This is a genomic window from Stenotrophomonas sp. CC22-02 (genome assembly GCF_004365115.1).
Classification (GTDB): Bacteria; Pseudomonadota; Gammaproteobacteria; order Xanthomonadales; family Xanthomonadaceae; genus Stenotrophomonas; species Stenotrophomonas forensis.
Genome location: NZ_SOCO01000001.1, coordinates 2812850 through 2870520, shown reverse-complemented (window position 1 = coordinate 2870520; position 57671 = coordinate 2812850). Strand labels below are relative to the sequence as shown.

Here is a 57671-nt window from a genome sequence, read left to right as displayed (position 1 = left end):
CTGCGGCAGGGGGGCCGGCAGGGCCCGTAACGGTTTCCACCGCAACGGCGTACTGCAACGAACCCCGGCGTATGGTTAAATCAGCCCATGAATCAACCTGACGCTTCCGCCGGCGAACCGCGCGCCGGCCGCAACAGCCGCCTGAGTGCCGAAGACTGGGCCCAGGCGGCCCTCGACCTGATTGCTGAACAAGGTGTAGGTGCCGTCGCGGTGGAACCGTTGGCACGGCGCCTGGGTGTGACCAAGGGCAGTTTCTACTGGCATTTCCCTTCCCGCGATGCCCTGCTGCAGGCGGCGCTGGAACGCTGGGAACTGTTCGAACAGGAGCAGGTGTTCGGCAGCCTCGAGGATGTGCCCGATCCGCGCGTACGCCTGCGCCAGCTGTTCCAGATGGTGGCGCACGAAGTGCAGCCGCACATCATCTACAGCGAACTGCTGAAGGCGCTGGATCATCCGATGGTGCGCCCGGTGATCGACCGCGTGTCGCAGCGTCGCCTGGACTACCTGATTGCCTCGTTCCGCCAGGCCGGGCTCAGCTCCACCGATGCGCGGCATCGCGCGCGCCTGGCCTATGCCGCGTATGTCGGCTTCCTGCAGCTGTCGCTGCAGCTGCAACAGCCCAAGCAGGCCCGTGAGGATTTCGAGGCCTATGTCGAGCACCTCATCGAGACGCTGATTCCGAACGGTTGAAGATCGCCGTAGCTGGTCACGAGAAAGCCGCGGCACTGCCGCGGCTTTTTTCTTGCGTGCCATCCACGTATGGCCGGCGGCACAAAGAACAACGGCCCCTTGCGGGGCCGTTGCTGCATCAGCCGATCAGTGGATCGATCAGAACTTCTGCTTGTACTGCATGTACATGTAGCGGCCCGGCAGGTCGTACTGCGGGTCGAACATGTTGGCGCGGACCGAGTAGGACACCGGCGGGTTCTTGTCCCACACGTTGTTCAGGCCGACCATGATGGTGCCCTTCCACGGCGTGTTGTAGCGGAACTGGACGTCGTGGTAGGTGGTGGCGCCGATGTGGTTTTCGCGGTTGTCGGGATCCGAGCAGTAGCTGCGCAGTGCGCCGCCCAGCGAGCAGACCTCGGTCATGCCCGACTTGTAACGCAGGCCATAGTTGACGCCGAAATCACCGTAGGACCAGTCGACGTACAGGTTGGAACGGACGCGCCAGTACGGATCCTGGTCGAGGTAGCGACCCTGGCGACCTTCAACCGGGGAGTCCTCGGTCGACTTGGTTTCCCACTTCGACAGGTAGGTGCCGTCCAGGCTGACGGTGAACTGGCCGAACGAGGTTTCCGGCAGGCGGTACAGGACGCCCAGGTCCCAGCCTTCCACCTTGTACGACGCCAGGTTCATCAGCGGCATGTCGACGTTGGTGATGGTGTAGCGCTCGTTGGCGGTGCCGTAGTTCGGATCACGCGTGATCAGGCCGCAGTAGGCTGCCTGCTGCTGTGCGGTACCACCGTAGCAACGATCCATGATGTCGCCGATCGCCGGACGGGTGATGGCGTCTTCGATCTTGATCTGCCACCAGTCCAGGGTGACGTTCAGACCGGTGACGAAGCTCGGGCTCCACACCAGGCCCAGCGTCTTGCTGGTCGAGGTTTCCGGCTTCAGGTTCGGGTTCGACTTCCAGGTGAACGGCTCGACCGTCTGCAGCGGGCCAGGCTCGCCATCGGTGTTCGGCTGGACGAAGTTGGCCGGAACGCCCTGTGCAATACACTGGGCAAGCACGGCGCCGGTCGGGTTGTTGGCCCGGGCGCACGGATCGGCGTAGGTCTCGAACGAGTCGGTGTCACCGCGGTACAGATTGTTGATGCTCGGTGCGCGGAAGCCTTCGGAGTAGTTACCACGCACCATCAGGTCATCGATCGGCTTCCAGCGGAAACCGAACTTGTTGTTGGTGGTGTTGCCGAAGTTGCTGTAGTCCGAGAAGCGCGAGGCGATGCTGAAGTCCAGCAGCTTGGCGCCCGGCAGGTCTGCCAGCACCGGGATCGACAGTTCCACGTAGAACTCGTCCAGGTCGTAGGCACCCTTGGTCGGTGCTGCACCGTTGCCGGTGCTCAGGCCCGAGGCGATGAAGGCGTCCGGATCGAACTGGCCGCTTTCCTTACGGCCTTCGTAGCCGGCAGCAAAGCTCAGCGCACCGGCCGGCAGCTGCACGATTTCGCCGGAGATGTTGGCGTAGTAGCTCTTCGACACCAGGCTCGCCGAGTCGTGCGCGGTGAACGAGGTGTAGTCCAGGGCGCCCTGCGAGATCGAGCCCAGGCCACCGAGCGGATTGATCGGCACGCAACCGGCAATGACGGCACCTGCCGAGTTCAAGCAGACCGGGCTGCCATCGCGGATGGCCGACGGGCCGTACGCTTCTTCCAGGCGCTGTACATTGAACAGGCCGTAGGTCAGATCGTTCTGGTCGGTCTTGTCGTAGCGGTAGCCGACATCCCAGTCGAAGTTGCGACCGGCGAACTCGAAGAAGCCTTCGAAACCACCGTAGAAGTGCCAGTTCTTGACGTTCTGGTTGAACGAACGGCCGCCGGTTTCATTGAAGCGACGGTTCACACCGGTGAGCTTCTGGCCATACGGGTTGTAGATGCTGTCAGCGGACAGATCCATGCCGGTCACCGGCATCGCAGCCAGCAGCTGCTCGGACTTGCGCTCGTTGTACATCGCCTCGGTGCGGAAGGTGACGTTGTCGGTGATGTTGTACGAACCGACGGCGAACAGCGAGGTACGCTCGTTCGGGGTCAGCAGGTAGTTGTCCGGAGCGGTGTTGTAACCATGCTGGTTGGAGACGAACGGCGTTTCCACACCATTGATGATGACGTAGCGCTGATCATTGCGGACATAGGAGCCCGGAATACCGGTGCCGCTCTGGCCGCTGAAGAACGGCGGGCCACCGGCGGAGATCTTGCGATCACCGGCCATCACGGCCTTCTCGTCAACGTAGGACACGCCCAGCACCAGCGAAGCGCGATCGGTGGTGGTGCCGATGGTGAAGTCGGCCGCGGTGCGCTCGCCGTCGCCGGCGCTGTACTGGCCCTTGTAGACGTTGGCTTCAGCACCATCGAAGTTCTGCTTGGTGATGATGTTCACCACGCCGGCGATGGCATCCGAACCGTAGATGGTCGAGGCGCCGTCCTTCAGGACGTCGATGCGCTCGATCATCGCGGTCGGGATGGTGTTCAGGTCGACGCTGCCATCCAGGCCGGTGGTCCAGCGGCGGCCGTTGACCAGCACCAGGGTGCGCTCGGAACCGAGGTTGCGCAGGCTGACGCCGGCCGAGCCGTCACCGCCGTTGTTGAACGTACGGTTCAGGGCGGCACCGTTGGCGGCGACGCGCTGCAGGATGTCGGCGACCGAGGTCACGCCCTGCTTTTCGATGTCGGCGCGGGTCAGGCTGAGCACCGGCTGCGAGGTTTCGATGTCGGTGCTCTTGATGCGCGAACCGGTGACCGAGATGCGGTCCAGGTTGGTCGCTTCCTGAGCCTGGGCGGTGGCAGTGGACGCCACACCGGCAACGAGCGCGACCAGGACGGCGTCGCGCAGCTTGTTGGACTTGAAGTTCATTGGCTCTCTCTCTCCAAGAAATCTTGGCTGGGTGATTGCCTGCGTACGGAGCGAAAAGGCGCTCCAAAAAACGCGAGGCTGAGCCGATAGTACTGGTGCGTTCCCAAAAATTAAAGGTGTGTTAATACAGGTCGTGGCAGGCCTGAATGCGATGGGGGCAGGTCATTGACGTCATTGAATTCAATGACTTGAGGCCGCTCCAGCCCAGCTCGCCAGCCTGGCGTTAGTTTCATGTGAAAGAAAATATTTCGGTTGTTGCAGTGTGCAGGCGAAAGAATTCTTTCCGTCCATCGGCCATTCAGGATTGCTGCGGCGCAAAAAAAGAACGGGCGCCCTGCGGCACCCGTTCCCATTCAACGCCCGGATTGTGAGCCCCGCCGGTGCTGTCCGGTCAGAGATCCTGCTCGTAGCGGACGTACGGCACGGTGCCGTCATCGTTGCTTTCATTGCGCGGCGAGAACGGATTCTTGCCGCGGCTGATCACGTTCTCGGCGCCCACGGTGAGCTGGCCGGACCAGGGGGTACGCCAGGTCAGCCCGATTCCCAGGCCTTCCCATTTGCCAGGCTTGCCCGGCACGTCGACGACACGCCCGATGATGCTGCCGGTGAAGTTGCCGTAGCCGGCGCCGATGCTCAGGCTCTTGCTGTCCCAGCGATCGACGATGGCCGGTGAGGCATCGGCCAGCGGTACCAGACGGGCCTTGGCATAGGTGCCGGCGATGGAGACGAAGCCCTCGCGGCCGATGTTCTTCTGCGCGAACACGGTCAGGTCGTTCTGCTCGGCGCGCAGCGAAGGGGTCTTGTTCGGGCCTGACAGCCAGGCCGGCAGGGTTTCACGGCCGGTACCGGCGGTGATGCCCAGGCGGCTGTTGCCACGGTTCAGTGCGGCGGTGCCGGTGAAGCGGCGGCTGTTGAGGTCGTCATCGTCGCCGAGGCTGGCCAGCATGCAGTGACTGGCCAGGCCGCTGATGCTGGTTCCGCTGCTGCTGTTGCAGAGCAGGCCCAGCGAATCGCCGGAGGACAGACCGAAGGCGGCATCCAGCGAGTTGCGGCCAAAGTGCCAGCGGGCGCCGGCCGCCTGTTCGCCGGTGGGTTCCAGATACAGCAGGGCCTCGACCTTGCCGCTGCCCTTGTTCCACACCGGCAGCACGGTACGGGTGTCCTTGCTCTGCGCATGCGCGCCCGCGATCGCGCCAAGGGCGATCAGCAGGGCCAGCGGTAGACGCAGGAAGGTACGCATCGGACCAGTTCAGACAGGGATGAACAACGGAAGTTCCCGCGGAAACGGGAACTTGATCGTAGGGCGTTTATGAATTCTTAACAAGCCTTGATCCCCCCAGATGCAAGACCAGCCGATTACTGAAGCCGTTCAGGTGCCGGCACAGTCCCCTCGGCACCGTGGAACAGTATGCCGAACTCCGTCAAAGGAAAGTGATACTCGCGTCCGCAGAATTCGCAGCGCACCTCGACTGCGTTGGTGGCTTCGGCGGCGGCACGGGCCTCGTCCTCGCCCAGCGACTGCAGCATCGATGCGACCCGTTCACGCGAGCAGGAGCAGGCGAAGGACAGCGGCTTGCTGCCCATCAGCTCGGGTTTCTCCTCGTGGAACAGGCGGTGCAGCAACTGCTCGGCCGGGGTGGCCAGCAGTTCGGCCTTGCCCAGGGTCTCGAACAGGGCGCTGGCGCGGGCCCAACCGTCCTCGTCGCCTTCGTCGCCCGGCAGCTTCTGCAGCAGCAGGCCGGCGGCACCGTTGCGGTCGGCGGCCAGCAGCAGGCGGGTCGGCAGCTGTTCGGACTGGCGGAAGTAGTCCTCGAAGGCTTCGTCCAGTTCCGGTGCGGTCAGGCCGACCAGGCTCTGGTAGCGCTGCGGTTCGCGCGGATCCAGGCCCGGGTTCTCGATGGTGATCGCGAGCAGGGCGTCATCGCCCAGGCTGGACAGGTCGCGCGGCGCGTCGGCACCGTCGCTGAGCTGGGCGATGCCGCGCAGGGTACCGGCGGCGGTGCATTCGGCGAACAGGGTGCGCAGGGCGGTGCTGCTGCGCAGCTGGATCGACAGGCGGCCATCGATCTTGGTGTGGCCGGTGAACAGTGCCGAGGCCACGCAGGCCTCGCCAAGCAGCTCGGCAGCGGTATCCGGGTACTGGGCGTGGGACAGGATTTCCTGCCAGGTGGCCTGCAGGTGCACATGCACGCCGCGGACGCCGGCGTCGGGCAGCAGGAAGCGGATCAGGGAATCGGGGTTGGCGGTCATCGGCTCACATCGCGCGTAAACGGAGGCGGTTGCCGGATAATGCGCCGACAACCAGACAGAAGAAGGATGCACCAGTAATGGGGGCAGCGGGAGAGCAGCACAAGGTCGAGGCCGGGGCGGACGTCCCTCGCCGCAGGCGCTGGCGCTGGAAGCGGCTGCTGTGGCTGCCGGTGCTGCTGGCCGCCTTCAGCTGCCTGCAGGTACTGGTACTGCGGTTCATCGACCCGCCCGGGTCCATGGTGATGCTGTGGCGCTACGGTGAGGCGCTGGGTGAGGCCGACTGGTCCTATCGGCTGCATTACCAGTGGCGCGACCTGGACCAGATGGCGCCCAGCCTGCCGATCTCGCTGGTGGCGGCCGAAGATCAACGCTTTCCCGACCACAATGGATTCGACCTGCAGGCCATTGAAAAGGCGCGCGACCACAACGCAAAGGGAGGGCGCCTGCGCGGCGCCAGCACGATCAGCCAGCAGGTGGCCAAGAACCTGTTCCTCTGGCAGGGCCGCAGCTGGGTGCGCAAGGGCCTTGAGGTCTGGTACACGGTGCTGATCGAAGCACTTTGGCCGAAGGAGCGCATCCTGGAGATGTACGCCAACATCGCCGAGTTTGGTGATGGTGTGTATGGCGCACAGGCAGCGGCGCAGAAATTCTGGGGCAAGGACGCGGCTCGGCTGAGTCCGGCCGAAAGCGCGCGGCTGGCGGCGGTGCTGCCGGCACCACGGCGCTACAACGCGGCGGCGCCAGGGCCGTATGTCCAGCGGCGTGCGGCATGGATCCAGCGCCAGGCGCGGCAGCTGGGTGGGGCGGCGTACCTGTCGGAGGAGTGAGGGGGCGGCCTGCCGGGTCTGCAGGTGGCGGCCCGCATGCGTGCCGGCAACGTACAATCCGGGCATGACCCGTGAACGGCTTACTTTTGTCATCGCCGCCTACAACGAGGCCCTGGCACTGCCGTTGCTGCATCCGCGGTTGTGCGCGGTGCTGGATGGCATGCCCGACATCGAAGGCCACATCCTGTATGTGGACGATGGCAGCCACGACGACACCTGGCCGGTGATCGCCGGCCTGGCCCAGGCCGATGCGCGGGTCTCGGCGCTGAAGCTCTCGCGCAACTTCGGCAAGGAGGCCGCGCTGACGGCCGGCCTGGACCTGGTGCGCGAGGGTGCGGCGATGATCCTCGATGCGGACGGCCAGGACCCACCGGAGCTGGTGCCGCAGTTCGTCGCGCGCTGGCGTGAGGGGCACGACAACGTCTATGGCACGCGCATGGCCCGCGATGGCGAGGCCTGGGTGAAGCGCGCCACGGCGGCGATGTTCTACCGGGTGATGGGGCGCCTGTCGCGCACACCGATCCCTGCCGACACCGGGGATTTCCGCCTGTTGTCGCCCCGCGCGCTGAGCGCACTGCGCGAGATGCGCGAGCGCCATCGGTTCATGAAGGGCCTCTTCAGCTGGGTCGGGTTCAAGCGGGTGGCCGTGCCCTATCACCGCCACGCGCGCGTGGCCGGCACCAGCAAGTTCAGCCTGTGGCGGCTGTGGAACTTCGCCCTGGAGGGCATCACCGGTTTCTCTACCGTGCCACTGCGGGCCGCCACCTATCTGGGGCTGGCAACGGCGGCGGTGGCCTTCGTGTTCGGCCTGTGGGTGATCGTCAAGGCGGCGCTGTATGGCGACCGGGTGGCAGGTTGGCCGACGATGATGGCGGTGATCCTGTTCCTGGGCGGGGTGCAGCTGATCGCGCTGGGCCTGATCGGCGAGTACCTGGGACGGCTGTATGAAGAGTCCAAGCAGCGCCCGCTGTACCTGGTTGACGCGTGGCTAGCATCGGCCGTGGCAGACTCGGCCCTGCAACCCACCCTCGGAGGGCAGGCGGATGACCACGGTACGGCAACTGTTGGACGGCAAGTCTCCTGAAGTACATGCGGTCGCGCCGGATGCGGCGGTGATCGATGCGATCCGGTTGATGGCGGAAAAGGGTATCGGCGCGGTGCTGGTGATGGATGGGCCGCGACTGGTCGGGATCCTGTCCGAGCGCGACTACGCGCGCAAGATCGTGCTGCGCGATCGTTCGTCGCGGGATACGGCGGTGGCCGAGATCATGACGGCGCAGGTGGTGACGGTGTCGCCGGGCGAGCAGGTGGAGCACTGCCTGCAGCTGGTGACCGATTACCGCATCCGCCATCTGCCGGTGGTGGAAGGCGCGCAGGTGCTGGGGGTGATCTCCATCGGTGACCTGGTGAAGTCGGTGATCGATGCACAGCGCAGGGAGCTGGATCAGCTGCAGCAGTACATCGTGGCGGGATGAGTTTTTCGCTGGCGGGCCTGCGGCCCGCCGGCCCGCTTTTCAAACCAGAGCCAGAGCCAGAGCGCGAGAGCAGCGCCTTCCTGGTACGCCGGGAGGCTGAGGGCATGGGCGTGCAGGACACGCCGTAAACCCATCCATGGGGGCTCGATGGCGCCTTGCTGGTGTGCGCTGTCCTGCGCACACGGCAAGACCGGGGTTGGGCGTCCTGCCCAACCCGCCCGAGGCATGCCTCGGGCCCATGGCGCCAACGGTCCTGCACGCCCATGCCCTCTACCTCGGGATACATTGCAGCGAGCGCGGTGAGATTCGCCGCAGACGATCTGCTTTTGGTAGCTGCCAACCTTGGTTGGCAACAGCTTTTGACTTTGCTTTTTTCTTTTGACTTTGAATTTCCGCTCTCGTTCCGCGCGCGCGGGAAACTGTGCGGAGCCGGAGCAAGGCGGCAGGCAGGACCGTGAGGCGCATGGATGCGCCGACCGAGCCTACAGGGACGTATTTACGGCGTGTCCTGCCTGTCGCCTTGCTCCGGCTCTACGCGCGGAGAAAAGAGGCGCCGCGAACAACGCTTCTACTTCGCATACTGCCCGCCGCAGTCGGCATCCTTGCCCGGTCCCAGTTCAATGGTCGCCAGCAGCGCCGCCGGCGGGGCGATGCTGCCCAGCGCCAGGGCCACCGCGCCACGAATGCCCAGCGCCTTGAAGTCCGGCCGGAACGAGGGGTCCTTGAACGTGCCACTGATGTGCAGTGGAGAGCGCAGCACCAGGATGCTCTTGTCCTTCGGGCGCGGCTTCAGCAGCAGGTCGAGGGTCTCGTCGCGCAGGCTGACCGTGCCCTCGCCAATGATGATCGTGTCGGTGGTATCCACCGCAAGAGCCTGGCTGGTCATCAGGCCGTCGCGCACGCCGAAGTCGGCGAAGGCGCAGCGCAGGGGAATCTGCTTGTCACCGGTCACCAGGAACTTCAACGACTCGGTGACATCCAGCCCGGCCAGCTCCATCACCAGGTTGCCGACATGGCCGCGACCCATCGCCAGGCCGACCTTGCCGCTGCTGCTGCCCAGCATCGCGGCGATCGAGTTGCCACGGCCGGTCAGGTCGACTTCGCCGCCGATGCCGCCCTTGGCCTGCTCGGCCAGTTTTGCATCCGGGAACAGCTGGCCCAGCTGCACGCCGCGCACGCTGGCTTTCAGCGCGGTGCTGATCTGTGCCTGGCGCGCGTCCATGCGGATCGTGCTGCGGATATCGCCGCCGGCCACGCCGAAGTTCAGCGGATCCAGGCGCAGCACGCCGTCATCCAGCAGCAGGTGCGCATCCATGTCGTCCAGCGGCAACGACGGCGCGTTGATGCGGTGGGCCTTCCAGCGCACGTCGGCATCCATCGCACGCAGCTTGCCGAGGTTGTACGGCGTGTCGGGCAGTACCCGGGCACGCGCGGCGATGCGCGCGGCCTCGGCCCTCTGCTCGGCGTTCGCGGTCTCGCCGCTGCCGGTCTTCGGTGGTGCACCGACGAAGCCGGCCAGATCGTCGAAGTCCAGTCGCCTGGATTCCAGCGTGGCAGTCAAACGCGGGCGTGCGCCGCCGACGTCGAACTGCAGGTTGCCACCGAGATCGCTGTCGCCGACCTTGCCGGTGAACTGCTCGTAGCGCCAGGTGTCGTGGTCGCGCTTGAGGCGGCCATTCAACGCGTACGGCGGCGAGGACGGAATGGCGATGCCGAGCAGCGGGTACAGGTCGGCCAGGTCCTGGCCACTGAGTGCGAACTGCAGGTCGAACACGCGCAGCTGGAACGGATTGGTAAGTGTGCCGCTGGCCACTGCGTGGGTTGCCCCGGCGCGGCCATCGAGGTGGATGCGGAACGGATGGTCGCTGTCGGTCAGCTGCAGCGGTGATTCGGTGCCGCCGCGCAGGGTGAACGGATTGCCCTGCCAGCGGCCCTTGCCCTGCACCAGCAGCGGCGGTGCGGCATCGGCCTGTTTCGGCTGGCCGCTGCGCACATCCAGTCGGATGTCGGTGCGGCCGAGCGCATCGAGGAACTGCAGGCGGCCGTCGTCGATGCGCAGGCGCTTGAGCTGGGGGCCTGGCCCGCCAGTGCTGTCGCCGAGGAAATCCCAGTTGCCCGGCTCGCCCTTGCGCGGCGCCGTTTCCAGCAGGACGTCCGGCCGGGTCAGGCGCACTTCTGGCAACTGCACGCTGCCACGCAGCAGCGGCCACACCCGCACGTCGATCTCGACGCGGTCGGCGCTGGCCATGTCAGGCTGCTTCGCCCAGCTGGCATTGGCGAAGGTGATCGCGTCGGCGCGGATCGTGCTGGTGCGGCCGAGATCCACATCCAGGTGGCCGATGTGCAGTACCCGGCCGGTACGCGCCTGCACGGCGCGTTCGACCGGCCCCTTGAACCAGTTCCAGTCCCACAGTGCGATCAACAGCAGGACCGCCGCCAGCAGGAAGATCAGGATCGTCAGCCAGCGCCGGCCGCGCGGGCCGGGTCGGCGGAGGCGCCAGCGGGAGGTGCGCGATGTGGCGGGGGAGGCGGCAGCATTCACGCTGCCATGGTTGCCCCCTCATCGTGGACGGGGCGCGAAGCACCCATGTGCGCGGTGTGCACAACCCGCGCGCGGGCCCTGTCTTACAACACCTGCATGGTGACCGCGACGAAGTGGCAGACGCTGCCGCCGATCACGAACAGGTGCCAGATCGCATGCGAATAGGGGATCGATTCGCGGTGGTAGAAGTAGGTGCCCAGGGTGTATGACAGGCCGCCGGCCAGCAGCCAGCCCAGCGTCCAGCCGTCGATCGAGGCCAGCATCGGCTTGACCGCCACGATCACCAGCCAGCCCATGGCCACGTAGATGGCGGTGGACAGGCGCTTGAAGCGGCCGGTGTAGAACAGCTTGAACACCACGCCGGCCAGGGCCAGGGTCCAGATCGCCGCGAACAGCCCCCAGCCCCACGGACCGCGCAGGCCGATCAGGGTGAACGGGGTATAGGTGCCGGCGATCAGGACGTAGATCGCGCAATGGTCGAACACCTTCAGGCGGCCCTTGGCGACCGGGTGCTGGATGGCGTGATAGAGGGTGGAGGCCGTATACAGCAGCAGCAGCGCGATGCCGAACACGATGGCGCCGGCCAGCTGCCAGCCGTCACTGTAGATGGCGGCCAGGGTGATCAGTACCGCGCCCGCGCCGAGGGCGAGCACGGCGCCCAGGCCGTGGGTCAGGGCGCTGGCGATTTCTTCGCGGATCGAAGCAACGGAAGTCGTGGACATGGCGTAGGCATCGTTCGCGGGGAGGGGGACCCGCACCCCCCTATCATCGCCGCGATGGGCGGCGCATGCACGCCCATCACCGTATGGTCGGTGAATCCCCGCGTTGCGCGGATGCGCCCGCGATCAGTAGATCCACGCCATGCGTGGATGAACCGCCGCGGGCCTCCTTGCGGTTCAGCCGGCCGACACCGTATGCGCCGCTTCGCGGGTGGCCGAGAAGCGCACATCCGGCGAACGTTCCTGCGCCAGCTGCAGGTTGACCCGGGTCGGCGCCAGGTAGACCAGGTGGCCGGCCGCATCCAGGGCCAGGTTCAGCGCGTTCTTCTCGCGGAACTCTTCCAGCTTCTTCTCGTTGCTGCAGTGGACCCAACGTGCGGTGGTCACGCTGACCTGCTCGAAGGTGGCTTCCACGCCGTACTCGTCCTTCAGGCGGTAGGCGGCCACGTCGAACTGCAGCACGCCGACCGCGCCCAGGATCAGGTCGTTGCTGGTGAGCGGGCGGAAGAACTGGGTCGCGCCTTCTTCGGACAGCTGGGCCAGGCCCTTCTGCAGCTGCTTGAGCTTGAGCGGATCGCGCAGGCGGGCACGGCGGAACAGTTCCGGGGCGAAGTTGGGAATGCCGGTGAAGGTGACCGCTTCGCCCTCGGTGAACGTATCACCGATGGAAATGGTGCCGTGGTTGTGGATGCCGATCACATCGCCCGGCCAGGCTTCAGCGGCGATCTCGCGGTCGCTGGCCATGAAGGTCAGCGCATTGGCCAGCTTCATTTCCTTGCCCGTGCGCACATGGAAAGTCTTCATGCCGGCGCTGAAACGGCCCGAGCAGACGCGCATGAACGCCACGCGGTCGCGGTGCTGCGGGTCCATGTTGGCCTGGATCTTGAACACGAAGCCGGTCAGCTTGTTTTCTTCCGGTGCGATGATCCGGCCGGTGGTGGTGCGCGCCTGCGGCGGCGGGGCGTGCTCAACGAAGAAATCCAGCAGCGGCTGCACGCCGAAGTTGTTCACGCCCGAACCGAAGAACACCGGGGTCTGCTTGCCGGCGCGGTAGGCGTCCAGGTCGAAGGGGTGGCTGGCGCCCTGCACCAGTTCCAGTTCGTCGCGCAGGTCGGCCAGCATCTGCGCACCGATCTTCTCGGCCAGGCCGGGGGCATCGATGGACGGGAAAATGGTCGAGTCCTGGCGGGTGAAGTTGCGGCCGGGTTCGTACAGGTGCACTTCGCCGGTCAGCAGGTGCACCACGCCCTTCAGGCGCTGGCCCATGCCGATCGGCCAGGTCACCGGGGCGCACTGGATGCCGAGCACGGTTTCCACTTCATCCAGCAGCTCGATCGGGTCCTTGCCCTCGCGGTCGAGCTTGTTGATGAACGTCATGATCGGGGTGTCGCGCAGGCGGCACACTTCCATCAACTTGATGGTGCGCTCTTCCACGCCCTTGGCCACGTCGATCACCATCAGCGCCGAGTCCACCGCGGTCAGCACGCGGTAGGTGTCCTCGCCGAAGTCGGCGTGGCCGGGGGTGTCGAGCAGGTTGACGATCTTGCCTTCGTACGGGAACTGCATCACCGAGGAGGTCACGGAGATGCCGCGCTCCTTTTCCAGTGCCATCCAGTCGGAGGTGGCGTGGCGGGCGGCCTTGCGGCCCTTGACCGAACCGGCCATCTGGATCGCGCCTCCGAACAGCAGCAGCTTTTCGGTCAGCGTGGTCTTGCCGGCGTCAGGGTGGGAGATGATGGCGAAGGTGCGGCGACGCGACGCTTCGTTGGCGACTTCGGACATGGCAGTGGCGCCCGCCCGGGGCGCTTTTCAAAGAGATAAGCGCCCGATTATACCGGCCGGCGCCGGTCAGCGCCCGGTGCCGCCGTCGGCGTCGCCCTGGCGGGCGAACTGCAGCTGGCCCTGCGCGGTGAAGATGCGCACCGGCACCGAGCGCAGGCCCATTCCTCGGTTGACCTGCACCACGAAGTGCAGGTGCGGGGCACTGCTGTAACCACTGTTGCCGGACAGGCCGATCGATTGCCCGGCCTGCACCGCCTGGCCGCGACGCACGCGCATGCCACCAGCCTGCAGATGGCCATACAGGGCCATGCTGCCGTCGCTGTGCAGCACGCGGATGAAATTGGCGCGGGCAGCATCGCGTTCGCGATCCTGGCCGTTGCCCTGGAAGCCATCCTGGATCTGCATCACCGTGCCTTCGCGCGCGGCCAGCACCAGGGTGCCCTGCGGCAGCGCGAAGTCGACCGCCTCGCGGTTCTCCTCGTCATCGTGGCTGAACCGGCCCTGCGGTGCCTGGTCCACGCGCAGGCGGGCGGCTTCGAAGGGCAGGCGATAGGCGACATCTTCGGCCTGTGCGGCCGGGTTGCCTGGCACCGACTGCAGGCGCAGATCGAGCATGCGGCCATCGACCGGCGCGGGCAGATGGCCGACCACCAGGCTGCTGTCACCCTGCAGCAGTGATTCGACCGGGAGACCCTCGACCGGATGTCCCGGCGCCGCGCGCAGTTCGATCTGCAGCGGCCCCGCCAGCCCGTTGTCGATCCGCGCCTGCCATTGTTCGCCCACCGGCTGCAGGCGCAGTCGAGCCATCGGCGTGGCATCCCGGGCCGATTCCCCAGGGATGGCGGGGGCGGCCTTGGGCACCAGACCCCAGCCCTGGCGCCAGTCGGCTGCATGGGCCGTCGCGCTCGCCAGCAGGCACAGCAGCAGGCAGGTCAGGGGCAGGCGTGGCATCCGTGGTTCCGGTCAAAAGGGGCCGCGGGGACTGTATCCGATCCTGAACGGGACGACCGGGACGGCCTTCGCAGAGTCTATCTGTAAATATCCATCGCTTTATCCGTATGAAGGGATTGACAGTACTGGAAAGGGCTGGCATCGTGGCCCCACCATCGAGACCGGCAGAGGGACAGGCCCTTTGAAGCCGGGGCAGCCCGCAGGCGCGCAAGCGACTGCGTAGGTGCCAAATCCTGCGGGGACCGTGGCGTCCACCGAAAGATGGTTCGAACCATGCACCCCACGTGCATCTCGAACGCGGGCCCCGCGAAGGCTCGATGGCCGATTCCCCAACCGGATCCCGCCATGAGCTTCGCCGCCAGTACCGCGCTTCGCCCCGAACCCTTTGTCCCCGTCAGCGTGCCGGTCGATGACCGCGTGCATGCCGAGCGCGGTGAGTTCGCCGCGGTGCTGTCGATGCGCCACGCCGGCCCCAGCCCGGTGCGCCTGCGCTATGAGTGGGTCGGCCCGGCGAGTGCGCCGGTGGTGGTGCTGGCCGGTGGCATTTCCGCCCACCGCCATGTGGCGTCCAACGCACAGTTCAGCGAGAAGGGCTGGGCCGAGGATCTGGTCGGCAAGGGCCGCGCGCTGGACCCACAGCAGCTGCGCGTGCTGGCCTTCGACTTCATCGGGGCAGATGGCGCGCTGGACGTTCCGATCGATACCGCCGACCAGGCCGATGCGCTGGCGCTGCTGCTGGATCATCTCGGCATCCGCGCGCTGAAGGCGTTCGTCGGCTATTCGTATGGCGCGCTGGTCGGCCAGCAGTTCGCGATCCGCCATCGTGCCCGCGTGCGCCAGCTGGTGCTGGCCAGCGGCGCACATCGCCCGCACCCGTATGCCGCGGCCTGGCGCGCACTGCAGCGCCGCGCCGTCGCGCTCGGCCAACTGCAGTGCGGCGAAGATCACGGGCTGGCGCTGGCCCGCCAGTTCGCCATGCTCAGCTACCGCACCCCGGAAGAATTCGGCGAGCGCTTCGATGCCGCGCCGGAAGTGATCAATGGCCGCGTGCGCGTGGCCGCCGAAGACTATCTCGACGCCGCCGGGGCGCAGTACGTCGCGCGCACGCCGGTGACCGCCTACCTGCGCCTGTCCGAATCGATCGACCTGCACCGCGTGGACCCCGCCGCGATCCTGCCGCCGACCGTGGTGGTGGCCGTAGAGGGCGATCGCCTGGTGCCGCTGGCCGATCTGGTCGGCCTGGTCGAAGGACTGGGCCCGCGCGGCAGCCTGCGCGTGCTGCGCTCGCCCTATGGCCACGACGCCTTCCTCAAAGAAACCGATCGCATCGACGCGATCCTCGCCACCGCCTTCCGTACCTCTGGAGAGTCCGCATGAGCCTGCACGCCAACGAGCCGTCCTGTAGCCGTACCACTGCCGCTGTCCGTGCCGGCATCGATCGCGATACCGCGCATGGTGCGGTCACTCCGCCGATCGTGTTGTCGTCGAACTTCAGCTTTGAAGGCTTCGGCAACAAGCGCCAGTACGACTACACGCGCAGTGGCAACCCGACCCGCGACCTGCTGGGTGAAGCGTTGGCCGAGCTGGAAGGCGGCGCCGGCGGCGTGATCACCGCCACCGGCATGGGCGCGATCAATCTGGTGCTGAACGCGCTGCTGCAGCCGGGCGACACCCTGGTGGTGCCGCACGATGCCTACGGCGGCAGCTGGCGGCTGTTCAACGCGCTGGCGAAGAAGGGCCACTTCGAACTGGTCACCGCCGACCTGACCGATCCGCGTGCGCTGGCCCAGGCGCTGGCCAGCCAGCCGAAGCTGGTACTGGTGGAAACCCCGTCCAACCCGCTGCTGCGCATCACCGACCTGCGCTTCGTCATCGATGCCGCGCACAAGGCGGGCGCGCTGGTCGTGGTCGACAACACCTTCCTGTCGCCGGCCCTGCAGCAGCCGCTGTCATTCGGCGCGGACCTGGTGCTGCATTCCACCACCAAGTACATCAACGGCCACAGCGATGTGGTCGGCGGCGCAGTGGTCGCGCGCGATCCGGCACTGCACGAGCAGCTGGTGTGGTGGGGCAATGCGCTGGGCCTGACCGGCTCGCCGTTCGATGCGTTCCTGACCCTGCGCGGCCTGCGCACGCTGGATGCGCGCCTGCGCGTGCACCAGGAAAATACCGCCTCGATCGTTGCCCTGCTGGACCAGCATCCGGCGGTCGGCGCGGTGTACTACCCGGGCCTGGCCGATCACCCGGGCCATGCCATCGCCGCACGCCAGCAGGATGGCTTCGGCGCGATGCTGTCGTTCGAGCTGGCGCACTGTGCCGGCGACGATCCGCACGCGGCGGTGCGCGCGTTCGTTGATGGCCTGCGTTGTTTCACCCTGGCCGAATCGCTGGGTGGCGTCGAGAGCCTGATCGCGCATCCGGCAACCATGACCCATGCGGCGATGACCGCCGAAGCGCGTGCGGCGGCCGGGATCAGCGAAGGGCTGCTGCGCCTGTCAGTGGGCATCGAGGCCGAGCGTGACCTGCTGGCCGATCTCGGCGCGGCGCTGCAGCGCGCCGAAGCGGTGATCGATGCCGCTGCACGCCGCAAACAGGTGGTGGACGCATGAGCGCACTGGCCGCTGACATTCCTGCGCTGGGCGCGGGACGCCTGGCGTTGCTCGGCACCGGCACGGTCGGTTCGGCGTTCGTGCAGCGCTACCAGGCGCTGCAGGCACGCGGGCTGGAATTGCCCAGCGTGCAGTGGCTGGCCAATTCGCGCACTGCGCTGGAGATCGATCGCGACCTGGCGTTGCCGCTGGAACTTGCACGGCGAGCACCGCGCGATGGCCAGAGTTCGCCGCCGTGGGCGAGTGCGGAAGGGCTGGAGCGTGGCGACGTAGTGGTTGACGCGACCGCCAGTGAAGACGTGGCCGCACGGCACGTGCAGTGGCTGGCACGCGGTGTGCACGTGGTGACCGCCAACAAGCTGGGGCGAGGCGCGCAGCTGGCGCGCGCGCAGGCGATTGCCGAAAGCTGCGCCGACAGTGGCGCACGCTACGGCGACAGCGCCACCGTGGGCGCAGGCCTGCCCCTGCTGAGCAGCCTGCGCGCGCTGGTGGCCGGCGGTGACCATATCCATGCCATCGAGGGCGTCCTGTCCGGATCGCTGGCGTGGTTGTTCCATCGCTATGACGGCCAGTCACCGTTCTCGGCCGCAGTGCGCGAAGCACTGGCGGCTGGCTACACCGAGCCGGATCCGCGCCTTGACCTGTCCGGCGAGGATGTACGCCGCAAGCTGCTGATCCTGGCCCGCAGCAGCGGATTGGCGCTGGATGCGTCGCAGGTGCAGGTGGATTCGCTGGTGCCTGAGGCACTCGCTGCGTTGCCGCTGGAAGATGCCGTGGCCGCACTGGAACAGCTGGATGCGCCGCTGCAGGCACGCTGGCAGCAGGCGCGCGACAACGGCCGCGTGCTGCGTTTTGTCGGTCGCGTCGATGGCCAGGGTGCGCAGGTAGGCCTGCGCGAGCTGCCTGCCGATCATCCATTGGCGCAGGGCGCGGGCACCGACAACCGCGTGGCCATCCACAGCGATCGCTATCAGCGCCAGCCGTTGTTGATCCAGGGACCGGGCGCGGGCGCGGAAGTCACCGCCGCCGCGTTGCTGGACGACGTGCTGCGCATCGTGCGGTAAGGGATCGCCGGGCATCGCCCGGCGCGCCCCCTCAGCGCGACTTCAACGCCTTCAACAACGCGGCGTTGAACTGCTTTGGATCCTGTACCTGTGGCGAATGCCCCAGCTCGGCGAACTCGACCAGCGTTGCGCCGGGGATCGCCGCCGCCGCGGCCTTGCCCAGCGCCGGGTAGTTGCCCAGCGTTGCCTTCAGCGCCGGTGATGCGCGGTCGCGGCCGATCGCCGTGCGGTCCTTCTGGCCGATGAACAGCGTGGTCGGTACCTGCACGCGCTTCAGTTCGTAGACCACCGGCTGGTTGAACACCATGTCCGAGGCCAACGCCTGGCTCCAGGCAACGGCCTGCTTGCCCGGCCCTTCGTACATGCCCGACTGCATCCGCGCCCACGGCTCGTAGTCGGGTTTCCACTGACCATCGTAGTAGACGTCCAACTGGTAGCGCCGGATGCTGTCGTAGCTGGTTTTCAGTTCGCCGGCATACCACTCGTCGACGCTGCGCCACGGTACGCCCAGCGCCTTCCAGTCTTCCAGCCCGATCGGGTTGACCAGCGACAGGCTGCGCAGGTCCTGCGGGTACATCAGCGCATAGCGCACCGCGAGCATGCCGCCCATCGAATGGCCGACCAGGTGCACCGGCACATCACCCAGCTGCAGCTGCTGCAGCAGGGCGTGGGTGTTGGCGGCGAGCTGCGCGAACGTGTACTGGTAGCGCTCGGGCTTGCTGGATTTGCAGAAGCCCACCTGGTCCGGTGCGATCACCCGGTAGCCTGCGGCCAGCAGCGGCGCGATGGTCTGCTGCCAGGTGGCCGCGCAGAAGTTCTTGCCGTGCAGCAACACCACCACCCCGATGGCACGTCGTTTGGGCAACACATCCAGGTAGGCCATTTCCAACGGCTGCTGCTGCGATTCCAACGCGAAGGTCTTCACCGGATAGCCGTAGTCGAAACCTTCCAGCCGCGGACCATAGGTCGGCGCGGCCAGGGCGGACAGCGGCAGGCAGGCGAGCAGGGCGGCAGCGAGCAGGCGCATGGCGTTCTCGGGGGCGAGGGAGCCCCCAGCGTAATGCATCCCGTCATGCGAAGCCGAGCATGGGCCCGGCTCTACACCTCAACACTCGATGACGTTCACCGCCAGGCCACCGCGGCTGGTTTCCTTGTACTTGTCCTGCATGTCGCGGCCGGTATCGCGCATGGTCTTGATGACCTTGTCCAGCGACACCTTGTGCTTGCCGTCGCCACGCATGGCCATGCGCGAGGCGTTGATTGCCTTCACCGCGCCCATCGCATTGCGCTCGATGCACGGAATCTGCACCAGGCCACCGATCGGGTCGCAGGTCAGGCCGAGGTTGTGTTCCATGCCGATTTCCGCGGCATTCTCGATCTGGCTGGGGTTGCCGCCGAGCGCGGCGACCAGGCCGCCGGCCGCCATCGAGCAGGCCACGCCCACTTCGCCCTGGCAGCCGACTTCGGCGCCGGAAATCGAGGCGTTCTCCTTGTACAGGATGCCGATCGCCGCTGAGGTCAGCAGGAAGTCGAACACGCGCTGCTCGTTCGCACCCGGGCAGAAGCGGTCGAAGTAGTGCAGCACCGCAGGCAGCACGCCGGCGGCACCGTTGGTCGGCGCGGTCACCACGCGGCCACCGGCGGCGTTTTCCTCATTCACTGCCAGCGCGTACAGATTGACCCAGTCCAGCGTGGTCAGCGGATCGCGCATTGCTGCTTCCGGCTTCGACGACAGTTCGCGGTACAGCGCCGGTGCGCGACGGCCGACCTTCAGGCCACCCGGCAGCACGCCTTCCTCACGGATGCCGCGCGTCACGCACGACTGCATCGCGCTCCAGATCTCGCGCAGCTGGGCGCGGATCTCGTCCTCGCTGCGCCAGCACTTCTCGTTCTCGAACATCAGCTGGGCGATGCTCAGGCCGCTGCGCGCGGTCTGCGCCAGCAGCTCGTCGCCACTCTTGAACGGGTAGGGCAGTGGTGTCTCGTCGGGCACGATGCGGTCATCGGCCGCGTCGTCCTGGTTGACCACGAAGCCGCCACCGACCGAGTAGTAATCGCGGGTGGCGATCACTTCGTCGTCGGCGTTGTACGCGGTGAAGCGCATGCCGTTGGTGTGGTACGGCAGCTTCTGGCGCTTGTTCATGCCGAGGTCGCGCTTCTCGTCGAAGGCGATCTCATGCTGTCCCATCAGCTGGATGCGCTTGCTGCTGCGGATGCGCTCCAGGGTGGCCGGGATGATGTCCGGGTCGATCAGGTTCGGCCGCTGGCCTTCCAGGCCGAGCAGGATCGCCTTGTCGGTGCCGTGGCCGCGGCCGGTCAGCGCCAGCGAACCATAGACATCGGCGCGGATGCGCGCGACCTCGTGCAGGCGGCCCGGATCGAGCAGCCAGCGATGGATGAATCGCTCGGCGGCCTTCATCGGCCCGACGGTGTGCGAGGAACTCGGACCAATGCCGATCTTGAAAACGTCGAACGTGCTGACAGCCATGGATGCCAAACTGCGGGTACCGGACAAGCCGCTATTCTAGCGGCTTGCCGGGCCATCCGATGGCTGCGGCGCAGCATTTCCGCCACGGGAGCCGAACCGGTGTTGACCCTGATCCAGCGTGACGATTGCCACCTGTGTGACCTGGCCCTGGCCGAACTGGCCAAGGCGCGGGCACCGGAGTTCGAGTCGGTGTTCCTGGACGACCAGCCTGCGCTGGAGGCGCGCTATGGCGCGCGGGTACCGGTGCTGCGCGACGAGGCGGGGCAGCGCGAGCTGGACTGGCCGTTCGATGCGGCCACGCTGCAGGCCTGGCTGGCCGAAGGTCTTCTGTAGAGCCGAGCCATGCTCGGCTGACGCGCGCAGCGCGACCTGGGCCGCAGCCGAGCATGGCTCGGCTCTACAGGATGCGGCCGGGACGGTGCCCCGGCCCATTGATCATTTCGCGTTGAACTTCACGATCGTGCTGATCGCGGTCTCGTCCGGAATGGTCTTGGTGTCGGCCCAGTCACCGCCGCCCACGCCGAAGTCCAGGCGCTTCACGGTGGCCTTGCCGGTCAGCACCGGCTGGGTGCCCGGCTTCCAGGTGAAGGTCAGGGTGACCGGCTTGCTGACGCCGCGCAGTTCCAGGGTGCCATCGGCGGCGAACTGATCGTTGCCCACCGCGCGGAAGCCCTTGGCGGTATAGCGTGCGGTGGCGAACTTGCCGACGTTGAAGAAGTCGGCGGTCTGCAGGGTCGAGTCGCGGTCGCTGTTGCCGCTCTTGGCACCGGCCAACGGGATCACCACGTCCAGCGAGCCGGCGGCCGGGTTGGCCGGATCGAAGCTGAGCTTGGTGGCGAAGCCCGGGAAGCTGCCGGTGAACACTTCACCGTCGTACTTGGTGGCAAACACCAGGATCGAACCGGCACCGGGGGCCTGCGCGTAGTCGGCGGCGAGCACCGGGGCAGTGGCCAGCATGCCGGCCAGGGCGGCGGCCACGGCGGCCGGGGTGGTCAGTTTCAGGGTCATCGGTCAGTCCTTCTGAGGGGAGGCGAGCCAGCCGCGCGGCAACATGCGGGACAACGTCGCATCGCGCTGGAACAGGTGGTGGTAGAAAGCAGCGCCGGCGTGGGCCAGCACCACTGCGATCAACAGCCAGAAGCCGTATTCGTGGATGGCATGGGACACCGCGACGACCTGCGGGTCGGGGCCGCTCAGCTTGGGTACGTCAACCAGCCCGAACCAGCGGAACGGGCGCAGGCCACTGGCCGAGTCGTACAGCCAGCCCGACAGCGGAATGGCGAACATCAGCACGTACAACAGCACGTGGGTCGCACTGGCGATGCGCTCCTGCCAGCTGGGCACACCCGGCACCGGCTTGGGCGCGCCGGCATACAGGCGCCAGCCGAGGCGGAACAGCACCAGCGCCAGCACGGTGATGCCGATCGACTTGTGCGCGGTGTAAACCCAGAAATACTTCGGGGTCTTGGGCAATTCACCCATGGTCAGGCCGACCACGCCCAGGGCGAGGATCAGCAGTGCGATCAACCAATGCAGGATCTGGCTGACACTCCCCCAGGCGGCGGGGGTGTTCTTGGCGGTCATGAAAGGTCCTCTAGCGGGCCGTCTTGGGGTCGGAGTGCGGAACGGGAGCGGGAGTTCCCGGGGCGTCGCTGCGGTCGAGAGTGGCTTCAGCCTCGATCCTCAGCTGTACTGCATCACCGATGACGCCCGGCCAGGCGGTGATGCCGAACGCGCGCCGGCTCAGCGTGGTGCTGGCGGAAAAACCGGCGGTGCGTCGAAATGGGGGAAGCGGATAGCGCTTGATGGCATTGAGGGTCACCTCCAGCGTGACCTCCTGGCTGACCCCGCGCAGGGTAAGCGTGCCGATCACGTGGGCACGCTTGGCATCGATGGGCTCGACCCGGCTGGAGACGAATCGCGCGTTCGGGAATCGTTCGCCGTCGAGCAGGCTGCGGGCCAGCGTGGCCTGGTTCCACTTGGCGTCGCCGAGGTCCAATCGCGACACGGGCACCTCGACGTCCAGCGTGGCTTCGCGCCAGTTGTCGGGATCGAACTGCAGGCGGCCTTCACTGCCCGAGACCGTGCCCATGGCCTGCGAGTAACCCGCGTGGTCGATGCTGAACAACACCCGCGTATGCACCGGATCGAGGCGGTAGGTGTCTGCATCCGCCCAGGCGGGGGCGGTGGCGAGCAGCATCGGCAGCAGGGCCAGGCAGGGACGCATCGATGGCGGGCTCTGGAAGGGGGACGTTGCGATCATACGCACAGGCCCCTGCCAACGATGCGTGCATGGCTGCAACAGTTCGTGGTGCCATTGCCCGTGGAAACAGGCTGTTGCAGTCATGAACGCGGGCCTGTGTGACAATCGGGCCAGGACAGGGGGTTCAGGATGAAGAGCGGCTGGCGCCTGTGGTGGCGGGGCATCGCGGGAATGGGACTGCTGCTGATGGCGTTCGCCGCAGCGGCTGCGCCCCTGGAAATGGCGGAAACACCGCGCCTGCGCCGTTTCGGCGCGGCCGAAGGCATGCCCTCGCGCATGGTGCTGGCGCTGGCCGAGGATCGCCAGGGCCATGTCTGGGCCGCCACCGATGGCGGCCTGGTGCGTTACGACGGTGCCAGCCTGCGGGTCTGGGAGCATGATCCGGAACAGCCGGGCTCGCTGCCGGGCAATGAGATCGAGACGCTGCTGGTCGATCCGCTGGACCGCGTATGGGTAGGCATCAACGGCAAGGGGCTGGCGCGCCTGGATGCCGACCGTGAGCACTTCAGCACCTTCGATGCAGTGAACGGCCCGTGCCTGGGCCAGTTCTGGACGCTGGCCTACGCCGAGAACGCCTTGTGGATCGGTACCAGCAGCCAAGGGGTCTGCCGGTTTGGAGAGGACGGCAGCCTGCGCTTCTTCAAGCATGATCCTGCGCGCGCGGACGGCCTGCCCAGCAACACCATCTACAGCGGCCTGGTCGATGCGCGCGGGCGCCTGTGGATCGGCACCGAGGCCGGCGTGGCACGCTGGAACGGCCATGGATTCGAGCCGGTGGCGGCGCGGGAACTGGGTACGTTGAGCGTGCTGCGGATGAGCCGTGATCCGGATGGCTCGATCTGGATCGGCAGCCAGAACGATGGTCTCTATCGCATCGATGCGCAGGACCGGGTCAGCCGCCCGCGTTGGGCCGACAGTGCCCGCCTGCGTTCGGCACTGGTGCTGGCCGATCGCCAGGGCGGCTACTGGGCGGGTACGTCCGACGGTCTGCTGCGCGGAGATGCCAGCGCGTTGTGGCGGCTCGGCGGTGACCGTGGCAGTGGTTTCCTCACCGCCCAGAGCGGGGTGCTCGATCTGCTGCAGGACCACGAGGGCGGATTGTGGGTGGCGCTGCTGACCCAGGGCCTGGCCTACCTGCCGCCGGACTGGCGCCGTTTCTCGATCTGGAACCAGCTCGATGGCAAGCCATTGGACAGCCAGTATCTGCTGAGCGCGGCCAGCGACGGCCAGACGTATTACGTGGGCTCGGCGCACGGCGTATACCAGCTGGATGCCCACGGCACGCTGCGCCTGCTGGCCAGCGACCGCGAAATCGGCAGTGGCGCGGTGTGGTCGGTGCTGCCGCGGCCGGACGGGCGCCTGTGGCTGGGCCGTGCCGGCCGCATCAGCGTGTACGACCCGGCCAGCCGCGCGCTGCAGGACTGGCGAATCGACGGTGGCGCCGACCTGCGCCAGCGCATCGATCTGATGCGGCAGGCCCCCGATGGCACGGTCTGGCTGTCGGTGATGAACCTGGGCCTGCAGCAACGCAGCGCCGATGGCCGGGTGCTGCGCAGCTACCCGCTGGAGGATTTCCGCAAGGCGGCCGATTCACCGATCGAGCAGATCCGCTTCGATGCCCATGGCAAGGCGTGGGTCATGGGCGAGATGGGAATCTGGCGCGAGCAGGCGGGGCGCTTCGAGGCGGTGCCAGGCGTTTCCAGCGGGCTGATCTTCGATCTGGTGTGGGTCGACCCGCAGCAGCTGTGGCTGGCCCGGCAGGGCGCGCTCGAACGCTACCAGTGGGATGGCATGAGCCTGCGCCTGATCCAGCGCGTTGATGGAAGTGCCGGCGTGCCGCCGGTCAGCATGGGCGGCCTGGCGCTGGCCGACGACGGCCGGGTGTGGGCGACCACGCCGCGCGGTCTGTTGCGCTGGGATCCCAAGGCGCGACGGCTGCAACTGTTCAATGAACGCGATGGCCTGTCCGATGCCGAGTTCACCAGCCGGCCCCCGGCAGTGAATGCCGATGGCCGCGTCCTCGCCGTGGCCCAGACCGGCCTGGTCGCGTTCGATGTGAATGCCGTTGACGTCGCACTGCCCGCGTCGTCGCTGGTGATTGCCGAGGTGCGCGTGCGCCGTGATGATGCGCGCGGCTGGCAGCCCCTGCCGGACACCGGCACGCTGTTGCTGGGGCCGGATGATCGTGACCTGCAGATCGACGCACGCTTGCTGTCGTATGCCAATCCGCAAGGCAACCGCTACCGCTTCCGGGTGCGCGGCTATGACCAGGACTGGGTGGAGCAGGGCGGGGATGGCCAGCGCACGCTGTCCCGGCTGCCCACCGGCAGCTACGTCATCGAAGTGCAGGCGGCCACCGCCAATGGCGCATGGACGCCTTCGCAGCAGTTGAAGGTGAAGGTGCTGCCGCCGTGGTGGCGCAGCGGCATGGCGATCTTCGGCTACATCCTGATCGGTTCACTGCTGCTGCTCACCCTGGCCTGGTCGATCAGGGTCCGCCTGCGTCGCCGCCAGCAATGGCAGTTGACCGTGCACAAGCAGGAACTGGCCGAGCAGGCTTCGCAGGCCAAGAGCCGCTTCCTGGCCACGCTGGGTCATGAGGTGCGCACGCCGATGACCGGTGTGCTGGGGATGAGCGAGCTGCTGCTGGCCACGCCGCTGGACCCGGTGCAGCGCAGCTATGCCGGCTCGATCCAGCAGGCCGGAAGCCACCTGTTGCGGCTGGTCAATGATGCGCTGGACCTCGCGCGCATCGAGGCCGGACGGCTGGAGCTGGACCTGCGTCCGTTCGATCTGGCCGGCCTGCTTGACCAGGTACAGGTGCTGATGCAGCCCATGGCCAGGCAGCGCAGGCTGGATTTCCAGCGTGGCAATGATCCGCAGGGTCCGATCAGCGTCAGTGGTGATGAGATGCGGGTGCGCCAGATCCTGCTCAACCTGCTGGGCAACGCGATCAAATTCACCGAGCGCGGCCATGTCGGCCTGGCCGTGCGCCTGGAGGACAACGGCGGGGGCGTCTGTTTCGAGGTATACGACAGCGGGCCGGGCATCAACGCCGAGCAGCAGGAACGCCTGTTCCACCGTTTCGAGCAGGCTGATGGCCCGCGCACGGCCTCGCGCTATGGCGGCAGCGGGCTGGGCCTTGCGATCTGCCAGGAGCTGGCGGTGGCGATGGGCGGGCGCATCGACGTGGAAAGCTCGCCGGGCAAGGGCGCGCGCTTCAGGGTACGGTTGCCGCTGCCCTGGACGCGGCAGGCGGCCGCCGCAGCAGGTGAAGTTTCGGCATTGCCGGTACTGCCGCCACTGCGCATCCTGCTGGTGGAGGACGATGCCACCGTGGCCGAGGTCATCGCCGGCCTGCTGCGCAGCCGGGGGCATGAGGTCGTGCACGTGCTGCACGGCCTGGGGGCCTTGTCCGAGATCGCCACCGACGGCTTCGATGTTGGCCTGCTCGACCTCGATCTGCCGGCCTTGGATGGCACCGCGATCGCCCGCCAGCTGCGTGCGCTGGGCTATGAGCTGCCGCTGGTGGCGGTGACGGCGCGTTCCGATGCCTATGCCGAGTCGCAGGTCCTCGCCGCCGGGTTCGATGGTTTCCTGCGCAAGCCGGTCACTGGCGACATGCTGGTGGCGGCGATCGTTCAAGCTCGCGCCAAGCGACAGGACATGCCCTGAAAGCGTCGGCGGCAGGCGTGAACGACGCGACTTTCGGTTTACCATGCCGACGCCCGCGGCGCGGGAATCATCAGGGCAGCGTGAGGAGGCAATCGGTGGTGTATCTGCGGGCGGCCATGCTGCTGCTGATCCTCCTGTGCTGCCTGTCACCCGCTGCCGCGCAGCCCGTGCCACCGAGTCCGCGCCAGGTGACGGTGTTTGACGGCCTGCCGTCCAATACCGTCAACCGCATGGCCGAAGACCGCTACGGCTACCTGTGGATCGCCACCAACGACGGTCTGGCCCGCTACGACGGGCGCAACTACCGGATCTGGCGTTCGGAAGATGGATTGCGCGACAACCGGATCTGGTCGGTGCTGGTCGACGCGCGCAACCAGCTCTGGATCGGTACCGAGAATGCCGGCCTGGTGCGGATGTCGGCCGACCGCCGCCAGCTGCACTTCTACGACCGCAGCAGCCAGCCGCTGATGGGGACCAATACGGTCTGGAGCCTGGCGGCCACGCCGGACGGTTCGGTCTGGTTCGGCACCCACGAGGGAGGGCTGTACCGGCTGGACAACCAGGATCGGCTGCAGCGCTTCCTGCCGGAGGCCAACAATCCGCGCAGCCTGCCGGCCGCATCGGTTCCGTATCTGGCAACCCTGGCCGACGGCAGCTTGTGGATCGGTACCAAGCATGGCGTAGCGCGCTGGACCGGAACCGACTTCGAACGTGTCGGCACCGACGTCATCCCCAGCCTGCTGATCAATGGCCTGACCGCCGAGCCCGACGGCAGCCTGTGGATCAGCACGATGGCCGGTGCCACCGTGCGCCGCCCCGACGGTCGCTTCGAGACACCGCCGTGGAAGCTTCCGCAAGGGGAGCAGGTGCTGGGCATGATGCTGCGCGACGAACAGGGCGGCTACTGGCTGGACACCCGGACTGGCCTCGGCCGTGCGGTCGATGGCCAGTACCAGGCCGTGCCGTTGTACAGTGCGGTGGCGCGTGGCCCGGTACGGCCGAACTGGACCGGCGCCTACGAGGACCGCGAGGGCGGAATCTGGCTGGCCAGTACCAACGCCGGGCTGTGGCACCTGCTGCCCCGCTGGTGGCAGTTCTCGGTGCTGTCACGGCTGGAGGATGACCCCAGCTCGCTGCGCAACGCCTTCGTCCTGGGTACCAGCCCGTCCAGCAATGGCGGCATCTGGACGGTCGGCAGCCATGGTGCCCTGGACCGCTTCGACCCGAAGACCGGCAAGGTCGAGCAGCACCGCACCTGGGTCAATGGCATGCACTGGCTGAGCTCGGTGCGCGAGGATCGGCGCGGGCAGGTCTGGATTGGTTCCAACGATGCACTGCTGCGTTATGACCCGAAGCTGCGTGATCTGCGCCGCTGGGGGCGGGATGCGGGTGCCGATGCCACCATGGAAGGGGTTATCGAATCGATGATGACCTGCGATGGCGACAGCCTGTGGCTGATGCTGTCATCCGGCCTGCAGCAGCGCGACCTGGACGGGCGCCTGCGTCGCCAGCTGGACAACGGCCAGCGTGGCCTGCAGCAGGGCCAGCTCAACCTGGATGTGGAATGCGGGCCACAGGATCACATCTGGCTGGCCAGCAGCCGTGGCCTGCTGCAGTGGTTGCCGGAAAGCGAGCGCTTCCAGCCGGTGCCGGGCGCCCCGGCGACCGCGATCCACGCGTTGCATGTGGGCCGCGATGGCCAGGTGTGGCTGTCCGAGGATGGCCGGCTGTCGCGCTATCGCTGGAGCCAGGGGCGGCTGGAAAGGCAGGCGGTGGTCGGCGCCGAGCAGGGCTATCCGGCGATCTCCGCGTCGGGGTTGGTGGTCGACGCGCAGGGCGTGGCGTGGGCCACCAGTGCGCGCGGCCTGGTCCGGATCGGCACCGACGGCCAGAGCGTGCGCCTGTATGGGGTGCACGATGGCCTGCCCAGCCAGGAGTTCCGCGAGCACACCCTGGTGATGTCGGGTGACGGCCACCTGGTGGCCGGAACGCCGGCCGGCGTGGTGGTGTTCGATCCGGAACAGGTACGGCCCTCGGTGCGGCGTGCGCCATTGGTGATCGAACGGGTCGAGGTGCGCCGCAACGAGCAGGTGCTCGACCTGACCCATGACGCACCGCTGCAGATCGCCGATGGCGATCGTGACCTGCGCATCGTCGCGCGGCTGCTGTCGTTCGCCGATTCAGCGTCCAATACGTACCGCTACCGCCTGGCCGGCTACGATCCGGATTGGGTTGAAGTCGGACCGGCCGGTGAGCGCCTGTTCTCGCGCCTGCCCCCGGGCAGCTATCGGCTGGAAGTGCAGGCACGCTCGGCCGACCATGTCTGGTCGCGGGTGCAGAGCCTGGAGTTCCGCGTGCAGCCGCCGTGGTGGCGCAGCCTGTCTGGCCTGCTGGTGCTGGCGTCCTTCGCGTTGCTGCTGACCAGCTGGTTCGCCTGGTTGTACCGGCGTCGCCTGCAGCGTCGTCATGCCTACCAGCTGGCGCTGCACAAGCAGGAACTGGCCGAGCAGGCTTCGGCGGCCAAGACCCGCTTCCTGGCCAACCTCGGCCATGAAATCCGCACGCCGATGACCGGCGTGCTGGGCATGAGTGAACTGCTGCTGGCGTCGCCGCTGGACCCGCAGCAGCGGGGCTACACGCAATCGATCCGGCATGCCGGCGAACATCTGCTGCACCTGGTCAACGATGCACTGGACCTGGCACGGATCGAGTCCGGGCGACTGGAGCTGCAGCACAAGCCGTTCGCGCTGAGCTGCCTGCTGCAGGATCTGGCCGCGCTGATGGGGCCACTGGCTGCGCAGAAGGGCCTGCGCTTCACCCTCGACAACCAGCTGCCGCCTGGCCTGCAGGCCACTGGCGATGCGATGCGGGTGCGCCAGATCCTGCTCAACCTGCTCTCGAACGCGGTCAAGTTCACCAGCCGTGGCACCATCACGCTGCACGCGCGCAGCGATGGCGAGCTGCGCGCGCTGCATTTCGAGGTGCGCGACACCGGCCCCGGCATCAGCCAGGAACAGCAGCAGCGCCTGTTCCGGCGCTTCGAGCAGGCAGACGGTGCACGTACCGCCGCACAGTACGGTGGTAGCGGCCTGGGCCTGGCGATCTGCCGCGAACTGGCGCAGGCGATGCAGGGGCGCATCCAGGTGGAAAGCCAGCTGGGCCGCGGCACCTGCTTCGGCGTTACCCTGCCGTTGCCGATGGTGGTTGATGCCAGTGCCGAAGCCGAGGGCGGAACGCACCGCGAGGAGGCTGCGAACATGCCGCCGCTGCGGGTGCTCCTGGTCGAGGACGACGCGACCGTGGCCGATGTGGTGCGCGGCTTGCTGAGCGCACGAGGCCATGAGGTAACCCATGCGGGTCATGCGCTGGCGGCGCTGCGCGAGATCAGTGCCGGCGATTTCGACGTCGGCCTGCTCGACCTGGACCTGCCGGGCCTGAGCGGATTCGAGCTGGCCCAGCACCTGCGCAACCAGGGCTACATGCTGCCGCTGCTGGCGGTGACTGCGCGTACCGATCCGGATTTGCAGCAGCAGGTTGAAGCGGCAGGTATTGGCGGCTTCCTGCGCAAGCCGGTCACCGGCGAACTGCTGGTGGAAGCGATCGCCCGGGTGATGGGCAGGTAGGGATTCGGCAGGGCCCGCGGCCCTGCACCCGCTACCCGCCGGAGCAACGGCAACAGCCGAAGCAAAGGCGGGTTTCCTGTGGGATGGCGGGGTGGGTCCGGTTGCGGGAGACGCCGTAAACCCATCCATGGGGGCTTGGCCGCGGCATCCATGCCGCGGACACTCCCGCAACCGGACCCACCCCGCCTTCGACAGTTTTCTGCGATCTGCAGTAGATCCACGCCATGCGTGGATGACTCTCCATTGGAATCGAATATTTCGAATTGGAATCGAAAAACATCCACGCATGGCGTGGATCTACCGTGTCGACCAAGGTCGACACCTACCCACAGCCGCCGGAATCTGTCAGAGGTGGGGCGGTGTCGGAGTGCGGGGTGTCAGCCGCATGGATGCGGCTGCCAAGCCCCCATGGATGGGTTCACGGCGTCCCCGCACTCCGACACCGCCCCACCACCCCACGGAATGCTGCTTTGGCTTTGGCTTTGGCTGTTGCCGTTGCCGTTGCCTGCAGCAGGTGCAGGGCCGCAGGCCCTGCCGACCCCCTCACTCCGCTACGTGCTCGACCTGTCGTGGCTCCGGCTTGGTGTCCGGCAACTGCCAGAAAATCATCGTCGACGTCAGCGTGATCGCACCCACGCACAGGAACGTGGCATGCAGCGCGGCGGTGGCACTGTTGCTGTCCAGGTGGGTGCCGAATGCAGCCAGCAGGCTGCCCGCCGCGGCGGCGCCGAAACCGGCGGCGAGCATCATCACCATCGACAGCAGGCTGTTGCCGGAACTGGCGAACTCGCGGTCGAGGTCGCGCAGGGTCACGGTGTTCATCACGGTGAACTGCAGCGAATTGACCGCGCCGAAGAACGCCAGCTGCAGCAGGCGCCACGCCAGGTGCTGGCCCGGTGTCATCAGGATGAAGCTGGCCATCGCCAGCCCCACCAGCACGGTGTTGACCATCAACACGCGGCGGTAGCCGTAGCGCTCGACCAGCTTCACCGCCAGCTTCTTCGACACCATGCCCGCCGCAGCGACGGGCACCATCATCAGGCCGGCGTTCATCGGGCCCAGGCCCAGGCCGACCTGCAGCAGCAGCGGGATCAGCATCGGCATGGCACTGCTGCCGATGCGCGAGAACAGGTTGCCAAGGATGCCGATGCGGTAGCTGGGCACGCGGAACAGTGCCAGCGAGAACAACGGCGCGGTGGAGTTGGCGGCATGCAGCCAGTAACCCACCAGCGCAGCCAGGCCGGCAACGGTCATCAGCATCACCAGCGCGTGCGGGGTGCCGAGGCCGGAGATGCCGTCCAGCGCCAGCGACAACACCACCATCGCGAAGGCCAGCATGACGTAGCCGCGCAGGTCGAAGCGGGTGCGATGGCTGGCGTAGTGGTCGGGCATGATCTTCATCGCGGCGATGAAACCGATCACGCCGATCGGCAGGTTGATCAGGAACACCCAGTGCCAGGACGCGATCTCGACCAGCCAGCCGCCCAGGGTCGGGCCGATCAACGGGCCGACCAGGGCCGGAATGGCGATGAAGCTCATCGCGCGCAGGAAATCCTCGCGCGACACTGAACGCATCACCGCCAGGCGACCGACCGGCAGCAGCATCGCGCCGCCGATGCCCTGCAGCACGCGCGCACCGACCAGCTGGTGCAGGTGCTGGGCCAGCGCGCAGGCCAGCGAACCGAGAGTGAACAGGATGATCGCCACCAGGAAGGTGCGCCGCGTACCATAGCGGTCGGCGATCCAGCCGGAGGCTGGAATGAAGGTGGCGACCGCCAGCGCGTAGCTGAACACCACCGACTGCATCTGCAGCGGGCTTTCGCCCAGGCTGGCTGCCATCGCCGGCAAGGCGGTGTTGACGATGGTCGAATCCAGCATCTGCATGAAGATCGCCAGCGACACCAGCCACAGCAGGGGGCGGTGGCGGGTGTAGTTCGATGACGATGTGGACATGGCGTGCGGCCGGTGCAGCGTGGGGGATGCCATGATCGCGCAATGCGGGTCACGGCGCGATCAACATCGCGCCGTGGTTGCCTGCGCAGTGCTCAGCGCTGGCTGTGCGCGTGCACCGCGTCGACCAGCACCTGCACGTGTGCCGGGTCCATGTCCGGTGACATGCCGTGGCCGAGGTTGAACACATGGCCCTCGCGCGAACCGCCATTGCCGGCGGCGTAGGTGTCGAGCACGCGCGCGGCGGCCGCGGCGATGGCATCGGGCGAGGCGTACAGCGTGGTCGGGTCGAGGTTGCCCTGCAGGGCAACGCGGCCACCGGTGCGGCGCAGGGCCTCGTCCAGGTCCAGCGTCCAGTCCAGGCCGAGTGCATCGGCGCCGGTCTGCGACAGCGCTTCCAGGTGCAGGCCGGTGCCCTTGCCGAACAGGATCAGCGGGGTACGCTCGCTGCCTTCGCCACGGTCCAGGCCCTGTGCAATCCGCTGCAGGTAGCGCAGCGAGAACTCGCGGTACATCGCCGGCGACAGCACGCCGCCCCAGGTGTCGAACACCTGCAGCGCCTGCGCACCAGCCGCGCGCTGCGCGCCGAGGTAGGCGATCACCGCCTCGGTGGTCACTTCCAGCAGGCGGTGCAGGGCCTGCGGGTGATTCAGCGCCATCGCCTTGATGCGCGAGAAGTCCTTGCTGCCGCCGCCTTCCACCATGTAGCAGGCCAGCGTCCACGGGCTGCCGGAGAAGCCGATCAACGGCACCTGGCCGTCCAGCTCGCGGCGGATCAGACGCACCGCGTCCATCACATAGCCCAGGTCCTGTTCCATGTCCGGCACTGCCAGCCTGGCGATGGCGGCTTCATCGCGCACCGGGTGGCGGAATTTCGGGCCTTCGCCTTCGACGAAATACAGCTCCAGGCCCATCGCATCGGGAATGGTGAGGATGTCCGAGAACAGGATGGCCGCGTCCAGCGGGAAGCGGCGCAGCGGCTGCAGGGTGACTTCGCAGGCGATCTCCGGGGTCTTGGCCATGGCCAGGAAGCTGCCGGCCTTGGCCCGGGTCGCGCGGTATTCCGGCAGGTAGCGGCCGGCCTGGCGCATCAGCCAGACGGGGGTGCAGTCCACCGGTTCGCGGCGCAGGGCGCGCAGCAGGCGATCGTTGCGGAGAGGGCTGGTCACGATGGGCATTCCTTGGGCGAAAGTTGGCAGCGGCGTCAGTCGCCGTGCGAAAGGATCTGGAAGCCGCGATGCAGTTCGGCATCACGGGCCTTCTCGAAGGCATGGCGTGCTTCATCGGCCTGCAGGAACAGCTCGCGTCGAAGCTGCGAGCGGCCACCGACGCGACCGCTCTCGCGCAGCAGTTCCCAACCGCCGAACAGGTCCGGCTGCAGGCTCAGGCGCAGGAAGCGCGGTGCCTGCGCACCGGCATCGGGATGTTGCAGGTAGACGTGCATGGCGCCGATTGTAGCGGGGCACGGGTGACCCCTGTCGCAACGCCGTAGTGCCGGCCGCTGGCCGGCAACGTCAGCAACGGGGAAGCCGGCCAGCGGCCTGCACTACGGCGTTGCGCGGCAGGATTGCCGGCCAGCGGCCGGCATTACCGGACCGACAGCACCTTCAGCACCGCTGCCTCATCCACGTCCGGCACCACTTCGGCACGGCCCATGCCCCGCCACAGCACCAGGCGCAGCCGGCCGGCCACGTTCTTCTTGTCCAGCCGCATGCGGCCGAGCAGGGCCTGCGGGTCCAGCCCGGCCGGGATTGCCACCGGCAGGCCGAGGCGTTCAAGCAGTGCCTGCAGGCGCACGCGGTCGGCGTCTTCGGCCAGGCCGAGATCGGTGGACAACTTCGCCGCCAGCACCATGCCCACCGCCACCGCTTCGCCGTGGTTCAGCGCATCGCGGCCGGGGGCCGAGTAACCCTGTTCGGTCTCGATGGCATGGCCGAAGGTGTGGCCGAGGTTGAGCAGGGCGCGCTCGCCCTTCTCGAAGGGATCGCGTTCGACAATCGCGGCCTTGTGCCGGCAGCTGCGCGCGATGGCGTCGGACAGCACGCCGTCTTCGCCAGCGACCAGCGCCTCGGCATGGTGCTGCAGCCAGTCGAAGAAGGCGGCATCGCCCAGCGCACCGTACTTCACCACTTCGGCCAGGCCGGCACGCAGTTCGCGTGGTGGCAGGGTGGCCAGCACGTGGGTATCGGCGATCACCGCGCGCGGCGGATGGAAGGCGCCCACCAGATTCTTGCCGGCCGGAATGTCCACCGCGGTCTTGCCGCCCACCGACGAGTCGACCATCGCCAGCAGGGTGGTCGGCAACTGCACGCAGTCCACGCCACGCATCCAGCACGCCGCCGCGAAACCGGCGAGGTCACCGACCACGCCGCCGCCGAGCGCGAATACGCAGGCATCGCGGGTGGCACCCAACGCGGCCAGTGCTTCGATGGCGCGGCCGAATTCGGCCAGGGTCTTGGAGGCTTCGCCCGCAGCCAGCACGTGTTCGCCGATGATCAGGTCGGGGCGTGCCGCCAGCAGCGTCTGCTTCACCGAGGCCAGATAGCGCGGCGCGACTTCGCTGTCGCTGAGCAGCAGCACGTGGCGGCCGCGCACATGCGAGGCCAGCGCGGCGCCGTCGGCCTGGGCGCCAGCGCCGATGGTGATGGTGTAGGGGCGGTCGCCGCCAACGGCGACCTGCAGCAGTGCGGGGGAAGTCATGCGGTCAGGTCCTGGCGCTGCCATTGCGTGGCCAGCTTGACCACCAGCTGGGCGGTCGCGTCGGCAGCGGTATACGGGTCGGTGTCGAGGGTGAGGTCGGCCAGTTCGCGGTACAGCGGGTCGCGGTGTGCGGCCAGATCGTGCAGCACCTGCTCGCGGTCCGGACGCTGCAGCAGCGGCCGGCCCTTGTCGCGGGCCAGGCGTTCCAGCTGCGCGGCCACGCTGACCCGCAGGTAGACCACGAAACCGCGCCGGGCGATCAGCGCACGGTTGTCCGCATCCAGTACGGCGCCGCCGCCGGTGGAGACCAGTTGGCCTTGGCCTTTCAGCACGTGGGCCAGGGCCTCGCGTTCATGGCCGCGGAAACCGGCTTCGCCGGAGTGCTCGAAAATGGTGGGGATGCTGGCCCCGGCGGCATCGACGATGGCCTGGTCGACATCGACGAAGTCCAGCGTGAAGCGCTCGGCCAGGCGGCGGCCGATGCAGGTTTTGCCGGCGCCCATCGGGCCGATCAGGATCAGGTTCGGAGCAGGATTCATGCCCTCTGATGCTAACACCTCCGTGCCCCGGCCTTTACGTTCTTCACGTCAGGGTAGGCATTCCTGCGGGGTCTCCCGCGCCAGCCGGAGTACAGGCCATGACGGTCGCCAAGGTCATCGAAATCACCGCCTCCTCGCCGAAAAGTGTGGAGGACGCGGTGCGCAGCGGGCTGAAGAAGGTTTCCGAGACGGTCAAGGGCATCCAGGGCGCCTGGGTGAACGAGACCAAGGTGGTCACCAACGGCAGCGGCGAGATCACCGAATGGCGGGTCAACCTGCGGGTGACCTTCCTGGTGGAATAGGTGGCCTCAGCGCACGCCCTGGACCTGGCGCTGGCCATCCAGCACCACCACGTGGTCGGCCAGGGCGGGCAGGGCCTGCAGCGCCTGCCGGCTGACCCGTTCGTAGTACTGCACGAAGCGCTCCAGCTGCGGCCGGCTCATGCCGTGCCGGCCCGGCTGTGCCGCCTGCAGATTCTGTTCCTGCTGCCAGCGCCAGCGCGGTACCACCGAGAAGTCCGGTGGCTGCAGGAACCACAGGCGGTCGCAGCGCTGCCACAGCGCCGGGTAGTCGCGGGCCAGCGCCTGGTTGCACCAGCGCCGCCAGCGGCCATCGGCATCGGCCTCGCGTTCCAGCGCGTTCAGTGGCGCGTCCAGCGCGTCGTCATCCTGCGCGGGCGTGCCGAGGAACCAGCCTTCGAATACCAGCAGGTCCAGCGGTTGTTGCAGGCGTGGCCACTGCGCCTCGGGCAGGCGCTCATCGGCCAGCTTGTCGAAGCGTGGCATCGCGAAGGGCTGGCGCGCGGCCACGGCGTCGAGCACGGCGTGGGCCAGTGGCAGATCGTGGGTGCCGGGCGGGCCACGGGTGATCAGCAGCGGGTGTACCTGGCGGGTCAGCCGCTGGCGCTGCGCACGGGTGAGGTAGACATCATCGATCGACAGCGTGGCCGCGTTCAGGCCGCGCGTCTGGGCGCGGGCCACCACCTGCGCGGCCAGCGTCGATTTGCCGCTCCCCTGCAGGCCGCTGATCGCCAATACTGGAACCGCCGTGCCGCTGCCCAGCACATCGTCCAGAACCTGCTCGGCCAATGTTTCGGGGAATCCTTTCACCTGGGGCATATACGCAGCAGCGACCATGCCGCCACAATAGCCCAAACCGTGTGAGAAGAACGCAATCATGAGCGACCTGTACGCCGAAGCCCTGTCCACGTTTGCCGGCCTGTTCGAAGAGGCCAAACAGAGCCGCGAGGTCGAGCCGAACGCGATGACCGTGGCCACCGCTGATGTCAACGGTCGGCCGTCGGCGCGTACCGTGCTGCTGAAGGCGTTCGATGAGCGCGGCTTCGTGTTCTACACCCACCTGGACAGCCACAAGGGCCAGGAGCTGCAGGCCAATCCGCAGGCCGCGCTGCTGTTCCTGTGGCGCAGCCTGCGCGAAGCCGGCATCCAGGTGCGCATCGAAGGCCGTGTCGAGCAGGTCGCCGACACCGAAGCCGATGCCTATTTCGCAAGCCGCCCGCGCATGAGCCAGATTGGCGCGTGGGCTTCGCAGCAGTCGAAGACGCTGGCGACGCGTGAGGAATTCGACGCGCGCGTGGCCGAGATCGAAGCCCGCTTCGAGGGCAAGGACGTGCCACGTCCGGAAGGCTGGAGCGGCCTGCGCGTGGTGCCTGACCGCATCGAATTCTGGTACGGCGCACAGTTCCGCCTGCACGAGCGCTGGTGCTATGAGGCCGGTGCCGAAGGGCGCTGGAGCAAGCGGCTGCTGTATCCGTGAATGACGCGGCCCGGCTGACGTGTGCTCTGTAGGGTCGAGCCATGCTCGGCTGCTTTTGTAGAGTCGAGCTTGCTCGACTGCTCTATACCCAGTCGAGCAAGCTCGACTCTACGAAAGCGGGTTGTCGTATTCGGACTGCCCCGCTTCATCTGCGAGCAGGCTGCCAACCGGCACACTCCGATGGATTCCCTCGACTTCCGGAGTTGCCATGCCGTTCTGGCGTTGCCTGTTTGCCGTGCCATCACCGCGTCGTGGCGTGGAAGCGTTCCTGCTGCTGCTCGCCCGTATCGTCGCCGGGGTGATGTTCTGCGTGTCCGGCTGGAACAAGGTGTTCACCGATGCGGGACGCGAGCGGATGGTGCATACGCTGGTCGATGCGGGTATCCCATTCCCTGTGCTCAGTGCGCCTGTGCTCGGCGCAATTGAGTGGATTGCGGGTGGCCTGCTGGTGTTGGGCCTGCTCAGCCGACCGTCGGCCCTGCTGCTGGCGGCGATCTGCGCGGTGGCGGCACTGACCGATGGCATTGCGCGCATTCCGGCCGGGCTGAGCGTGCCGGACTGGCTGAGCTGGTTCTTCTACCTCAGCGAAGTGCCGCTGGGTGTGCTGCTGCTGTGGATAGCGGCAGTGGGCAGTGGCCGCTTCGCTTTCGACGCGCGGGGTTCGGTGAGTGCTCCTCGTCGGTAGATCCACGCCATGTGTGGATGCGGTGCTTGACGGAAGAGCAGTGCGAACCAAGGTTCGCACCCACCAGGCGTCGGTTCGAATCCATCGGGCATCGGTTCGAATCCACCAGACAACGAATGGTTACAACCCCTCCGCGCGCAGCCAGCGCCACAGCGTGGTGCGTGACACGCCCAGTGCCTGCGCCATGCCTTCGCGGTCATTGCGGTGTTCCTGCAGCACGGCTTCCAGCTGCGCACGCGGCGGGCGCTTGCCGTTGTTTTCGACGTGGAGCGTGGCGACGCCTTCGCTCACCAGCTCGGGCGCCAGCTGCAGCAGCCGTGCCGCATCGATCGGTTCTTCGCCCGGCTGCCAGTGGATGCGCAGGCGATCCACCAGGTTGCGAAGCTCTCGCACGTTGCCGGGCCATTCGGCGGAGGTCAGCGTGGTCATTGCAGCCTCGTCCAGCGGCGCGTCGATGCCACGCAGCTGGCGGAAAAAGTGCTGCGTCAGCAGCGCAATGTCACTGCGCCGCGCGCGCAGCGAGGGCAGGGCGATGCGCAGCGCGGCCAGCCGGTAGTACAGGTCGCGGCGGAAGCTGCCAGACGCCGCGCGCTGTTCCAGCGACTGCAGGGTGGCAGCGACCACGCGCAGGTCCACCGGGGTCGGTTCGGTGGCGCCCACGCGCAGTACTTCGCGTTCTTCCAGCACCCGCAGCAGGCGGGTCTGCAACGGCAGGGGCAGCTCGCCGATTTCATCCAGGAACAGGGTGCCGCCATCGGCCGCCTCGACCAGACCGACGCGGCCGCCACGACGCGCGCCGGTGAAGGCGCCATCGCTGTAACCGAACAGCTCGGCCTCCAGCAATGATTCGCTGATCGCACCGCAGTTCAGTGCAACGAAGCGTCCACGACGGCCACTGGCCGCATGCAGCTGGCGTGCCACCAGTTCCTTGCCGGTGCCGGTTTCGCCGGTGATCAGCACGGTGCTGTCGTGCGGCGCGTACAGCGCGATCTGTGCGCGCACCTGTGCCATTGCCTCGCTTTCGCCAAGCAGCTCATGCGCATCGCTGCGCGGTGCGGCACGGCGGCGCGGGGGCGGCCGGTGGCCAGCGGAGCGGGCCAGGGTCTGGGTCAGTTCCAGTGCGTGCTCGAATGCCTGTCGTACCGAATCGGCGGAGTACAGCAGCACGCCCGGCAGGCCGGCCTGCTCGGCATGGTCGATGGCCATGCCGGTGCCGACGATCACCTCGATGCCGTTGGCGCGCAGGTCGGCGATGCAGTCGCGCGCGTCCTCGCGGGTGACGAAGCGGCGATGCTCGATATCCAGGCCGAAGCTCTGCTGGAAGTTGCTGAACACCGGTACGTCACTGGCGTGGGTGACCAGGCCGATGCGGCTGGCGATGCGCCGTGCACGCGCCAGTGCCTCCATCAGGTCGAAGCCGTTGGCCTGGATGGGCACCAGCGGCAGGTCGAGCCGGCCACGCAGCCAGGCGGCGTTGGAGCCACCGGCGATGACCACGTCGCAGTGCTCGCGGCGCAGGCGCTTGCCGATCACGTCCACCGCCTCCTCGAAGCCGAGGTTGATCTGTTCAATGCGCGCGCGACGGTCGAACTCGGGGATGACGTCGCCGAGCAGGCCGGTCAGGCGCGAGACGCTGACCGTCCAGATCACCGGGCGGCCGGGGTCGGTGTCGGCATGGCGCAGGGGCGAGCGGGGCAGGTACATGGTGGCGGCATGGGTGAACGATGTTTCATGATACATCTGTTCCAATGTTTCATATGTTTCACTTCTGCGCCATGGTCATGCCTTTGAAATCAACCGCTTGCAGCTTGGCACGGTGCTTGCGCCTACCCCTCCGTTATTCAACCTGGATTGCCGCATGACCGCTTCCACTCCTTTCTCCGCCGGTGCCCGCTTCCGTGAGGCGCTGGCTGCCGAATCGCCGCTGCAGGTGATCGGCGCGATCAACGCCAACCATGCCCTGCTGGCCAAGCGCGCCGGCTTCCGCGCCATCTACCTGTCCGGTGGCGGCGTTGCCGCCGGCTCGCTGGGCCTGCCGGACCTGGGCATCAACACCCTGGAAGACGTGCTGGTGGACGTGCGTCGCATCACCGACGTCTGCGACCTGCCGCTGATGGTCGACATCGACACCGGCTTCGGCCCGAGCGCGTTCAACATCGCGCGCACCGTGAAGTCGCTGATCAAGGCCGGTGCGGCGGCCTGTCATATCGAAGACCAGGTCGGCGCCAAGCGCTGCGGCCACCGCCCGGGCAAGGAAATCGTCTCGCAGGGTGAAATGGTCGACCGCGTGAAGGCCGCGGCCGACGCCAAGACCGATCCGGACTTCTTCCTGATCGCACGTACCGACGCCATCCAGGTGGACGGCGTGGACAAGGCCATCGAGCGCGCCATCGCCTGTGTCGAGGCCGGTGCCGACGGCATCTTCGCCGAGGCCGCCTACGACCTGGACACCTACCGCCGCTTCGTCGATGCGGTGAAGGTGCCGGTGCTGGCCAACATCACTGAATTCGGTGCCACCCCGCTGTTCAGCCGCGATGAACTGGCCTCGGCCGGCGTCGCCATCCAGCTGTTCCCGCTGTCGGCGTTCCGTGCCGCCAACAAGGCCGCCGAGAACGTCTACCAGGCCGTGCGCCGCGATGGCCACCAGCGCAACGTGGTGGAGGCCATGCAGACCCGCGAGGAACTCTACGACCGCATCGGCTACCACGCCTTCGAGCAGCAGCTCGATGCCCTGTTCGCCGCCAAGAAATAAGCAGTACCCTGCACCATCAGTTTTCGGAGGGAAAACATGAACGATACGACCGCAACCCCGACCTTCAAGCCGAAGAAGTCCGTCGCCCTGTCCGGCACCGCCGCCGGCAACACCGCGCTGTGCAGCGTCGGCCGCAGCGGCAACGACCTGCATTACCGCGGCTACGACATCCTGGACCTGGCCAACACCAGCGAGTTCGAGGAAATCGCCTACCTGCTGGTGCACGGCAAGCTGCCGACCCGCGCCGAGCTGGTTTCGTACAAGGCCAAGCTGAAGTCGCTGCGTGGCATTCCGGCTGCGGTCAAGGCCGCGCTGGAGGAACTGCCGCCGTCGGCGCACCCGATGGACGTGATGCGCACCGGCGTGTCGGTGCTCGGCTGCGTGGCACCTGAGAAGGACGACCACAACCACCCGGGCGCGCGTGACATCGCCGACAAGCTGATGGCCTGCCTCGGCTCGATGCTGCTGTACTGGTACCACTGGAGCCACAACGGCCGCGCCATCGATGTGGAAACCGACGATGACTCGATCGGTGGCCACTTCCTGCACCTGCTGCATGGCGAGAAGCCGCAGGATTCGTGGGTGAAGGCGATGCACACCTCGCTGATCCTGTACGCCGAGCACGAGTTCAACGCCTCGACCTTCACCTGCCGCGTCATCGCCGGCACCGGCAGCGACATGTACAGCGCGATCTGCGGTGGCATCGGCGCGCTGCGCGGCCCGAAGCATGGCGGCGCCAACGAAGTGGCGTTCGAAGTGCAGAAGCGCTACGACAACCCCGATGAGGCCGAGGAAGACATCAAGGCCCGCGTCGAGCGCAAGGAAGTGGTGATCGGTTTCGGCCACCCGGTCTACACCGTCTCCGATCCGCGCAACAAGGTGATCAAGGACGTCGCCCGCGAGCTGTCCGAAGAACAGTCGAGCATGAAGATGTACGACATCGCCGAGCGCCTGGAATCGGTGATGTGGGACATCAAGAAGATGTTCCCGAACCTGGACTGGTTCAGCGCCGTCAGCTACCACATGATGGGCGTGCCGACCGCCATGTTCACCCCCCTGTTCGTGATCGCCCGCACCGCCGGCTGGAGCGCGCACATCGTCGAACAGCGCATCGACGGCAAGATCATCCGCCCGAGCGCCAACTACATCGGCCCGGAAGACCGCGACTTCGTCGCCATCGACAAGCGCGTCTGATCCACCTGCTGTATCCATCCGGCCGGCCCTGTGCCGGCCGGGTGCTTTCGCCGCCGCACCGCCGGCACCCGGCCCGCCTCAAGCACTCCGCCAGCCCATGAATACCGATTACCGCAAGACCCTTCCCGGCAGCGCGCTGGACTATTTCGACGCGCGTGCCGCCGTCGATGCGATCCAGCCCGGCGCCTATGCCACCCTGCCGTACACCTCGCGCGTGCTGGCCGAGAACCTGGTGCGCCGCTGCGATCCAGCCACGCTCAGTGACTCGCTGAAGCAGCTGATCGAGCGCCGCCGCGACCTCGATTTCCCGTGGTTCCCGGCCCGCGTGGTCTGCCATGACATTCTCGGCCAGACCGCATTGGTCGATCTGGCGGGCCTGCGCGATGCGATCGCCGACAAGGGCGGCGACCCGGCCAAGGTCAATCCGGTGGTGCCGGTGCAGCTGATCGTCGATCACTCGCTGGCGGTGGAGTGTGGTGGTTACGACCCGCAGGCGTTCGAGAAGAACCGCGCCATCGAGGATCGCCGCAACGAAGACCGTTTCCACTTCATCGACTGGACCAAGCTGGCGTTCCAGAACGTGGACGTGATTCCGCCCGGCAACGGCATCATGCATCAGATCAACCTGGAGAAGATGTCGCCGGTGGTCTACGTGCAGGACGGTGTGGCCTTCCCCGATACCTGCGTGGGCACCGACAGCCACACCCCGCACGTGGATGCGCTGGGTGTGATCGCGATCGGTGTAGGCGGACTGGAGGCGGAGAACGTGATGCTGGGCCGCGCCTCGTGGATGCGCCTGCCCGATACCGTCGGTGTCGAACTGAGTGGTCGCCCGCAGCCAGGCATCACCGCCACCGACGTGGTGCTGGCGCTGACCGAGTTCCTGCGCAAGGAACGCGTAGTCGGTGCGTGGCTGGAATTCTTCGGCGAAGGTGCTGCCGCACTGACCATCGGTGATCGCGCCACCATCTCCAACATGTGCCCGGAATACGGCGCCACCGCCGCGATGTTCTACATCGACGCGCAGACCATCGACTACCTGCGACTGACCGGCCGCGAGGAGTCGCAGGTGGCGCTGGTGGAGAACTACGCGCGCACCACCGGCCTGTGGGCCGATGACCTGGCCACCGCGCAGTACGAGCGCGTGCTGCGCTTCGACCTGTCCAGCGTGGTGCGCAACATGGCCGGCCCGTCCAACCCGCACAAGCGCGTGGCCACCGCCGAGCTGGCCGAGCGCGGCATCGCCGACGAAGCCAAGCTGGAAGCGGGCAAGGCCGAGCAGGCGCAGGGCCTGATGCCCGATGGCGCGGTGATCATCGCCGCCATCACCAGCTGCACCAATACCTCCAATCCGCGCAACGTGATCGCCGCCGCGCTGCTGGCGCGCAATGCGAACGCGCGTGGCCTGCAGCGCAAGCCGTGGGTGAAGTCGTCGCTGGCGCCGGGTTCCAAGGCCGTGCAGCTGTACCTGGAAGAGTCCGGCCTGCTGCCGGACCTGGAACAGCTGGGCTTCGGCATCGTGGCGTTTGCCTGCACCACCTGCAACGGCATGAGTGGCGCGCTGGACCCGAAGATCCAGCAGGAAATCATTGACCGTGACCTGTACGCCACGGCTGTGCTGTCGGGCAACCGCAACTTCGATGGCCGCATCCACCCGTACGCCAAGCAGGCCTTCCTGGCTTCGCCGCCGCTGGTGATCGCCTACGCCATCGCCGGTACTGTCCGCTTCGATATCGAGAAGGACGTGCTGGGCGTGGACGCCGACGGCAACGAGGTGCGCCTGAAGGACATCTGGCCGAGCGACGCCGAGATCGACGCGGTGGTGAAGGCTTCGGTGAAGCCCGAGCAGTTCCGCAAGGTCTACAACCCGATGTTCAACGTGCGCGTGGAGCACGGCGCAGCGGTCAGCCCGCTGTACGACTGGCGCCCGCAGAGCACCTACATCCGTCGCCCGCCGTACTGGGAGGGCGCACTGGCAGGCGAACGCACGCTGGCCGGCATGCGCGCGCTGGCGGTGCTGCCGGACAACATCACCACCGACCACCTGTCGCCGTCCAACGCGATCATGGCGTCGAGTGCCGCTGGTGAATACCTGGCGAAGATGGGTTTGCCTGAAGAAGACTTCAATTCGTACGCCACCCACCGCGGCGACCACCTGACCGCGCAGCGCGCCACGTTCGCCAATCCGAAGCTGTTCAACGAGATGGTGCGCAACGACGACGGCAGCGTGAAGCAGGGTTCGCTGGCGCGCGTGGAGCCGGAAGGCAAGGTCATGCGCATGTGGGAAGCGATCGAAACCTACATGGACCGCAAGCAGCCGCTGATCATCATCGCCGGTGCCGACTACGGCCAGGGCAGCTCGCGTGACTGGGCTGCCAAGGGCGTGCGCCTGGCTGGCGTGGAAGCGATCGTGGCCGAGGGCTTCGAGCGGATTCACCGTACCAACCTGATCGGCATGGGCGTGCTGCCGCTGGAGTTCAAGCCGGGCACCACCCGGCTGACCCTGGGCATCGATGGCACTGAAACCTTCGACGTGGTCGGCGCGCGCACCCCGCGCGCCGAGCTGACCCTGGTCATCCATCGCCGCGATGGCCAGCAGGTGATCGTGCCGGTCACCTGCCGCCTGGACAGCGACGAGGAAGTGGCGATCTACGAGGCCGGCGGCGTGCTGCAGCGCTTCGCCCAGGACTTCCTGGAAGGCGCCAAGGTGGCGTGATGCCGGGCTGAATGCCTGCCCCTCGGAGATCGGGGGCGGGCTTGTCCGACATAAGGGCAGGGCGCACACTGACTTGGCAAAAACTGCCAATGGAGAGTTTCATGGCCACCATGAACATTTCGCTGACCGACCCGCTCAAGCAGTTCGTGGACGAGGAAGTGCGCGAAGGCGGCTACTCCAGCACGTCGGACTATGTGCGCGACCTGATCCGCCAGCGGCAGCGCAGCAAGGCCGAAGAACTGCTCAAGCAGCTGATTGCCGAGGGGCTGGCGTCGGGGCCTTCGGCGCCTCTGCCGCCGGATCACTTCGACAAGCTGCGCGAGCGTGCACGGAACCGCAAGTGAAACCCTCGCATTGGTCCCCTGCAGCGGTTCGAGATCTTGACCAGGCAGCAGGCTGGTATGCAGATCAAGGCGGGGAAGTGCTGGAAATCGGCTTCATCGATGCGGTGGAATCTGTTGTAAAGCTGATCGAGGCCCACCCCGGTGCCGGTTCCGCACTGCATGCGGGTCTGTTGCCCTCGCTGCCAGCACCATTGCGTTTTCATCCGGTTCGTCGCTTCGACGGCTACCTGGTCTACTACGTGGAGCTACCTGCGCACGTTTCCATCGTGCGTATCTGGAATGCTTCGCGGGGCATGGAAGCACTGTTCGAAGACGAGGAGCTCAACCCCGATATTGGTTCGTCGCAACCAGGATACTGATCCATGACCTTCCTACCGCAACTCCGAATTCCCGCCACCTACATGCGCGGCGGCACCAGCAAGGGCGTGTTCTTCCGCCTGCAGGACCTGCCCGACGCCGCGCAGGTGCCGGGCGCTGCGCGCGACGCACTGCTGATGCGTGTGATCGGTTCGCCCGATCCGTATGGCAAGCAGACCGATGGCATGGGCGGTGCCACCTCCAGCACCAGCAAGTGCGTGATCATTTCCACCGCATCGGTGCCGGACCATGATGTCGACTACCTGTACGGCCAGGTCTCGATCGACACCGCCTTCGTCGACTGGAGTGGCAACTGCGGCAATCTCAGCACCGCGGTTGGCCCGTTCGCGATTGCCAACGGCCTGATCGATCCGGCCCGCGTACCGCGCGACGGCCTGTGCACCGTGCGCATCTGGCAGGCCAACATCGGCAAGACCATCATCGCCCACGTGCCGATGCGCGATGGCCAAGTGCAGGAGACCGGTGATTTCGAGCTGGACGGCGTGACCTTCCCGGCGGCCGAAATCCAGCTGGAATTCATTGATCCCTCCGACGACGGCGATGCCGGCGCGATGTTCCCCACCGGCAATCTGGTGGACACCCTCGACGTACCCGGTGTGGGCAGCTTCGAGGTGACGATGATCACCGCCGGTATTCCGACCATCTTCCTCAACGCCGCCGATCTGGGCTACACCGGCACCGAGCTGCAGCCGGCGATCAACGAAGACAAGGCAGCATTGCAGAAGTTCGAAACCATCCGTGCGCATGGCGCGCTGCGCATGGGCCTGATCTCGAAACTGGAAGACGCCGCCACCCGCCAGCACACGCCGAAGGTGGCCTTCGTGGCGCCGGCACAGGACTACGTGTCGTCCAGCGGCAAGGCCATTGCGGCCTCGGCCATCGACCTGCACGCGCGCGCGCTGTCGATGGGCAAGCTGCACCACGCGATGATGGGCACCGCCGCCGTGGCGATCGGCACCGCGGCGGCGATTCCAGGCACCCTGGTCAATCGTGCCGCCGGTGGCGGCGAACGCGAGGCGGTGACCTTCGGCCATCCCTCCGGCACGCTGCGCGTGGGCGCGCAGGCCGGACGCGTTGACGGCCAGTGGACGGTGACCAAGGCCATCATGAGCCGCAGCGCCCGCGTATTGATGGAAGGCAAGGTGCGGGTGCCGGCCGAATAGTGCTCTGGTAGCTGCCAACCTGGGTTGGCATGGTGCACGGGCAACCATGCACCGCAACGAGGAGATCAATGATGTCCAGCAACGCGCCCCCATCCAACGAACGTGCAGCGTGGGATGCGCTGCTGGTGGACATTGTCGACTACGTGCGCGACGCGCGCATCGACTCACCGCTGGCGTTCCAGACCGCGCATCACTGCCTGCTCGATACGCTGGGCTGTGGGCTGGAAGCGTTGTCCTTCCCGGCCTGCAGCAAGCTGCTCGGGCCGCTGGTGCCGGGCATCAGCGTGGTCAACGGCGCGCGCGTGCCGGGTACGCACTACGTACTGGACCCGGTGCAGGCCGCCTTCAACCTCGGCGCGATGGTGCGCTGGCTGGATTTCAACGACACCTGGCTGGCCGCCGAATGGGGTCATCCGTCGGACAACCTCGGCGGCATCCTCGCCGTCTGCGATTGGCTGGGGCGCAACGCACAGGCCCTGCGTCGCCCGCCGCCGACCCTGCACGACGTGCTGCTGGCGATGATCAAGGCGCACGAGATCCAGGGCGTGCTCGCGCTGCAGAATTCGTTCAACCGGGTCGGGCTGGACCATGTGGTGCTGGTCAAGGTGGCCACCACGGCGGTGGTCGCGCACCTGCTCGGGCTGGATCGCGAACGCATGCTCAATGCGCTGTCGCTGGCCTGGGTCGATGGCCAGGCGCTGCGGACCTATCGTCATGCGCCCAACACCGGCTCGCGCAAGAGCTGGGCGGCAGGCGATGCGACCAGTCGTGGCGTGCGCCTCGCCTTGATGGCGGCCAGTGGCGAAATGGGCTACCCCAGTGTGCTGAGCGCGCCGACCTGGGGCTTTGAGGCAGTGTCGATGCACGGCCAGCAGCTGACGCTGGGGCGGCCGCTGGGCAGCTATGTGATGGAAAACGTGCTGTTCAAGATCAGCTACCCGGCCGAGTTCCACGGCCAGACCGCGGTCGAGGCCGCGATCGCGCTGCACCAGCAGCTGCGCGCGATGGGGCGCCGGGTCGAGGACATCGCGCACATCGCGATCCGCACCCAGGAAGCCTGCATCCGCATCATCGACAAGCAGGGCCCGCTGCACAATCCGGCCGACCGCGACCACTGCGTGCAGTACATGGTCGCCATCGCGCTGCTGCATGGGCGGCTGGTGGCCGAGGATTACGAGGACGACGTTGCCGCCGATCCGCGCATCGACGCGCTGCGCGCGAAGATGGCCTGCCATGAAGACCCACGGCTCAGCGCCGATTACCTGGACCCGGACAAGCGCAGCATCGCCAACGGCCTGAGCGTGCGTTTCACCGATGGCAGCGAACTGCCGGAGGTGCTGGTGGAGTACCCGCTCGGTCACGCCCGGCGCCGCGAGGAAGGGATCCCGCTGCTGATGGACAAGTTCCGCCGGCACCTGGCCCACCGTTTCCCGACCGTCCAGCAGCAACGCATCCTGGCCGCGTCGCTGGACCCGGTGGCACTGGCGGCGATGCCGGTGACGGACTACGTGGACCTGTACCTGCCGGGGTAGGGGCGCTTCGCTGGATCTGACGCCGCGCCTGCTTGCCGGGCACGTGGCTGCACCCGCCTTGGTAGGTGCCAACCTTGGTCGGCACGGGCCAACGCCAACCAAGGTTGGCGGCTACGAGGGGTGCGGCCGGGGTTTCCGACCGCCGGGGCGTCAACACCTTGACGCGGCTTGCCTATAATGGCCGCCTCGATCAAGGAGTGACGACATGAGCGGTCCGGCGCGGCGGAAGCGGTGGGGATGGGCGGCGGCGGTACTGGCAGGAGGCCTGTTGCTGGGCCTGGCCGGCTGCCGCAACGACAGCGGGCAGTTGCCCAAGACCAGCGGTGAAGCGATCACCGCCAAAGCCGAGCAGGTGAAGGAATTCACCCTGCTGCGCGCCTACCCGGACCAGAAGAATGACGGCCTGTCATTGGCGCTGGAGTTCTCGCGCCCGCTGGTCGGCACCCAGGACTTCGACAAGCTGGTGCGCTTCGAGGAGAAGGTCGGCACCGATGACAGCAGCTGGACGCTGTCCGACGACGGCCTGACCCTGCGCTATCCGTTCGTCGAGGCCGGCAAGGAGTTCAGCCTGGTGGTCTCGGCCGACCTGCTGGCCGCCGATGGCAGCCGTCTCGGCAAGGAACTCAAGCAGAAGGTATTCAGCGGCGAACTGAAGCCGGTGGTCGGTTTCGCTTCGCAGGGCAGCGTGCTGCCGGCCAAGGACAGCCGCGGCCTGCCGGTGGTCTCGGTGAACGTGCCGGAGGTCGACGTCGAATTCCTGCGCGTGCGCGAGAAGGACCTGCCGACCTTCTTCAGCCAGTACCAGCGCGGCGGCCGCCGTGGCAGCTGGGAACTGAGCAGCGACTATGAGCGCAGCCCGATCAACAAGCTGGCCGAGCCGGTCTACGTCAACCGCTTCATCCTCGGTGGCAAGCAGAACGAGCGGGTGCTGACCTACCTGCCGACCCAGGACATCAAGGAGCTGCAGGAGCCGGGCCTGTATTTCGCCCTGCTCAAGCGCACCGGTGACTATGAAGGCGAGTTCGATACCGCGTTCTTCTCGGTCAGTGACATCGGCCTGCATACGCGTGCCTACAAGGACAAGCTGTTCGTGCACACCGCTGGCCTGAAGGACGGCGCGCCGCTGAAGGGCATCGACCTGCGCGTGCTCGATGCCAAGGGCGAGGTGGTGCTGAAGGGCAGCACCGACGGCAACGGCAATGCGCTGCTGAACTACACCCTGGATGCCACCCATGTGCTGGTCGCCAGCAGTGGCAAGGACACCAGCTTCCTGCCGTTCAACCAGCCGGCGCTGGACCTGAGCGAATTCGCCGTGGCCGGCCGTGACAATGCCTGGTTCGACGTCTACGCGTGGTCGGGCCGTGACCTGTATCGCCCGGGCGAAACCGTGCGCCTGTCCGCACTGCTGCGCGACAACGATGGCAAGCCGGTCAAGGCGCAACCGGTGTTCCTGCGGCTGAAGCAGCCCGACGGCAAGACCTTCCGCGAGACCCGCCTGCAGCCGGGCGACCAGGGCTACATCAACTTCGAGCAGGTGATCCCGGCCGAGGCGCCGACCGGGCGCTGGCAGGTCGAATTCCGCACCGATCCGGCCAGCAAGGAAGCGATCCAGGGCATGACCCTGCGCATCGAGGAGTTCCTGCCCGAGCGCATGAAGCTGGACCTGGACAGCGCACAGAAGACCCTGAAGCCGGGCGAAGAGCTGCGCCTGCAGGCCAACGGCGCCTACCTGTATGGCGCGCCGGCCGATGGCAACCGTTTCACCGCACGCATGGCGGTGGCGGCCGAACAGAAGCCGGTGGACGGCCTGCCGGGGTATTTCTTCGGCGACCCGACCCTGCAGCTGCCGCGCGAAGCCAAGGACGTGGTCGATACCACGCTGCCGGCCAATGGCCAGCTGCGCGAGGACGTGGCATTGCCGGAAGAGGCGGCCAAGGCCAAGGCGCCGATCGCGGTGGTGCTGTCCGGCAGCCTGTATGAAACCGGTGGCCGCACGGTCACCCGTACCCTGAAGCGGGTGATGTGGCCGGCCAACGCGCTGGTCGGCGTGCGCCCGCTGTTCAACCCCGATGATGGCGCCGATTCCAACGGCAATGCGCGCTTCGAGCTGATGCGCGTGGACGCCGCCGGTAACCCGCAGCCGGCCAAGGGCCTGAAGATCACCCTGGTGCGCGAACTGCGCGACTACCACTGGACCTTCAACGACAACCGCTGGGACTACGATTTCACCCGCCGCTTCGAGAACAAGGAAACCCGCACCGTCGACGCCGGCAGCAGCGCGGTCGCCTTCGATTTCCCGGTGGAGTGGGGCGAATACCGGGTGGACGTGTTTGATCCGTCCACCGGCCTGACCAGCCGCTACCCGTTCCGCGCCGGATGGAGCTGGGGCGATGACAACCGCGGCCTGGACGCACGCCCGGACAAGGTCAAGCTGGGCCTGGACAAGACCGGCTACAAGGCCGGTGACACGCTGGAAGTGACGGTGACCCCGCCGCACGCCGGCAAGGGCATCCTGATGGTCGAGACGGACCGCATGCTGTACGTGCAGGACATCGAGGCCAAGCCGGGTTCGACCTTCAAGATTCCGGTCACCGCCGACTGGGAGCGGCACGACGTCTACATCACCGCGCTGGTGTTCCGGGGCGGCAGTGCGCCGAGCAAGATCACCCCGGCCCGTGCGGTGGGCGTGGTGCATGTGCCGATGGACCGCAAGGGCCGCACCGTGGCCGTCGGCCTGGTCGCGCCCAAGCAGATGCGCCCGGAGCAGGACCTGCCGGTAACGGTCAGCGCACCTCAGCTGGCGGGCAAGACCGCGCACGTTACCGTGTCGGCGGTGGATGTGGGCATCCTCAACATCACCCGCTTCCCGGTGCCGGACGCTGGCGCGCACTTCTTCGCGCAGCGTCGTCTCGGCATTGATGCCTACGACATCTACAGCCGGGTGATCGAGAGCTTCGACGGTGGCGCCGGCAAGCTGAAGTTCGGCGGTGACATGGCCCTGCAGGCATTGCCGCAGGCCAAGCGCCCCACCGCGCGCGTGCAGACCGTGGACCTGTTCTCCGGCCCAGTGCAGCTCGACGCCAAGGGCATCGCCCGCATCCGCCTGAAGGTGCCGGACTTCAACGGCACCCTGCGCGTGTCGGCACTGGTCTACAGCGATGACCAGTACGGCAAGCGCGACGTGGAAACCGTGGTGCGTGCGCCGATCCTGGCCGAGGCCAGCATGCCGCGCGTGCTGGCGCCGGGCGACCGCAGCACCGTGACCCTGGACGTGCAGAACTTCACCGGCAAGCCGGGCCAGTTCAACGTGAAGGTGGAAAGCGAGGGGCCGCTGAACCTGGGCGAGGGCAGTCGCAGCGTGCAGTTGAATGCCGATGCCAAGACCACGTTGAGCTTCCCGCTGTCGGCACGCGAAGGCCACAGCGTGGCCAAGGTGCGGGTGCGCGTGGATGGCAACGGCTTCAAGGCCGATCGCCGTTACGAGCTGCCGGTGCGTGCGGCGTGGCCGCAGGTGCTGCGTTCGCAGGTGCGCACGCTCGATCCGCTGGCCGCGGTCAGCCTCGACAACAGCCTGACCGATGGCCTGATGTCCGAGTCGGTGAATGCGCGGCTGCTGGTCAGCCCGCTGCCGCCGATTCCGTTCGCCAGTGCGCTGCAGGGCGCGTTGAATTACCCCTATGGCTGTGCCGAACAGACCACCAGCAAGGGCTACGCTGCGCTGATCCTGGACCAGGCCACGTCGTCGATGCTCGGTGCCGACGGCCTGGATGCCAAGACCCGCCGCGAGCGCATGGAAGGTGCGTTCGGCCGCCTGGCGTCGATGCAGGTGGCCAACGGCAACTTCTCGATGTGGGGTGACGACGGTTACGTGAACCCGTGGCTGACCCCGTACATCACCGAGTTCCTGCTCGACGCCAAGGACGCTGGCTTCGCGGTGCCCGACAACGTGCTGCAGAAGGCGCTCAACCGCCTCAGCGAGGACCTGCTGTCCGGTGGCAACCAGTTCTACGGCCAGGATGATCGCGAGAAGCTGAAGTTCGCCAACCAGGCGTATTCGGGCTACGTGCTGGCCCGGGTGAACCGCGCGCCGCTGGGTACCCTGCGCACGCTGTACGACAACGAGCGCAGCAAGGCGGTCGGCGGCCTGCCGCTGGTCCACCTGGGCGTGGCGTTGTCGCTGCAGGGCGATGCCAAGCGCGGCCAGGCCGCGCTGGCCGCGGCGTTCGCCAAATCCAGCAGCGAACGCCCGTCGTACTTCGGTGACTACGGCAGCGCGATCCGTGATGACGCGCTGATGATCGCGCTGACCCACGAGAACAAGCTGGCCAAGCCGGCCTGGGACGCACGTGCGGTGGACCTCGGCCGTGGCCTGGACGCGCGCCGCAATGCTGGCTGGATGTGGCTGAGCACGCAGGAACAGGTGGCCATCGCCCGCCTCGGCAAGGCCCTGGCCGCCAACCAGAAGGCGCTGGTGGCCGGTGAGCTGGTGATCGGCGGCACGAGCGAGGCGATCGGCGAGCGCAAGCTGTTCGGCCGCAACTTCAGCGCCAGCGAACTGGCCAGTGGCGTGCGCTTCACCCCGCAGGGCCAGCCGCCGATGTTCGCCAGCATCGACGTGGCCGGCATCCCGCGCAGCGCGCCGGCACCGGACAACAGCGTGCTCGGCATCGAGCGCAGCTACTACGGCACCGATGGCAAGCCGTGGTCGCCGCGTCCGCTGAAGGAAGGCGAAGCGCTGATCGTGCGCGTCACCGTCACCGCCGATACCACGATGCCCGATGCGTTGCTGACCGACCTGCTGCCGGCCGGCCTGGAGATCGAGAACTTCAACCTGGGCGACGCCAAGCAGTGGGCCGATGTGGTGGTCGACGGCATCACCATCAGCGACCGTGGTGAAGCGGCCGATACCAAGCACGAGGAGTTCCGCGACGACCGCTATGTGGCCGCGCTGAAGCTCTCGCGTGGCAGCAAGGCCAGCGTGTTCTACCTGGTGCGTGCGGTGACCCCGGGTACCTACTCGGTGCCGCCGCCGCTGGTGGAGGACATGTACCGCCCGCAGCTGCGTGGCGTCGGCCGCAGCAACCCGACCACGATCACGGTGGTGCAGCCGTGACCGCGCGGACGGGCCGCGACGGCGCGGCCCGTCCCACTGGCAACCTGCAATGAACCGCACGATGACGACCCGGCTGGCGGCCCTGCGCCGCTGGCTGCGGCCGCTGTGGCCGTGGCTGCGATGGGGCACGGCCGCCACGCTGGCGCTGCTGCTGGTGCTGGATGTCGCCTTCCCGCCGCCGCTGCCGAAGCAGCGCGATACCAGTAGCCTGGTGGTGGCTGCCGACGGTACGCCGCTGCGTGCGTTCGCCGATGCCGAGGGCGTGTGGCGCTATCCGGCGTCGATCGAAAGCGTCTCGCCGTTGTACCTGCAGGCGCTGCTGACCTACGAAGACCGCTGGTTCTGGCGGCATCCGGGCATCAACCCGCTGGCGATCCTGCGTGCCAGTGGCCAGCTGCTGCGCGGCGGCCGCATCGTGTCCGGCGGTTCGACCCTGACCATGCAGGTCGCACGCATCCTCGACCCGCACACGCGCACGCCGTGGGGCAAGCTCAAGCAGATGCTGCGCGCGGTGCAGCTGGAAGTGCACCTGAGCAAGCGGCAGATCCTGGCCCTGTACCTGGAGCGCGCGCCTTACGGGGGCACCATCGAAGGCGTGGAAGCGGCCAGCTGGGCCTACCTGGGCAAGCCGGCGGCGCAGCTGTCGCACGCCGAGGCCGCGCTGCTGGCGGTGCTGCCGCAGGCCCCGAGCCGGCTGCGGCCGGACCGCCACCCGGAAGCGGCGCAGAAGGCACGCGACAAGGTGCTGTCACGCATGGCCGAACTGGGTGCGTGGACGCCGGACGAGGTGGAGGACGCGCGCATCGAGAACGTGGTGGCACGCTCGCTGCGGCCGCCGCTGCACGCCGCGCTGCTGGCGCAGCGCCTGCATTCGGCGCATCCGGGCCAGGCACGCATCCAGAGCAGCATCGACATCGGCCTGCAGCGTACGCTGGAAGAACGCGTGGCCAGCTATTTCTCGACGCTGCCGGAGCGCACGTCTGCTGCGCTGCTGGTGGTCGACAACCAGACCCTGCAGGCGCGCGCCTATGTCGGCACCCTGGCGTTCGGTGACCGCCAGCGGCTGGGCCACGTGGACATGGTGCAGGCCTGGCGCTCGCCGGGCTCCACGCTCAAGCCGTTCCTGTATGCGATGGCGCTGGATGATGGCCTGATCCATTCGGAAAGCCTGCTGGTCGATGCGCCGCAGAGCTTCGGCAGCTATCGCCCCGGCAATTTCGACATGGCGTTCAACGGGCCGATCGGCGCTGCCAGCGCGTTGCGGCTGTCGCTGAACGTGCCTTCGGTGGACCTGCTGCAGCGGGTCGGCGCGGCGCGCTTTGCCGCGCGCCTGTCGCACGGCGGCATCCAGCTGCGTTTCCCGCCCGGCAGCACGCCCAACCTGTCGTTGATCCTGGGCGGCACCGGCGCGCGCCTGGAGGATCTGGTCGGCGCGTTCGCTGCGCTCAACCGCAACGGCATCGCCGGCCGCGTGCGCTACACCGATGACGAGCCGATGATCGAGCGCCGCCTGGCCTCGCCGGGGGCCAGCTGGATCGTGCGCGAGATGCTGGAGTCGAACCCGCGCCCGGGCTACAGCATCGGCACCTTCGACGTCGGTGGCCGCCCGCGCGTGGCCTGGAAGACCGGCACCAGTTATGGCTACCGCGATGCGTGGGCGATCGGCAGCACCCGCCACTACACCGTGGGCGTGTGGGTGGGGCGTCCGGACGGCACGCCGCTTCCCGGCCAGTACGGCGCGGTGACCGCCCTGCCGCTGATGTTCGAAGTGGTGGACAGCCTGCCGCGCCAGCGCGGTGACTCGGCTGCCGCACCGATGCCGGCCAGCGTCAGCCAGGAAGAGATCTGCTGGCCGACCGGCGAGCGGGCCGAAGGCCTGCCGGCCGCACTCTGCCAGCGGCGGATGCCGGCCTACCTGCTTGAGGGCGCGGCACCGCCGACCTTCCCCGAGCGCGAAGCACGGCGCTGGCAGCCGGGCCGACAGCGCTACCTGGCCGATGCGCGCAGTGGCCTGCGGGTGTCCGCCGATTGCAGCGCGCCCCATGAAGAAGTGGCGCGTGAGATCGCGCGCTGGCCGGCGCTGCTGTCGCCCTGGCTGTCCAAGGCCACGCGCGAGGCCTCGCAGCTGCCGCCGTTGTCGCCGGATTGCCGTGATGATGGCCGCGAGGCCAGCGTCGCACTGCACATCGACGGGCTCAATGACGGCGCCACGCTGGCGCGCGCGCCGAATGCGGAGCATGGCGTGCGCCTGCAGCTGCGCGCACTGGGCAGCGAGCAGGCGGTGGACTGGCTGCTGGATGGTCGCTGGGTCGCGCAGACCCGTGGCGCGCAGCTGATGCAGCGTGAGTTCGCCGAACCGGGGGCACATACCCTGACCGCGTTGGCGGCCGATGGGGCATGGACGCAGGTGCGATTCAACGTCCTGCGGTAGGTGCCGACCTTGGTCGGCACTCGGTGCAACGCCAACGACATCGCGTGCTCTGGTAGGTGCCAATGTTGGTTGGCACGCGGCAAAGGCGCCCACCAAGGTGGGCATCTACCAGATCATTCCCCGATCCACCCATCCAGCAGGTCGGCGAACTCGTCGGCGTGTTCCTCTTCCTGCGCGAGGATCTCTTCGAGGATGCGCTTGGTGGTGGTATCGCGGTCGCCGATGAAGTTGATCATCTCGCGGTAGCTGTCGATGGCGATGCGCTCGGCCACCAGGTTTTCACGGACCATGTCGCGCAGGTCGCTGCCTTCCTTGTACTCGGCATGCGAACGCGCGGTCAGCGTATCGGGATTGAAATCGGGTTCGCCGCCGAGCTGGACGATGCGCTCGGCCAGCTTGCCGGCATGAGCCTGTTCCTGCTGTGCATGTTCGAGGAACTCTGCTTTCACCGCGTCGGCCAGCATGCCCTTGGCCATGAAGTAGTGCCGGTAGTAGCGCAGCACGCACACGTATTCGGTGGCCAGGGCATCGTTGAGCAGCTTGATCACCACCTTGCGGTCGGCGCTGTAGCTGTCGGTGATCGCACCATCCTCGATGTTGCGGCGGGCGCGGTCACGCAGGGTCTTGCGGTCACTGATGCCGGGAATCTTCGCGGCGGGCTTGGGGGCTTTGGCTGGCTTGCTGGACATGGCTGGCCGTTTCCTCTTGCGGTTGGTAGTCAGGTGGGCAGGTGCTCCAGCACGTACTCGGCTGAAGAGACTTCGAACTGGCCGGGCTGTTCGATCCAGGCTGCGCGCACCACGCCGTCGACCACGTACAGCGCGAAGCGGCGCGAGCGGATGCCCATGCCCGAGGCGCTGGCATCAAGTTCCAGGCCGAGCGCGCGGGTCAGTTCGGCATTGCCATCGGACAGCATCAGCAGGCCGTCAGGCACGCTTTGGTCGGCGGCCCAGGCCTTCATCACGAAGGGGTCGTTGACCGCCATGCAGTAGACGTCGATGCCGCGCTGGCGGAACGCCTCGAATTTCTCGACGTAGCCGGGCAGGTGTCGGGCCGAACAGGTCGGGGTGAACGCACCGGGCACGGCAAACAGCACCACCTTGCGCGCGTCGAACAGCGAATGCGTATCGAGCGTTTCGATGCCCTCGCGGATGCGCTTGAGGGTCACTTCCGGGATGCGGTCGCCAACGTGGATGGTCATGGTGAACTCCTTGCAGGGGCAGGCTAGTGGCCCGCATGGGACAGCGACGTCAAGACATTGGAAAACCGGTGTGCAGGCCCCATCTTCAGGCTTTGCCGCATAGCCTGGGGCATCGGGATGGCAGCCGCATTGCGCAGGATCAGTCGGCCTCACCGCGGCCGCACGATGGGCGGCGTAGCATCGCCGGCGCGTAGAATGAACCCGGGGCGGCGCCACCGGCGCGGCCGAAGCGAATCGAGGTAGCTGGATGGAATTCAAGGATTACTACGCCACCCTGGGGGTGGAACCGAGCGCGGGCGAGGCGGAGATCAAGACCGCCTACCGCCGGCTGGCACGCAAGTACCACCCGGATGTCAGCAAGGAGGCCGGGGCCGAAGACAAGTTCAAGGCGGTCAACGAGGCCTACGAGGCGCTGCGCGATCCCGAGAAGCGCGCGGCCTATGACCAGCTGCGCGCGCAGGGGTACCGCCCGGGCGAGGAATTCAACGTGCCGCCGAACTATGGCGGCGCCGGTGGCTTCAATTTCGAGGAAGTGTTCGGCGGTGGCGGCCCCAATGGCGGCTTCAGCGACTTCTTCGAGAGCCTGTTCGCACGCCAGCGTGGCGGTGCCGGCCCGGGGCCGGGCTTCAGCAGCCAGGGCCATGCGCCCAACCGCGATACCCGCGCCAAGCTGTCGGTCCCGCTGGAGGCGGCCTACAACGGCGACAGCCTGCGCATCACCGTCAACGGCAAGCAGCTGGACGTGCGCGTGCCCAAGGGCATCCGCCCGGGCCAGGTGATCCGCCTGGCCGGGCAGGGCAACCACGGCGGCAACCTGCTGCTGGAAGTGGAGTACGCCGCGCACCCGCAGTTCGAGGTCGATGGCCGCAACATCCTCTATACGCTGCCGGTCACGCCGTGGCAGGCAGCGCTGGGTACCAGCCTGAGTGTGCCGACGCTGGGAGGTACGGTGGAACTGAAGATCCCGGCCGATTCCGATGCCGGGCGCAAGCTGCGCCTGCGTGGGCGTGGCCTGCCGGGCAATCCGGACGGCGACCAGATCGTCGAGATCGAGATCGTGGCCCCGGCTGCGACGGACGAGGCGCAGAAGAAGGCCTACCGGAACCTGGCAAAGGCATTCGGCGAGTCAATCTGAAGGTGGCGCCGGGCCACGCCCGGCGACTTTGATATGTAGAGTTGAGCCATGCTCGACTCAGCAAAAACGTGCCGACCAAGGTCGGCACCTACCAGGGCGATGTGCCGACCAAGGTCGGCACCTACCAGGGCGATGTGCCGACCAAGGTCGGCACCTACCAGGGCGATGTGCCAACCAAGGTTGGCACCTACCAGGGCGATGTGCCAACCAAGGTTGGCACC

At 67.3% G+C, this 57671-nt stretch carries 44 protein-coding genes and 1 riboswitch; of the genes, 23 read left to right on the top strand and 21 right to left on the bottom strand.

Annotated elements, in window-relative coordinates:
• The first annotated feature begins 87 nt into the window (after positions 1-87).
• Entirely contained in the window at positions 88-690 is a 603-nt protein-coding gene (locus tag N440_RS13220; protein ID WP_006464233.1) for a TetR/AcrR family transcriptional regulator, read from the top strand.
• A gap of 138 nt (positions 691-828) precedes the next feature.
• Here the strand turns inward: N440_RS13220 and N440_RS13215 are convergent, their stop codons facing one another.
• The 3 genes from N440_RS13215 to N440_RS13205 form a co-directional block, all read right to left on the bottom strand.
• Positions 829-3573: a TonB-dependent receptor gene (locus N440_RS13215; protein ID WP_133935351.1), complete on the bottom strand. Its 2745-nt coding sequence runs from the start codon at positions 3571-3573 to the stop codon at positions 829-831.
• 391 nt (positions 3574-3964) lie between these two features.
• Positions 3965-4813 (bottom strand): hypothetical protein, encoded by an 849-nt coding sequence (locus N440_RS13210; protein ID WP_006464105.1) that lies wholly within the window; start codon positions 4811-4813, stop codon positions 3965-3967.
• A gap of 116 nt (positions 4814-4929) precedes the next feature.
• Positions 4930-5823, bottom strand: a complete 894-nt coding sequence (locus N440_RS13205; protein ID WP_133935350.1) for an Hsp33 family molecular chaperone HslO — start codon at positions 5821-5823, stop codon at positions 4930-4932.
• Between the two features lie 77 nt (positions 5824-5900).
• On the opposite strand from N440_RS13205, the gene mtgA reads away from it, so the two are divergent.
• The 3 genes from mtgA to N440_RS13190 all read left to right on the top strand — a co-directional run bounded on the left by mtgA (position 5901) and on the right by N440_RS13190 (position 8125).
• The gene (mtgA, locus tag N440_RS13200) at positions 5901-6650 is read left to right on the top strand and encodes a monofunctional biosynthetic peptidoglycan transglycosylase (RefSeq protein WP_006464101.1); all 750 of its coding nucleotides are present in this window, start codon (positions 5901-5903) and stop codon (positions 6648-6650) included.
• Between the two features lie 64 nt (positions 6651-6714).
• Positions 6715-7734 (top strand): glycosyltransferase family 2 protein, encoded by a 1020-nt coding sequence (locus N440_RS13195; RefSeq protein WP_049455965.1) that lies wholly within the window; start codon positions 6715-6717, stop codon positions 7732-7734.
• Positions 7694-8125: a CBS domain-containing protein gene (locus tag N440_RS13190; protein ID WP_012511858.1), complete on the top strand. Its 432-nt coding sequence runs from the start codon at positions 7694-7696 to the stop codon at positions 8123-8125. The genes N440_RS13195 and N440_RS13190 overlap by 41 nt, the downstream gene beginning before the upstream one ends.
• Before the next feature lie 568 nt (positions 8126-8693).
• Here the strand turns inward: N440_RS13190 and N440_RS13185 are convergent.
• The 4 genes from N440_RS13185 to N440_RS13170 form a co-directional block, all read right to left on the bottom strand.
• Entirely contained in the window at positions 8694-10667 is a 1974-nt protein-coding gene (locus tag N440_RS13185; protein WP_133935349.1) for an AsmA family protein, read from the bottom strand.
• Between the two features lie 83 nt (positions 10668-10750).
• The gene (locus N440_RS13180) at positions 10751-11389 is read right to left on the bottom strand and encodes a hemolysin III family protein (RefSeq protein WP_005418403.1); all 639 of its coding nucleotides are present in this window, start codon (positions 11387-11389) and stop codon (positions 10751-10753) included.
• A 174-nt stretch (positions 11390-11563) separates the two neighbouring features.
• The gene (locus N440_RS13175; RefSeq protein WP_006464054.1) at positions 11564-13168 is read right to left on the bottom strand and encodes a peptide chain release factor 3; all 1605 of its coding nucleotides are present in this window, start codon (positions 13166-13168) and stop codon (positions 11564-11566) included.
• Between the two features lie 66 nt (positions 13169-13234).
• Positions 13235-14119: a M23 family metallopeptidase gene (locus N440_RS13170; protein WP_133935348.1), complete on the bottom strand. Its 885-nt coding sequence runs from the start codon at positions 14117-14119 to the stop codon at positions 13235-13237.
• Positions 14120-14268: 149 nt separating this feature from the next.
• Positions 14269-14387, top strand: a riboswitch (SAM riboswitch).
• Positions 14388-14464: 77 nt separating this feature from the next.
• On the opposite strand from N440_RS13170, the gene N440_RS13165 reads away from it, so the two are divergent.
• From N440_RS13165 to N440_RS13155, 3 genes are read left to right on the top strand one after another with little or no spacing between them, the layout of a single operon-like run.
• Positions 14465-15496, top strand: coding sequence for a homoserine O-succinyltransferase (locus tag N440_RS13165; protein WP_133935347.1), 1032 nt, complete (start codon positions 14465-14467; stop codon positions 15494-15496).
• A complete protein-coding gene (locus tag N440_RS13160) occupies positions 15493-16728 on the top strand; it encodes an O-succinylhomoserine (thiol)-lyase (RefSeq protein ID WP_133935346.1) in 1236 nt (411 codons plus the stop codon). Before N440_RS13165 ends, N440_RS13160 begins: the two co-directional genes overlap by 4 nt.
• Entirely contained in the window at positions 16725-17792 is a 1068-nt protein-coding gene (locus N440_RS13155) for a homoserine dehydrogenase (RefSeq protein WP_133935345.1), read from the top strand. Before N440_RS13160 ends, N440_RS13155 begins: the two co-directional genes overlap by 4 nt.
• Positions 17793-17823: 31 nt before the next feature.
• Here N440_RS13155 and N440_RS13150 read toward each other — a convergent pair whose 3' ends face one another.
• Positions 17824-18819 (bottom strand): alpha/beta hydrolase, encoded by a 996-nt coding sequence (locus N440_RS13150; RefSeq protein WP_133935344.1) that lies wholly within the window; start codon positions 18817-18819, stop codon positions 17824-17826.
• A gap of 78 nt (positions 18820-18897) precedes the next feature.
• Positions 18898-20280: an L-serine ammonia-lyase gene (locus tag N440_RS13145; RefSeq protein ID WP_006464040.1), complete on the bottom strand. Its 1383-nt coding sequence runs from the start codon at positions 20278-20280 to the stop codon at positions 18898-18900.
• A 99-nt stretch (positions 20281-20379) separates the two neighbouring features.
• Between N440_RS13145 and N440_RS13140 the strand changes: the two genes are divergently transcribed.
• Entirely contained in the window at positions 20380-20613 is a 234-nt protein-coding gene (locus tag N440_RS13140) for a glutaredoxin family protein (RefSeq protein WP_133935343.1), read from the top strand.
• 102 nt (positions 20614-20715) lie between these two features.
• Here the strand turns inward: N440_RS13140 and N440_RS13135 are convergent, their stop codons facing one another.
• From N440_RS13135 to N440_RS13125, 3 genes are read right to left on the bottom strand one after another with little or no spacing between them, the layout of a single operon-like run.
• Complete coding sequence (locus tag N440_RS13135) at positions 20716-21288, bottom strand: YceI family protein (RefSeq protein WP_008268387.1); 573 nt, start codon at positions 21286-21288, stop codon at positions 20716-20718.
• Positions 21289-21291: 3 nt separating this feature from the next.
• On the bottom strand, positions 21292-21864 hold the full coding sequence (locus N440_RS13130) for a cytochrome b (RefSeq protein WP_005410672.1): 573 nt from the start codon (positions 21862-21864) through the stop codon (positions 21292-21294).
• A 10-nt stretch (positions 21865-21874) separates the two neighbouring features.
• Positions 21875-22507: a YceI family protein gene (locus N440_RS13125; protein ID WP_006463931.1), complete on the bottom strand. Its 633-nt coding sequence runs from the start codon at positions 22505-22507 to the stop codon at positions 21875-21877.
• A 165-nt stretch (positions 22508-22672) separates the two neighbouring features.
• On the opposite strand from N440_RS13125, the gene N440_RS13120 reads away from it, so the two are divergent.
• Together N440_RS13120 and N440_RS13115 are read left to right on the top strand one after the other, a co-directional pair.
• Positions 22673-26218 (top strand): ATP-binding protein, encoded by a 3546-nt coding sequence (locus N440_RS13120; protein ID WP_133935342.1) that lies wholly within the window; start codon positions 22673-22675, stop codon positions 26216-26218.
• A gap of 95 nt (positions 26219-26313) precedes the next feature.
• Positions 26314-29841 carry a hybrid sensor histidine kinase/response regulator gene (locus tag N440_RS13115; protein WP_049456522.1) on the top strand — a complete coding sequence of 1176 codons (3528 nt, stop codon included), beginning with the start codon at positions 26314-26316 and terminating at the stop codon, positions 29839-29841.
• Between the two features lie 543 nt (positions 29842-30384).
• Here N440_RS13115 and mdtD read toward each other — a convergent pair.
• The 5 genes from mdtD to N440_RS13085 form a co-directional block, all read right to left on the bottom strand.
• The gene (gene mdtD / locus N440_RS13105; RefSeq protein ID WP_053450517.1) at positions 30385-31794 is read right to left on the bottom strand and encodes a multidrug transporter subunit MdtD; all 1410 of its coding nucleotides are present in this window, start codon (positions 31792-31794) and stop codon (positions 30385-30387) included.
• Between the two features lie 92 nt (positions 31795-31886).
• On the bottom strand, positions 31887-32969 hold the full coding sequence (hemE, locus tag N440_RS13100; protein WP_100440390.1) for a uroporphyrinogen decarboxylase: 1083 nt from the start codon (positions 32967-32969) through the stop codon (positions 31887-31889).
• Between the two features lie 26 nt (positions 32970-32995).
• A complete protein-coding gene (locus N440_RS13095; protein ID WP_019660053.1) occupies positions 32996-33235 on the bottom strand; it encodes a WGR domain-containing protein in 240 nt (79 codons plus the stop codon).
• A gap of 143 nt (positions 33236-33378) precedes the next feature.
• Positions 33379-34491: a 3-dehydroquinate synthase gene (aroB, locus tag N440_RS13090; protein ID WP_133935340.1), complete on the bottom strand. Its 1113-nt coding sequence runs from the start codon at positions 34489-34491 to the stop codon at positions 33379-33381.
• Positions 34488-35030: a shikimate kinase gene (locus N440_RS13085; protein WP_049457957.1), complete on the bottom strand. Its 543-nt coding sequence runs from the start codon at positions 35028-35030 to the stop codon at positions 34488-34490. Before N440_RS13085 ends, aroB begins: the two co-directional genes overlap by 4 nt.
• 98 nt (positions 35031-35128) lie before the next feature.
• Between N440_RS13085 and N440_RS13080 the strand changes: the two genes are divergently transcribed.
• Positions 35129-35332 (top strand): dodecin family protein, encoded by a 204-nt coding sequence (locus N440_RS13080; protein WP_005410663.1) that lies wholly within the window; start codon positions 35129-35131, stop codon positions 35330-35332.
• A 6-nt stretch (positions 35333-35338) separates the two neighbouring features.
• On the opposite strand, the gene N440_RS13075 is transcribed toward N440_RS13080, so the two are convergent.
• Positions 35339-36166 carry a kinase gene (locus tag N440_RS13075; RefSeq protein WP_133935339.1) on the bottom strand — a complete coding sequence of 276 codons (828 nt, stop codon included), beginning with the start codon at positions 36164-36166 and terminating at the stop codon, positions 35339-35341.
• A gap of 40 nt (positions 36167-36206) precedes the next feature.
• Here N440_RS13075 and pdxH point away from each other — a divergent pair, with 40 nt between their 5' ends.
• The gene (pdxH, locus tag N440_RS13070) at positions 36207-36806 is read left to right on the top strand and encodes a pyridoxamine 5'-phosphate oxidase (protein ID WP_133935338.1); all 600 of its coding nucleotides are present in this window, start codon (positions 36207-36209) and stop codon (positions 36804-36806) included.
• 208 nt (positions 36807-37014) lie between these two features.
• Positions 37015-37491 (top strand): DoxX family protein, encoded by a 477-nt coding sequence (locus tag N440_RS13065; RefSeq protein ID WP_133935337.1) that lies wholly within the window; start codon positions 37015-37017, stop codon positions 37489-37491.
• Positions 37492-37611: 120 nt separating this feature from the next.
• Here the strand turns inward: N440_RS13065 and prpR are convergent, their stop codons facing one another.
• Positions 37612-39195, bottom strand: a complete 1584-nt coding sequence (gene prpR / locus N440_RS13060) for a propionate catabolism operon regulatory protein PrpR (protein ID WP_133936030.1) — start codon at positions 39193-39195, stop codon at positions 37612-37614.
• A gap of 154 nt (positions 39196-39349) precedes the next feature.
• Here prpR and prpB point away from each other — a divergent pair, with 154 nt between their 5' ends.
• The 9 genes from prpB (at position 39350) to pbpC (ending at position 55114) form a co-directional block, all read left to right on the top strand.
• Positions 39350-40243, top strand: coding sequence for a methylisocitrate lyase (gene prpB, locus N440_RS13055; protein ID WP_133935336.1), 894 nt, complete (start codon positions 39350-39352; stop codon positions 40241-40243).
• Positions 40244-40279: 36 nt separating this feature from the next.
• Complete coding sequence (prpC, locus tag N440_RS13050) at positions 40280-41437, top strand: 2-methylcitrate synthase (RefSeq protein WP_008265338.1); 1158 nt, start codon at positions 40280-40282, stop codon at positions 41435-41437.
• Between the two features lie 97 nt (positions 41438-41534).
• Complete coding sequence (gene acnD, locus N440_RS13045) at positions 41535-44153, top strand: Fe/S-dependent 2-methylisocitrate dehydratase AcnD (protein ID WP_133935335.1); 2619 nt, start codon at positions 41535-41537, stop codon at positions 44151-44153.
• 101 nt (positions 44154-44254) lie between these two features.
• Positions 44255-44497, top strand: coding sequence for a type II toxin-antitoxin system ParD family antitoxin (locus N440_RS13040; RefSeq protein WP_087923336.1), 243 nt, complete (start codon positions 44255-44257; stop codon positions 44495-44497).
• Positions 44494-44856, top strand: a complete 363-nt coding sequence (locus tag N440_RS13035) for a type II toxin-antitoxin system RelE/ParE family toxin (protein ID WP_133935334.1) — start codon at positions 44494-44496, stop codon at positions 44854-44856. Before N440_RS13040 ends, N440_RS13035 begins: the two co-directional genes overlap by 4 nt.
• A gap of 3 nt (positions 44857-44859) precedes the next feature.
• Positions 44860-46038, top strand: coding sequence for a 2-methylaconitate cis-trans isomerase PrpF (gene prpF, locus N440_RS13030; RefSeq protein ID WP_133935333.1), 1179 nt, complete (start codon positions 44860-44862; stop codon positions 46036-46038).
• A 71-nt stretch (positions 46039-46109) separates the two neighbouring features.
• The gene (locus tag N440_RS13025) at positions 46110-47570 is read left to right on the top strand and encodes a bifunctional 2-methylcitrate dehydratase/aconitate hydratase (RefSeq protein WP_133935332.1); all 1461 of its coding nucleotides are present in this window, start codon (positions 46110-46112) and stop codon (positions 47568-47570) included.
• 205 nt (positions 47571-47775) lie between these two features.
• Positions 47776-52683, top strand: a complete 4908-nt coding sequence (locus N440_RS13020; RefSeq protein ID WP_133935331.1) for an alpha-2-macroglobulin — start codon at positions 47776-47778, stop codon at positions 52681-52683.
• Between the two features lie 49 nt (positions 52684-52732).
• A complete protein-coding gene (pbpC, locus tag N440_RS13015) occupies positions 52733-55114 on the top strand; it encodes a penicillin-binding protein 1C (protein ID WP_133935330.1) in 2382 nt (793 codons plus the stop codon).
• Positions 55115-55227: 113 nt separating this feature from the next.
• Here the strand turns inward: pbpC and N440_RS13010 are convergent, their stop codons facing one another.
• Positions 55228-55803, bottom strand: a complete 576-nt coding sequence (locus tag N440_RS13010) for a ferritin-like domain-containing protein (protein ID WP_006463374.1) — start codon at positions 55801-55803, stop codon at positions 55228-55230.
• A 29-nt stretch (positions 55804-55832) separates the two neighbouring features.
• Positions 55833-56315, bottom strand: a complete 483-nt coding sequence (locus tag N440_RS13005; protein WP_008267565.1) for a peroxiredoxin — start codon at positions 56313-56315, stop codon at positions 55833-55835.
• A 247-nt stretch (positions 56316-56562) separates the two neighbouring features.
• On the opposite strand from N440_RS13005, the gene N440_RS13000 reads away from it, so the two are divergent.
• The gene (locus tag N440_RS13000; RefSeq protein WP_133935329.1) at positions 56563-57450 is read left to right on the top strand and encodes a DnaJ C-terminal domain-containing protein; all 888 of its coding nucleotides are present in this window, start codon (positions 56563-56565) and stop codon (positions 57448-57450) included.
• Positions 57451-57671: the final 221 nt, after the last annotated feature.

What these genes read in the sequence shown, in the direction of transcription:
- N440_RS13210 (WP_006464105.1), bottom strand. Translation starts at nt 4,813, where the DNA reads ATGCGTACCTTCCTGCGTCTACCGCTGGCCCTGCTGATCGCCCTTGGC.
- N440_RS13215 (WP_133935351.1), bottom strand. Translation starts at nt 3,573, where the DNA reads ATGAACTTCAAGTCCAACAAGCTGCGCGACGCCGTCCTGGTCGCGCTC.
- aroB (WP_133935340.1), bottom strand. Translation starts at nt 34,491, where the DNA reads ATGACTTCCCCCGCACTGCTGCAGGTCGCCGTTGGCGGCGACCGCCCC.
- mtgA (WP_006464101.1), top strand. Translation starts at nt 5,901, where the DNA reads ATGGGGGCAGCGGGAGAGCAGCACAAGGTCGAGGCCGGGGCGGACGTC.
- N440_RS13170 (WP_133935348.1), bottom strand. Translation starts at nt 14,119, where the DNA reads ATGCCACGCCTGCCCCTGACCTGCCTGCTGCTGTGCCTGCTGGCGAGC.
- prpF (WP_133935333.1), top strand. Translation starts at nt 44,860, where the DNA reads ATGACCTTCCTACCGCAACTCCGAATTCCCGCCACCTACATGCGCGGC.
- N440_RS13075 (WP_133935339.1), bottom strand. Translation starts at nt 36,166, where the DNA reads ATGGTCGCTGCTGCGTATATGCCCCAGGTGAAAGGATTCCCCGAAACA.
- N440_RS13135 (WP_008268387.1), bottom strand. Translation starts at nt 21,288, where the DNA reads ATGACCCTGAAACTGACCACCCCGGCCGCCGTGGCCGCCGCCCTGGCC.
- N440_RS13205 (WP_133935350.1), bottom strand. Translation starts at nt 5,823, where the DNA reads ATGACCGCCAACCCCGATTCCCTGATCCGCTTCCTGCTGCCCGACGCC.
- N440_RS13145 (WP_006464040.1), bottom strand. Translation starts at nt 20,280, where the DNA reads ATGGCTGTCAGCACGTTCGACGTTTTCAAGATCGGCATTGGTCCGAGT.
- N440_RS13080 (WP_005410663.1), top strand. Translation starts at nt 35,129, where the DNA reads ATGACGGTCGCCAAGGTCATCGAAATCACCGCCTCCTCGCCGAAAAGT.
- prpR (WP_133936030.1), bottom strand. Translation starts at nt 39,195, where the DNA reads ATGTACCTGCCCCGCTCGCCCCTGCGCCATGCCGACACCGACCCCGGC.
- N440_RS13175 (WP_006464054.1), bottom strand. Translation starts at nt 13,168, where the DNA reads ATGTCCGAAGTCGCCAACGAAGCGTCGCGTCGCCGCACCTTCGCCATC.
- N440_RS13010 (WP_006463374.1), bottom strand. Translation starts at nt 55,803, where the DNA reads ATGTCCAGCAAGCCAGCCAAAGCCCCCAAGCCCGCCGCGAAGATTCCC.
- N440_RS13005 (WP_008267565.1), bottom strand. Translation starts at nt 56,315, where the DNA reads ATGACCATCCACGTTGGCGACCGCATCCCGGAAGTGACCCTCAAGCGC.
- N440_RS13190 (WP_012511858.1), top strand. Translation starts at nt 7,694, where the DNA reads ATGACCACGGTACGGCAACTGTTGGACGGCAAGTCTCCTGAAGTACAT.
- acnD (WP_133935335.1), top strand. Translation starts at nt 41,535, where the DNA reads ATGAATACCGATTACCGCAAGACCCTTCCCGGCAGCGCGCTGGACTAT.
- N440_RS13155 (WP_133935345.1), top strand. Translation starts at nt 16,725, where the DNA reads ATGAGCGCACTGGCCGCTGACATTCCTGCGCTGGGCGCGGGACGCCTG.
- N440_RS13085 (WP_049457957.1), bottom strand. Translation starts at nt 35,030, where the DNA reads ATGAATCCTGCTCCGAACCTGATCCTGATCGGCCCGATGGGCGCCGGC.
- N440_RS13180 (WP_005418403.1), bottom strand. Translation starts at nt 11,389, where the DNA reads ATGTCCACGACTTCCGTTGCTTCGATCCGCGAAGAAATCGCCAGCGCC.
- N440_RS13195 (WP_049455965.1), top strand. Translation starts at nt 6,715, where the DNA reads ATGACCCGTGAACGGCTTACTTTTGTCATCGCCGCCTACAACGAGGCC.
- N440_RS13165 (WP_133935347.1), top strand. Translation starts at nt 14,465, where the DNA reads ATGAGCTTCGCCGCCAGTACCGCGCTTCGCCCCGAACCCTTTGTCCCC.
- N440_RS13065 (WP_133935337.1), top strand. Translation starts at nt 37,015, where the DNA reads ATGCCGTTCTGGCGTTGCCTGTTTGCCGTGCCATCACCGCGTCGTGGC.
- N440_RS13020 (WP_133935331.1), top strand. Translation starts at nt 47,776, where the DNA reads ATGAGCGGTCCGGCGCGGCGGAAGCGGTGGGGATGGGCGGCGGCGGTA.
- pbpC (WP_133935330.1), top strand. Translation starts at nt 52,733, where the DNA reads ATGAACCGCACGATGACGACCCGGCTGGCGGCCCTGCGCCGCTGGCTG.
- mdtD (WP_053450517.1), bottom strand. Translation starts at nt 31,794, where the DNA reads ATGTCCACATCGTCATCGAACTACACCCGCCACCGCCCCCTGCTGTGG.
- prpC (WP_008265338.1), top strand. Translation starts at nt 40,280, where the DNA reads ATGAACGATACGACCGCAACCCCGACCTTCAAGCCGAAGAAGTCCGTC.
- N440_RS13040 (WP_087923336.1), top strand. Translation starts at nt 44,255, where the DNA reads ATGGCCACCATGAACATTTCGCTGACCGACCCGCTCAAGCAGTTCGTG.
- N440_RS13025 (WP_133935332.1), top strand. Translation starts at nt 46,110, where the DNA reads ATGTCCAGCAACGCGCCCCCATCCAACGAACGTGCAGCGTGGGATGCG.
- N440_RS13000 (WP_133935329.1), top strand. Translation starts at nt 56,563, where the DNA reads ATGGAATTCAAGGATTACTACGCCACCCTGGGGGTGGAACCGAGCGCG.
- prpB (WP_133935336.1), top strand. Translation starts at nt 39,350, where the DNA reads ATGACCGCTTCCACTCCTTTCTCCGCCGGTGCCCGCTTCCGTGAGGCG.
- hemE (WP_100440390.1), bottom strand. Translation starts at nt 32,969, where the DNA reads ATGCCCATCGTGACCAGCCCTCTCCGCAACGATCGCCTGCTGCGCGCC.
- N440_RS13120 (WP_133935342.1), top strand. Translation starts at nt 22,673, where the DNA reads ATGAAGAGCGGCTGGCGCCTGTGGTGGCGGGGCATCGCGGGAATGGGA.
- N440_RS13150 (WP_133935344.1), bottom strand. Translation starts at nt 18,819, where the DNA reads ATGCGCCTGCTCGCTGCCGCCCTGCTCGCCTGCCTGCCGCTGTCCGCC.
- N440_RS13095 (WP_019660053.1), bottom strand. Translation starts at nt 33,235, where the DNA reads ATGCACGTCTACCTGCAACATCCCGATGCCGGTGCGCAGGCACCGCGC.
- N440_RS13125 (WP_006463931.1), bottom strand. Translation starts at nt 22,507, where the DNA reads ATGCGTCCCTGCCTGGCCCTGCTGCCGATGCTGCTCGCCACCGCCCCC.
- N440_RS13160 (WP_133935346.1), top strand. Translation starts at nt 15,493, where the DNA reads ATGAGCCTGCACGCCAACGAGCCGTCCTGTAGCCGTACCACTGCCGCT.
- N440_RS13130 (WP_005410672.1), bottom strand. Translation starts at nt 21,864, where the DNA reads ATGACCGCCAAGAACACCCCCGCCGCCTGGGGGAGTGTCAGCCAGATC.
- N440_RS13220 (WP_006464233.1), top strand. Translation starts at nt 88, where the DNA reads ATGAATCAACCTGACGCTTCCGCCGGCGAACCGCGCGCCGGCCGCAAC.
- pdxH (WP_133935338.1), top strand. Translation starts at nt 36,207, where the DNA reads ATGAGCGACCTGTACGCCGAAGCCCTGTCCACGTTTGCCGGCCTGTTC.